This is a genomic window from Mycobacterium neumannii, assembly GCF_002245615.1.
GTDB lineage: Bacteria > Actinomycetota > Actinomycetes > Mycobacteriales > Mycobacteriaceae > Mycobacterium > Mycobacterium neumannii_A.
In genome coordinates, this window is sequence record NZ_NKCO01000021.1 from 1 (window position 1) to 57,069 (window position 57,069).

Genomic DNA, 57,069 nt, shown 5'->3' on the forward strand with positions numbered 1-57,069 from the left:
GCAACGACGGCGGCAACGCCACCGGTGGGGCCGGCGGCTCGGGTGGCGGGATCGTGATCAACGACAACGACACGACCACCACCAATGTCGATGGCAACCAGACCAATGTCGGCGATATCGACGGCAGTGTGACCGGCGGCATCTCGGGCGGGTCGAGCATCGAGGACAACTCGGTGGACAACTCGGTCGACAACTCGGTCGACAACTCCGGACAAGACAATTCGACTGACAACTCCGGTCAGGTCAACACCGATGTCGATGTGGACACCACTGTCGACACCGGCCTGTTCTGAGCCCAACCACACAACGCCGCTGGCGGGGATCAAACCACGATCCCCGCCAGTCGGCACGTCTACCGTTGACTCACCGGCCCACCCGGACGCGAGGACTTCATGACCCAAGGCAACGACCCACGACCGGCCAGACAAACAAAGGCCGGCGAGCCGGCCAAACAGACTTCGGCCGGCGAGCCGGCCAAACAAACAAGGGTCATCGTCGAGCTGATCGACCACACCAGCAGGATCGCCGACGCCAACGATCGCGCTGATCTGGTCGAGCGGTTGGCCAAGGCCAAGGACCGCATCACCGACCCGCAGATCCGGGTGGTGATCGCCGGACAGCTCAAACAAGGCAAGAGCCAGCTGTTGAACTCGCTGCTGAACGTTCCTGTCTCGCGGGTCGGTGACGACGAGAGCACGGTGCTGCCGACCGTGGTGACCTACGGCGAGACCGCCGCCGCCAAGCTGATCGTGGCGCGCGGCGAGGGCGAGGAACCCGAGGCCGTCGAGATCTCGATGGCCGACATCAAAAACGATCTGCGCCGGGCGCCGCAAGCCCACGGGCGTGAGGTGATCCGGGTCGAGGTGACCGCGGCCAGCCCGCTGCTCAAGAACGGGCTCGCGTTCGTCGACACCCCCGGCGTCGGCGGGCACGGTCAACCACATCTGTCGGCGACGCTGGGCCTGCTGCCCGACGCCGATGCCTTGCTGATGTGCAGTGACACCAGCCAGGAGTTCACCGAACCCGAGATGACGTTCATGCGGCAGGCCTTCGAGATCTGCCCTGTCGCCACGATAGTCGCGACCAAGACCGATCTCTACCCGCACTGGCGCCAGATCGTCGAGGCCAACAAGGCACACCTGCAACGCGCGGGTGTCACCGTCCCGATGATCCCGGCCTCCTCGCTGCTGCGCAGCCACGCGATCGCGCTCAACGACAAGGAACTCAACGAAGAGTCGAACTTCCCGGCCATCGTGAAGTTCCTGAGTGAGCAGGTGCTGGCGCTGCAGAACGGCCGGATCCGCGACCATGTCGTCAACGAGATCTATTCGGCTGCCGAACATTTGACGCTCAAGGTCAAGGCCGAGCTGTCCGCACTCAACGACCCCGACACGCGGGATCGGCTCAAGGAGGACCTCGAACGGCGCAAGCAGGAGGCCCAGGATGCGTTGCAGCAGACAGCATTGTGGCAGCAGGTACTCAACGACGGGATCGCCGATCTGACCGCCGATGTCGACCACGACCTGCGCGGGCGGTTCCGCATCATCGGCCAACACATCGAGAAGGTCATCGACACCTGCGACCCGACGCATCACTGGGCCGAAATCGGAGCCGAACTCGAGAACGCGGTCGCCACGGCCGTGGGCGACAACTTCGTCTGGGCGTACCAACGAGCCGAGGCGCTGGCCGCAGACGTCGCGCGCACGTTCGTCGAGGCGGGCCTCGACGCGGTCAGCATGCCCCAGCTCGACCCCAGCCGGATGGGCGCCAGCCTCGGGGAGATGAAGTCTGTGGGCAAGCTGGAGGCCAGGCCGGTCCGTGCGGGGCGCAAGCTGACCATGGGGATGCAGGGCTCGTACGGCGGCGTTCTGATGTTCGGCATGATGACGTCGTTCGCGGGTCTGGGCATGTTCAACCCGATTTCCCTGGGTGCGGGTCTGCTGATGGGGCGCACCGCGTACCGCGAGAACATGGAGAATCGGATGTTGCGGGTCCGCAACGAAGCCAAGACCAACACCCGCCGCTTCCTTGACGACACGCAGTTCGCGGTCGGCAAGGAATCGCGCGACCGGCTCAAGGCGATCCAGCGGCAGCTGCGCGACCACTACCGCGGCATCGCCAACCAGACCTCTCGATCACTCAACGAGTCGCTGCAGGCGACCATCGCCGCCGCGCAGGTGCAGGAGGCCGAACGCAGCGGCCGGATCAAGGAACTCGAGCGCCAGCTGAACATCCTCAATCAGGTCACCGAGCACGCCACCAAACTGATGCCACCCGAATCCGTGCCTGAACCCGTCGGGACCACGTAGCCGCGGCGGTGCCTAAGCTGGACTCTTGGCCATCGCCGAACGCCGGAGGGCAGCCAGGAGCATTGGTGGGCAGCGCGAGATGAGCACGAGCGACCAGGTACGCGCGATCCTGGGTGGAACCATCCAGGCGTACCACGCCGATCCTGCATATGCTCATCGCCCCGATGTGCACAACGAGCTCGAACGTATCGGCGGTCGGCTCAACCAGCCGATCCGGATCGCGCTGGCCGGCACGCTCAAGGCGGGCAAGTCTACGTTGGTGAATGCGCTTGTGGGCGAGGACATTGCGCCGACCGACGCCACTGAGGCCACCCGGATCGTGACGTGGTTCCGGCACGGTCCCACACCGAAGGTGACCGCGAATCATCGCGGCGGCAGGCGATCCAACGTGCCGATCGGGCGCGATCCCAACGAGGGCGGGCTGACGTTCGACTTCGCCACGCTCGACCCCGAGGACATCGTCGACCTCGATGTGGAGTGGCCGGCGGCCGAGCTGATCGACACCACGATCATCGACACTCCGGGTACGTCGTCGTTGTCCCGCGATGTCTCGGAGCGCACTCTGCGCCTGCTCGTACCCGGGGACGGGGTGCCAAGGGTCGATGCGGTGGTCTTTCTGTTGCGGACGCTGAACGCCGCCGATATCGCGCTGCTCAAGCAGATCGGCGAGCTGGTCGGCGGTTCCGCGGGCGCGTTGGGCGTGATCGGCGTGGCCTCTCGCGCCGACGAGATCGGGGCAGGCCGCATCGATGCGATGCTGTCGGCCAAGGACGTCGCGACGCGGTTCACCGCCGAGATGGAGCGGACCGGGACGTGTCAGGCGGTGGTTCCGGTGTCCGGCCTGCTGGCGTTGACGGCACGCACGCTGCGGCAGAGCGAGTTCGTCGCGCTGGAGAAGTTGGCCGGGGTGGACGCCGCCGAGCTGACCAAGGCGATGCTGTCGGTGGACCGCTTCGTGCGCGACGACAGCCAGTTGCCGGTGGATGCGGCGACGCGGGCGGCACTGCTGGACCGGTTCGGCATGTTCGGGATCCGCATTTCGATCGCGGTGCTGCGCGCCGGTGTCAGCGATTCGGTGGCGCTGGCCGACGAATTGTTGGAGCGCAGCGGACTGGTGGCGTTGCGGGAGGTCATCGATCAGCAGTTCGGGCAGCGGTCGGATCTGCTCAAGGCGCACACGGCGTTGCTGTCGCTACGGCAGTTCGTGCAGGCCAACCCGATCTACGCGACGCCCTACATACTGGCCGATATCGACCCGCTGCTCGCGGACACGCACGCGTTCGAAGAGCTCCGACTACTGAGCCAGTTACGTTCGCGGCCAACGACCTTGAACGACGACGAGATGGCCTCGCTGCGCCGGATGATCGGCGGTTCGGGTACCGACGCGGCCAGCAGGCTCGGACTGCAGCCGGACAACCCGTACGACGGGCCGCGCGCGGCGTTCGCGGCCGCACAGCGCTGGCGCAGGCGCGCGGAACATCCGTTGAACGACCCGTTCACCACCAGGGCGTGCCGGGCGGCGGTCCGCAGCGCAGAGGCGTTGGTGGCCGGTTACGCCGCGCGCGGGCGGTGAGAGCGTCAACGACCGGAGCCGCCGAGTATTCGTTGCTCGAACAGGTCGGCGCCGAACGATGTTCCCCCGGTGGCCGCGAATCCCGCTGCGACCCGCTTGGCACCGGCGGTCATCGCCATGGCTTCGCGAACTTTGAGGCGGAGCCGTGCTGCTGACAACTTCTTCGCGGGCAGTCGCGTGCCGCATCTCGCCACTTCGACGCGCCTTGCAACCTCGAACTGATCGCGTCCGAAGGGCACTGCGCACACCGGTACGCCGTGCTGGAGTGCCTTCTGTGTCACACCCATTCCGCCGTGCGTGATTGCGCACACGGCTCGGTCCAGGACTGCTTTGTGAGGGACCATTCCGCACACCGTCGCGTTCGGCGGAATGCTCATGTTCTTCGGCGGTCCAGTCGGGACGGTAGCCACCACATGCACCGGCTCATCGGCTAACGCCACAAGAGCTGTCGCAACGAGGTCGGTGTCGGCCTGCGCTTCCGACGACGTCGCGACGAGGATTAGCGGCTGGTCGATCGACTCCGTCCAGTCGGCACTGGCGTCCGGGGCAGGGTCGAGTGCGCAGGGCCCGATCATGTGGACCGCTTCACCCCAATCGGTCTGCTCATACTGGAACGGCTTGCCAGAGGCGACAAACATCAGCGGTGCCCGACGCAGGTACTCGTCGGTCGTCGTCACCGGTGGTAGGCCTACATCGGCACGGATGCTGTTGATCGACGGCAGCATCACCTTTTCGATGGATTTAGTGACTACTGCTTCTATCACCGAATCACGCGCCCGGCCGACGATTCCTTGCATCGGTTTGAGGCCTAACCCGAAGGGCGGCACTCCGCGGGACCGCATAGGCGGTGTGTACGGCGAGAAGCACGCCCATGAGATTTCACCGGCCTCGGCTGCCGAGCGCGCCCCCCAGCAATTCACATCGATCAGTAGCGCGTCGGGCTTGACGCCATCGACCGCGGCGGCGAGGTCGGTGACTTCGTGCGCGGCGCGTCGACCGAAGGCCGCGACACTGACCTGTAGGGCTCGGCGAGGATCGGTCGTGTCGCCGTCGCCGAGCGGGATGCTCTCGATGCGGGGGTCGATCGGGGCGGTGTCGAAACCCAGACGTGTAGCCATGTGAACCACGTTGGACAGCGTGCGGAGATGGATGGTGTGGCCGCGGCGCGACAACTCAATGCAGAGTGCGCTGATCGGCATCATGTGCCCCAGCGCGGGGGATGTGTATGCCAAGATTGTGGCCATCTCTACACCGTCTCAGCCCGCGTAGTCGATTCGCCCGCTAACCGCTGTGCTTCTGCCAGTCTGCCTCGCGCGTCTAACGTTTCGCACAACTCGAGGTACCGGCCCGCGAGATCCACGTAGTCAGCCGAGCGGTCTTCGACCTTCGCCAGTAGGGTGCGCGACTTCATCCACCACAAATCGAGAGCAGGCGCACCGGGGCGTTCGTCGTACCACTGAGCGACGATTCGATGTGCCTCGGCGAGGTCATCTGCTGTTCCTCGCTCGACCAGGAGCTCGACTAGAGCTTCTTGCGCGACTACACCGAAAACCGGTGAACACCCTTTGCTCTGCGCCCGGACAACTCGGAGCTCACTGATCGCTTGGTCCAGTTTCCCCTGCCCCGCGGCATCCATGGCGAGATCTCTGCCGATCGTGGTCAATCCGACTACCGCAACCCGGTACTTGTTGATGCCCGCCCGCGCTTTGCGGAGCGCATCTATTGCCTTCCCGCGGTGTTCCTCGCCCGCGCGCAGCAATACCGTGCCGTAGGTCCATTGCGCGATGACGATGCCGCAGGCATCCCCGAACGCCTTCGCGCGACTGAGCGCATCATGTGTGTTATCAACCAAATGGCCTGCTTCGCAGAGGCCGAGCGTCACCATGACCGCCCGATAAACCTGCACCGACGCATAGTTCATGGGAGGCAGCGAGCGCGCTTGCCGATACCCTTCTTCGAGGTGCCGTCGGCCCGTCTCGGACTCACCTAGACACGCCTCGATCACCCCACGAAGTGCTACGGCGGGGGCGACTTCAACGGCCGGCGCGTCTGGTAGGAGGTTGACGATTTCGGTGACTGTTTGCAGAGCAGCATCGAACTCGCAACTTGCGAATTGGGTAAAGGCTATTGCGTTCAATATGATTCCACGCGTCGCGGCATCGAGCTCGACACTGGATGCTAATGCATCCAGGTGTGGCAACATCGCCGCTGCATCAGAGACGCGGAAGTCGTTGACCGTCAGCGAGAACATCCGCCCGGCCGTACCGAGAGCGAGCGACTTCAGGTCGCCCTCCGCCATCGCCAGATCACGAAAGTCTTCATACCGCTCATCGGTATCGGAGGCATCGCCGACGTACAGTAGTGTCGACATCAGCATCGTCCGGGGCGCGACGCGCATTGCTATGACGTCACTGTCGTTGTCGGGCAGTCGATCTGCGATGCGACGCGCGTTCTCCCATCCCATCCGTGCCGCTGCCAGATCCCGCGGCCGGAGCCATTCCGACGCTCGCATATGCCACTGATACGCACTCGAGAACTCGCCCGCCGCTTCGAAATGGGTCGCGATCAGTGCCGCATTTTCGTCGGCGGCACTTGGGTCGCGTGCTTCGATGGCGGCCGCAAGTCGACGATGCGCTCGGCAGCGGGTTGCGCTCAGCTGCGAGTCGTAGGCGACCGCGCGCACCAGCGGATGGTGGAAACAATAGCGTTGCTGCGGAACGAATTCCGTCTGGTCGATCATTTCGGCAGCCACCAGCTCAGCCAAGCCCGGTGTTACCGCATCTGCGCGCAGTACCCGGAGGGTGTCGATGTCGAACCGGCCACCGATCACGGCCGCCGAATTCAGAATCGCCTTGGCGTCGGCGGACAAGCGGTCGATTCGAGCCGCGAGCACGGCCTGAACCGTTGCAGGAACGGATATTTTGCCGGTATCCGCGATCAGGCGATAACTTCCCCGGTTTCCGGTCAGTGCCCCGCGACCGGCGAGGTCACGAACGATTTCCTCTATGAAGAACGGGTAACCGGCCGCTGCGTCGGCGATCCGCTTCGCGACACCCGCAAGCGACGGGTCAGTGCCCAGAAGCTGGCCTAGCAGCTCCAAAGATTTCGACTTCGTCAGCGGCTCCAGTGTCAGCTTGTGCTGAGAATGGCGGTGTAACGCACCATGGAACTCGGGACGGTAGGTTGTCACCAACATCGACGTCGTTTCCGCGAGTCTGCCAGCGAAATCAGCGAGGATAGCGTCGCTGGGCTCGTCGATCCAGTGCGCGTCGTCAAGAACGAACAGAAATCTGCCCGAATGCGCCTGCACCGCAGAGCCCATCACTTCGGCCAGTCTTCGCCGCCGTCCGTCGACACCGATGTGCAGAACAGTTGCTTTGGGGTCCGAGATCCCTACCGCGTCGAAAAGTATTTGTGCGTCCATCGAATCAGGCTCGAGTCCCGCGCACGTCGCCAGAATGTGCTTGCGAGCGTCGGCATCACTCTGTGCCTCGACGTCGAACATGGCGCGCAGCAACCGCGTCACTGCACGGAACGCGAGCTGTGTGGTGTGTGCTTCGCAGCGAGCGACGACCACTCGGGCGCCTTCGTTGGCCACGACCGCGCCGAACTCCCGGATGAGCCGGCTTTTCCCGACGCCGGGGCCGCCGACGATTCCGACCAGCGATCCCCGTCGCGCCGCGAAGAGGTTCTGTAGTCGATCCAGCTCGGCGTGGCGGCCGAGCATCAGTCCTTCGTTGCGGCCCAATACAGTCTGGTCGGTTTCAACGGTGAGGAGCTCTCGTGCGGTCACCGGTTTGTCGCTGCCTTTAACCGCGATCGCATGGGGCGGGCCGAGCCGCACTGCGTCTTCGACGAGCTGGGCCGTCGACAAAGAACACAACACGGTGTCCGGCGCAGCGGCCGCCTCCATTCGTTGAGCCATTCCGACGGGATGACCGATTGCCGTGTAACTGCCTGGGCCCGAACCGACTTCACCAGCGATGACATCACCGGAATTCAGGCCGACACGCAGACGCAGTGCGACGCCGTCCCGATTTCGCACTTCCGTCGCGAGCTCTCGGGCTGCCAACTGGATCTCAAGCGCTGCGATGCAGGCCCGCAGTGCGTGATCTTCGAGAGCCCTTGGAGCGCCGAACAATGCCATCAAGCCGTCGCCGGTGAACTTGTCTACGGTTCCCTGGTAGCGCTGCACCACCGCCCCAGCGCGGTTGAACAGCTCATGCATGATCTCTTGCAGGCGCTCGGCATCGAGCCGCGCCGCGAGTTGCATCGAGGCGACAACGTCGGCAAACAGCACCGTTACTTGCTTGCGTTCACCGACGGGCTGCTGCGGGGTAACCCGGGCTCCGCAGGCGTCGCAGAAGCGCGCTCCGGCGCGGAGGTCATGGCCACACGACCCACACCGATCGGCGATCTCACTGGACGGACTGGCCATCCCCCGATATCTCCTACGCCGTCAATTTCCGAAGTGATCATCGCAAATCTCTCGGCGAAGCGGCGGATAAACGAGAAGTCGGCGCAGCGGCAGCTTGCCCGGCCCTTTGCGCGGCACCGACTATGGAGCCGGCGTCTCCGTCACCGTCTCGGTCACCGTTTCCGTCTCGGTTTCGGTGGTGATGATCGTCGTCGTCGGCGGCGCAGTGGTCGTCGTCGTGGTGGTCGTTGTGGTGGTCGGCTCCGTGGTGGTGGGCGCCACCGGTGGCGCGGTGATGGTCTCGGTCACGGTCTGGGGAGACACCGTCGTGGTGGCGGGTGCGGTGGTCCGCGCCGTCGTCGTCAGCGGCGTCAGCGACGTGGGTTCGGTCGTGGAGTCATTACCGCTGATCAGACTGGCCAGCCCCCACACGATCAGGGCGACGAACAGGGCACCGATCGCGCCGAACGCGACCAGCGCAGCGGGCTTGCGGTACCAGGGCACCGGCTCCTCGGGCGGCACGCCGGGGCCGCCGTCGCCGTAATTGATGTACGCCGTCGGTTCGTTGTCCGGATGGTTCGGGTCGGGAGGTCCGTATCGCGCCACGGCCACCGATAGTAGGCGCTCAGGGGTACGGATAGAGCGTGCGCGTCACATTCGTCCGGGGTCGGCGCGTCGTGCGGGTCGTGGTCCGGTCCTCGTCAGCCTCGCTGGTGGGCGGCCGCTCGCTGGTTGTCGTCGTCTCACTGCTCGAGGTCGTCTCACTGCCGGAAGTCGTCGTTTCCGAGGGCGGCGGGTCGTTGATCTCCGTCGTCTCGGGAGGGCTGGTGCTGGTGACCGTTCCGGTGGTCGCGGTGGTGGCCGTCTGGGTCTCGGTCGTGGTGAACGTCGGCTCCACGTAGTTCAGCGGCGCCTGGGGCGGCTCGCTGGACCGGCCGGCAACGAAGGAGACCGCCAACACCAGGAGCCCGATCGCGACCAGGCCGAGCAGGCTTGCGCCGACGACTTCCGGCGTGCGGTTGTACCAGGGCTGCGGCGGGTCCCCACCGCGGTCGTGGTCGTTGCTGTTGCCGCCGGGCACGGCCACTGATCGTAGGGCCGCGGGCCCGTGTGCGCCCGCTCAGCGAAACTGCGGAAGCACCTCGCGGGCGACGAACTCCAGGTGGGCGAGGTCTGACATATCGAGAACCTGCAGGTATATGCGTTGCACGCCGGCCTGGAGGAAAGGTCCCAGCTTGTCGGCGATCTCGGTGGCCGTGCCGACCGTCGGGGAGTTGCTCCGCAACTCGTCGACCTCGCGGCCGATCGCGGCCGCCCTGCGGGCGATCTCGCCGTCGTCGCGGCCGGCGCACAGCACGAACGCCGCGGAGTACGTCATCGAATCGGCGGGACGCCCAGCATCGGACACGGCCGCGGCGACGCGCTCGAACTGGGTCTTGACCGCGTCCAGTCCTACGAACGGGACATTGAACTCGGTGGCGTATTTCGCCGCTAGCGCCGGCGTTCGCTTGGCGCCCTGGCCGCCGATGATCACCGGCGGGTGCGGTGACTGCACGGGCTTGGGCAGGCCGGGAGAGTCGACGACGGTGTAATGCCGGCCGGAGTAGTCGAACGTCTCACCCTGCGGCGTCGTCCACAGACCGGTGATGATCTGCAGCTGTTCGGTGAGCCGGTCGAATCGTTCGCCAAGCGACGGGAACGGGATCGCGTACGCCTGGTGTTCGGCCTCGAACCAGCCCGCGCCGAGGCCGAATTCGACTCGGCCCCCGCTCATCTCGTCGACCTGGGCGACCGATATCGCAAGTGGGCCCGGATATCGGAATGTCGCGGAGGTCACCATCGTTCCCAGCCGGATCGTGGAGGTCTCGCGCGCGATACCTGCCAGCGTGACCCAGGAGTCGGTCGGGCCCGGCAGGCCCTCACCGCTCATGGCCAGGTGATGATCGGATCGGAAGAACGCGGAGAAGCCCAGATCTTCGGCGGCTCGCGCGACGGCGAGCTGGTCGGCGTACGACGCGCCCTGCTGCGGTTCGACGAAAACCCGGAAATCCACCGATGCGCTCACGGACGCCAGCTTAGATACGACCAACAGATCACAGGCCGCGACGGTTTCCGCGCACCGCCTCGACGGTCGCCGGGTCGCCGTCGAAGTCCAGGCGCACTTCGTCGCGACCGGAGATGAACAGCAGCAGTTCCTGCGCTTCGCCGACGATGGTCAGTGGTTGACCCTTTCCGACCGTGGCCAGCACCTTGCCCTGCGGTGTCTTCAGCGTCATCCGCGCGGGCGCCTTCGCCAGCGTCATCTTCGCCATCAGCGGCAGCGAACGCGTCAGGGCGTTGACCGTGCTGTCGTCCAGAGGTCTTGGCTCCCAACCGGATTGCGCGCGCCGGACGTCTTCGTGATGGATGTACATCTCGCCCATGTTGGCCACCGGGTCGAGCAGTTTGAACGGCGAGTACAGCGGCGGGCCGGAGGCGACCTTGTCGAGCAGTTCCTCCCAGTCGGTCTGCGCGGTCCGCCGTTGCACTTTGTCGGTGTATCCGGCCAGTGCCGGGAGCATGATCCCCGGGGTGGCGTCGAGCCTGCGCTCGCGTACCACCAGGTGCGCGGCGAGGTCCCGGGTGGTCCAGTCCCCACACAGGGTGGGGGCGTCGGGTCCGACCTCGCGCATGGTCTCGACGAGGGCGGCGCGTTCCCGTTGTGCGGCGGTCATTCCTCCACCTTAGGGACGGGCGACCGTCACACGCCCCACTTGACCATCTCCCGGCCGGGATGGGCCTCGTGCCACGCCGCGATCGCGGCATCCCAGTCGTCGCCGTCCAATTCGGTGATCGACGCCGGGAAGATCCCGTCTTCTTCCTTGCGGGTGTGCTCCCAGAGGTCCTCGACGGCGTCGCGGATGGCCTGCTGATCGGTCTCGCGGGCCAGGTCCACGGAGGCGAGGAGGTCGGCGAGTTCACGATGCTCGCGAATGAGGGGCGCGATGTGCTCGGCGAACAACTCCACGCGCAGGAGGGGCTTGAACAGGCCGTTCTCCTCGCCGCGCCAGTGGGTGCTCAGCTCCTCGGCCAGCTGCGCCAGAAGCTGTCGCGCTGTGTCGAGGTCGCCGCGGTCGATGCCCCGGACGGCCTCGCCGCCCAGGTTGAGCACGTGGGCGTGCTCGGAGATGTAGTCGCGGATGAGCGGCATGTCGCGGCAGCCGCAGTACTGACACATCGACATCGACGCTACGCCCAGGGAACAAACTCGCGAGGCGGTCCGTTGACCGATTCGACAGTTGAGTGAACTAGGCTCAAGTCTGGTTGACAGGTTAGGGTTGGTCGGCGCAGGCTTGAGTGCGGTGCACTCAGCCCGATTGAGTGCAGTGTGCACCCACTCGGGACATCTAGCAGGACTATTTCAGGAGGAACAAACATGGCTCGTGCGGTCGGAATCGACCTCGGGACCACCAACTCCGTCGTCGCGGTACTGGAGGGTGGCGATCCCGTTGTCGTCGCGAACTCCGAGGGCTCCCGCACCACGCCGTCCGTCGTCGCGTTCGCGCGTAACGGAGAGGTGCTGGTCGGCCAGCCCGCCAAGAACCAGGCGGTGACCAACGTCGACCGGACCATCCGTTCGGTCAAGCGGCACATGGGCACCGACTGGTCCGTGGAGATCGACGACAAGAAGTACACGGCGCAGGAGATCAGCGCCCGAACGCTGCAGAAGCTGAAGCGCGACGCGGAGAGCTACCTCGGTGAGGACATCACCGACGCCGTCATCACCGTGCCCGCCTACTTCAACGACGCTCAGCGTCAGGCCACCAAGGAGGCCGGGCAGATCGCCGGCATGAACGTGCTGCGGATCGTGAACGAGCCCACTGCGGCAGCGCTGGCCTACGGCCTGGACAAGGGTCAGAGTGAGCAGACCATCCTGGTGTTCGACCTCGGTGGCGGCACGTTCGACGTCTCGCTGCTCGAGATCGGCGAAGGCGTCGTCGAGGTGCGCGCCACCAGTGGCGACAACCACCTGGGCGGCGACGACTGGGACGACCGGATCGTGGAGTGGCTGGTCGACAAGTTCAAGGGCACCTCCGGCATCGACCTGACCAAGGACAAGATGGCGATGCAGCGGCTGCGTGAGGCCGCCGAGAAGGCCAAGATCGAGCTGAGCTCGAGCCAGAGCACCTCGATCAACCTGCCCTACATCACCGTCGACGCGGACAAGAACCCGCTGTTCCTCGACGAACAGCTGACCCGCGCCGAATTCCAGCGCATCACCCAGGATCTGCTCGACCGCACCCGCCAGCCGTTCCAGCAGGTGGTCAAGGACGCCGGTATCTCGGTGTCCGACATCGACCACGTGGTGCTGGTCGGCGGCTCGACCCGCATGCCCGCGGTGTCGGATCTGGTCAAGGAGATGACCGGCGGCAAGGAGCCCAACAAGGGCGTCAACCCGGACGAGGTCGTCGCGGTGGGCGCCGCCCTGCAGGCCGGCGTGCTCAAGGGTGAGGTGAAAGACGTTCTGCTGCTTGATGTCACGCCGCTATCCCTCGGTATCGAGACCAAGGGTGGCGTGATGACCAAGCTGATCGAGCGCAACACCACGATCCCGACCAAGCGGTCGGAGACCTTCACCACCGCCGACGACAACCAGCCGTCGGTGCAGATTCAGGTCTATCAGGGTGAGCGTGAGATCGCGGCGCACAACAAGCTGCTCGGCAGCTTCGAGCTGACCGGAATCCCGCCGGCTCCGCGCGGTGTGCCCCAGATCGAGGTCACCTTCGACATCGACGCCAACGGCATCGTGCACGTGACCGCGACGGACAAGGGCACCGGCAAGGAGAACACGATCCGCATCCAGGAAGGCTCCGGCCTGTCCAAGGAGGAGATCGATCGGATGGTCAAGGACGCCGAGGCGCACGCCGAGGAGGACCGCAAGCGTCGCGAGGAGGCCGACGTCCGCAACCAGGCCGAGTCGCTGGTCTACCAGACCGAGAAGTTCGTCTCCGAGCAGCGTGGTGCTGAAGGTGGTTCGAAGGTCCCCGAGGACACGCTGACCAAGGTGGACGCGGCGATCGCCGATGCCAAGAAGGCGCTGGAAGGCACCGACATCGGCGAGATCAAGTCCGCCATGGAGAAGCTCGGCGTCGAGTCGCAGGCCCTCGGCCAGGCCATCTACGAGGCCACCCAGGCCGAGCAGGCGGCGAGCGGCGGTGCGGACGCCGGTCCGGCGGACGACAACGTCGTGGACGCCGAGGTCGTCGACGATGAATCTGACAAGGAGAACAAGTGACAGGAAACGATCCGCACGAGCCGGTGACCGTCACCGACAAACGGCGCATCGATCCCGTCACCGGTGAAGTGAGAGAAGCAGATCCGGATCCGGCGCCGGACTCGGCGCCGGAGCAGCCCACTGCGACGGGGGCAGGGGAGGAGGCCGACAAGGCCTCCGAACTGCTCGCCGATCTGCAGCGGGTCCAAGCCGATTTCACGAACTACCGCAAGCGGGCGTTGCGCGATCAGCAGGTGGCCGCGGACCGGGCGAAGGCTTCGGTCATCTCGGAGCTGTTGCCGATCCTCGATGACCTCGACCGCGCGCGAAGTCACGGCGACCTGGAGAGCGGTCCGTTCAAGGCGATGGCCGACAAGTTGGTCAACACCCTTGAGGGGCTGGGTCTTTCGGGATTCGGTGACGAGGGCGACGACTTCGACCCCGAACTTCACGAGGCCGTCCAGCACGAGGGTGAGGGCACTCACCCCGTCCTCGGCACCGTGATGCGACGCGGGTACAAGGTGGGCGAGCAAGTCGTGCGCCACGCCCTGGTCGGGGTGGTGGACACGGTCCCCGGGGACGCCGGCCACGACGGCGACACCGCCTCGGGTGACGGTGCGCCGGAAGCCGAAGCCGAATGACGAGGAGGTGGCGCGGAATCGCCGAGAGCGGCGAATCCCGCGCCACCTTCGACTCATCGGCGACGATGAATCCGACGAGATTCGTCGGCAACCAGCAAAATCTAAGTGAGACTGCGATAGACCTACAGAAGCGGAAGGAGGTGACGCGGTATGGCCCAGCGTGAATGGGTCGAGAAGGACTTCTACAAGGAGCTCGGCGTCTCCTCTGACGCCAGCGATCAGGACATCAAGCGGGCGGCCCGAAAGTTGCTCGCGGAGAACCATCCCGACCGCAACCCGGGCAACTCGGCCGCCGAGGAGCGGTACAAGGCCGTCTCGGAGGCCAAGGAGGTGCTCACCGATCCGGCCAAGCGCAAGGAGTACGACGAGACCCGGCGGCTGTTCGCCAACGGCGGGTTCGGCCGCGGCCGCTTCGGCGGCGGTGGGGGCTACGGCGGGTTCGGCGGCGGCGACGGTGTCGAGTTCAACCTGAACGACCTGTTCGACGCGGCCGGCCAGACCGGCGGCGCGAACATCGGCGACCTGTTCGGCGGGCTTTTCGGCCGCGGCGCACAGCAGCCGCGACCCAGCAGGCCGCGTCGAGGCAACGACCTCGAGACCGAGGCGGAGCTGTCGTTCCTGGAAGCCACCAAGGGTGTGGCGATGCCGTTGCGGCTCACCAGTCCCGCGCCCTGCACGAACTGTCATGGCAGCGGCGCCCGTCCCGGTACGAGTCCGAAGGTCTGCCCGAACTGCAACGGGTCCGGGGTGATCAACCGCAACCAGGGTGCGTTCGGATTCTCCGAGCCGTGCACCGAGTGTCGCGGCAGCGGGTCGATCATCGAGCACCCCTGTCAGGACTGTAAGGGCACCGGCGTGACCACCCGCACCCGCACGATCAACGTGCGGATTCCGCCGGGTGTGGAGGACGGTCAACGGATTCGGCTGGCCGGCCAGGGCGAAGCGGGTCTGCGCGGCGCACCGTCGGGTGACCTGTATGTCACCGTTCACGTCAGGCCCGACAAGGTGTTCGGCCGTGACGGCGACGATCTGACCGTCACCGTACCCGTCAGCTTCCACGAATTGGCTCTGGGCACAACGCTTTCGGTGCCGACATTGGAAGGCAAGGTCGGCGTGCGTGTGCCCAAGGGCACCTCCGACGGGCGTATCTTGCGCGTGCGCGGCCGTGGTGTGCCGAAACGCTCTGGCGGACACGGCGATCTGCTGGTGACAGTGAAGGTGGCGGTGCCGCCGAACCTGGAGGGCGAGGCGGCCGAGGCGTTGGAGGCCTATGCGAAGGCGGAGCGGGCCAGCGGCTTCAATCCGCGGGCCGGATGGGCAGGTGCGTAATGGCTACGAAGCGGTCCAATGACGAGGCCCGTACGTTCCTGATCTCCGTGGCCGCCGAGCTGGCCGGCATGCATGCCCAGACGCTGCGCACGTATGACCGGCTCGGGCTGGTGCGTCCGCAACGTACCTCCGGTGGCGGCAGGCGCTACTCGCAGCACGACGTCGAGTTGCTCCGCGAGGTGCAACGGCTGAGCCAGGACGAGGGTGTCAACCTCGCGGGCATCAAGCGCATCATCGAGCTGACCAACCAGGTCGAGGCGCTGCAGGCACGGGTCCGGGAGCTGACCGAGGAAGTCGAGGCGCTGCGTGGGTCGCCGCGCCGCGATCTCGCCGTGATGCCCAAGAGCACCGCGGTCGTGGTCTGGCAGCCCGGAGCCGGCCGGCGGCGACGCCAGGCGGAGTAGAGCCTCCGTCAACGAATCCTGATCGAGAACCGAGCGGTCTCCGGCTTGCCGGGGGCCGCTTTTCGGTATCCGCCTCTGCGTAGTGCGTCCGTCGGGGCCGCCATCGGTTCGATGCCGATCAGGTCATCGTTGGGCGGCGCGAAGAGTTGCGCTGCGGGATAACCGGTTTCGAACGTCACGTCGATGCGGCGCGCACCTCCGGCGAGGGTGAACACCGCCCCTTCGGGCACCTGGTCGAAACCGTCGTCGTAGGCGGTGACCATCAGGGTCTGCTCACCACCCAACCACTCTTCGTCAGCACCGGTGGGTATGCCCTTGTCGTCCACCGGCAGGTGGCGCATCGCCGGGGTGCTCAGCGTCCACTCCTCGCGCGGCACACCGGGAATCTTCACGTAGGGGTGATAGCCGAAGCACAGCGGTACGGACACCGACGAGGTGGGCGTCACGGTGGTCTCGATGGTGAGCTTGCGATCGTCGAGCGTCACGTGCTGGGTGAGCACGTGGGGGAAGGGAAACGCCGCGAGCAGTTGCGGGTCGGCGCCGTAGTCGAGCACAGCGGTCAGGCCGTTGTCGGTACGGTCGCTGACCTCCCATCCGGGATAGGCGGCGAGCACGCCGTGGATCGGGGCGCCGTGCTCATCGGTCCGGACGCCGCCTGCCCCCGGCGTCAGGGTGACGACGGACCCGTCGACCTCGTAGGTGTTGGCGCTCAACCGGTTCGCCCACGGGTACAGGATCGGGATTCCCATCGTCTTGCCGTTGTTCACATAGGCGGTCAGACCGCGGCGTTGACCGAGGAACTCGTCACCCGACTCGGCCAACGACGTGCCCACCATGCCTGCGGCGGGGACGAACGTCGCGGTCAGGTCCGAGGACGGATCGCTGAGAGTGACGGCATCGAGGTCAACCACAAGACGATCGTCCCACGAGCGCCTGACCGGGTTGTGAATCTGGCGACGCTGGAAGCGTCGAAACCGTCGTCAGATGCACAATCCAGACATTCTCTGCTCAGTCGTAGACGATCACCGCGCGGCCGACGAAATCGCCGCGGCCCAGCGCGTCGATGTGGTCGTTGACGTCTTCGAAGCGGACCTGCGTCACGCTGTCCTTGATCTTGCCGGCCTCGGCGAGCGCGACGACCTCGGTGAGATCGGTGTAGTTACCCCAGAACGAGCCGAAGAACGTGTACTCCCTGCCGACGATAGGAAACAACGGGATGTCGACGCGGTTGCCCACCAGGCCCACCGATGCGACCGCACCCTCGGTGGCCAACAGCGCGAAGGCCAACCGGATGCTGTCCTCGGCGCCGACACACTCGATGACCGCGTCGAACTCGCGCCTGCCGGTGGCCTGCTCGAGCGCGTCACGCACCTGGTCGTCGGTCCTACCCCTGGTGTTGATCGTGTGGTCGGCGCCGTTTTCGGTTGCCAGCGCCAGCTTTTCGTCGCTGCGGGCGAAGGCGACCACCGTCGCACCCGCACCGAGCAGCTTGGCGTACTGGACGGCGTAGGCGCCGAGGCCGCCGACACCCATCACCGCCAGCGTCGTTCCCGGCCCGAGCACGCCCGCCGCGCGCAGCTTCTTCAGGCCGCGGTATGGGGTCAGACCCGCATCGGTCAGTGGCGCCAGCGAGACCGGCGACAGCTCGGCTCCGACGGGTATCACCTGTTGGTACGCCACCGGAACGTATTCCGCGTACCCGCCGTGCGGACCGAAGCCGACCCAGTGGCCCTGGTTGCAGATCTGTTCGTTGCCGCGGTGGCACTGGCGGCATGACCCGTCGCCGAGGGGGCCGAAGACCACCGCGCGGGTTCCCTCCGACAGGCCCGCGGAAGCCGGCACGTCGGCGCCGATCCGGTCGACGGTGCCCGCGACCTCGTGACCGGGCGTCACCGGAAGCGGCATCGGCAAGCTGAAGTAGCCGTCGATGAGCTGAAAGTCGGTGCGGCACATGCCTGCCCCACCGACCTTGATCAGCACCTGGTTCGGCTCGATGTCGGGTATGGGGATCTCCTCTAACCGCAGTGGCTGCTTGTACCCGTGCATGCGTGCGGCTCGCATCGTCGCCATCTGGACTCCCGACCGTTGATCTTGACCGGAGTGTACGGCTGCGGGGGCCGCCGCGCGAGTTTCAGGAGGCCAGGGGATCGTGCTGAATCCGTTCGGCGGGTGCTCCTTTGGCGATCAGGGCGGCCTTGGTGGCCGTCACCATGGCCGGGCTGCCACAGATCAGGATCTGCCGGTCGCCCCAGTTGCCGTAGCGGGTGACCACGTCGGCCAGCATGCCGGTCTGTCGCACGTGCAGGCCCCGGGGCGGTTGCACATCGGGATAGTCGGCGGCCCACGGCGGGTCGGTGTTGAACTCCGAGACGGGAGTGACCGAGAGCCACGGATTCTGTGAGGCGATCTCCCACAGCGTGCGAAGGTCGTAGAGGTCGCAGGGATACCGTCCGCCGAAGAACAGGTGCACCCGCGGATTGACGCCGTAACGGGTGAGATCCATGATCAGTGCCCGCAGCGGCGCCAGACCCGTGCTGCCTGCCACCATCAACACGTCGCCGCCGTCGCGGTCCACGTGCAGCCCACCGTGCGGATTGGACAGCCGCCACCGGTCGCCGGGTGTCGTCTCGGCGACGATCGCGGTGCTCACCATGCCTCCGGGCACCGAGCGGATATGGAACTCGATGCCGCCGCTGGGTTCGGTCGGGATCGACGGGCTCAGGTACCGCCACCGGCGCGGCCACTGCGGAACCTGAACCGTCACGTACTGGCCAGCGTGGTAGAACAGCGGCTGGTCCAGTTGCAGCCGCACGACGGAGACGTCGCGGGTGACGCGCATGTGCTCGATAACCGTGCCGTCGCAGTACGGCGGGCCCTCCTCGGCTTCGGCGGCGCCGCGCATCACCCCGATCATCAACGCGACCGCGTCGTGCGTGGCCTCGGCCACCTGGTCGTTCCAGCCGGCCGCGAGGTGATTGCGGAAGCTCGCGTACAGCGCGGTCTGCATGCTGTCGTAATGCCGTTGTGTGACACCGTATTTGCGGTGGTCACGCCCCAGCTGAGCGAGGAAAGTCACCGGCTCCTGTGCCCGTTGGGCGACGAGCTCGCCGAGAACCCACGTCACCGCGTGCCCGAACCGCTGCCGTTGTTCGTCCATGTCCGGCGGGAACAGGTCGCGCACCGACATGTCGATCGCGAACCAGTGCGTGTAAAAGCTTCGGATCAGCTCGGAGCCGAGCGCGGGATCGACCGCGTCGCGCAGCATGCGCAGCGCGTCACGGTCGTCGAGTCCCACGCGGCCCGAGTGTATGTCAGGTTCGCGGCGCCCTTCGCTGGCGAAGCGCCGCCAGCACGATCAACGCCACGCCGAAGACGGTCCAGCAGGCCAACACGATGACCGGCAGCGTGGCGCCCGCGCCGTCGAAGAACGCCGCCGACCGCAGCAGGGTGGCGTTGGCGCCCTGCGGCAGGAACTGCCCAAACTGCCCCCAGCCGCTCGGCAGCAGTTCCGGGGCGCTGTTCAGGCCGGACAGCGGATTGCCCACCAGAAGCGCCAACACCGCGCCCAGCGCCAGGCCGACGCGACCGAACAGCGATCCCAACCCCAGCAGCGTCAACCCCATGGCCAGGATGCCCAGCGTCAGCGCACCGGTGACTCCCCAGAAGTTCGCGTCGATCGACCCCAGGACCCAGCGCAACAGCGAGGCGATGGTCAGGCCGGCGACGCCGGCGAACACCACGGCGGCGGTGAACCGGGTCCACACTTCACGCTTGAGCGCGAGAATCAGCGCGATCGCGGGCAGGAGTCCGGCGAGGGTGATGGGCAGCGCCGATGCGGCCAGCCCGACGCCGCGTGGGTCGTCGGTTGTCGGTGGCGCTAGATCCTCGACGCGCAACTGCGCACCGGTCTTCTGCGCGATGCCGTTGCCGATCTGGGTCAGCATCTGGGCGATCACCGGACTGCCGCCGGTCGCGATCATCAGCGTGGGACCGTCGGGCCCGAGTGCGATGCCGCCGTAGACGTCGCGGGCGCGGATCGCTTCGCGCAGCGCACCCGCGCTCGGGTAATAGGTGAACGAGAACGCGCCAGGCGCCTGCTGCTCCATGGTGGCGGCGACTTGTCCGCTTGCCGCCTGCGGCCCTGCCGCGCCGATCGGCACGTGGTGCGGAGCGGTTCGGGCTGCGGGCAGCGCGAAGGCCAACGCGACGATCGCGATGACGACGGTGAGCGCCACGACCACGCCTGTGGCCCGTACTGCGGCAGGCGGTTCGTGGACCGGCGATGCGTGGTGGCTGGACCGCGCGGGGGTTTCGGTAGTCATGGCCGTGCCTTTTCATTCGTCGTTGAATTAATGCGCATCGGCAGCGTAACTCTGCGGGCGACGGATTTCAACAGTCATTGAAATGCTAATCTCGGGCCATGGCGTCACCTGCGAAAACGACCCGCCGCGGTCGCCGTCAGGGCGAACCGGTGTCGCGCGAGGCGGTGCTCGCCGCGGCGCGCAAGCGGTTCGGCGCCCAGGGATACGAGAAGACGACCCTGCGTGACATCGCCCGCGATGCCCACGTCGACCCGTCGATGGTGCTCTATCTATTCGGGTCCAAGGCCAACCTGTTTCGGGCGTCGCTCAACGTGGTCGTCGACCCCGGGGCGCTGGTCTCTGCACTTTCCGGTGGCCCCGATGACGACCCCGACATCGGCACCCGCATGGTGCGCGCGTACCTGAGGATCTGGCAGTCACCCGAATCGGGCCCCACGATGGTCGCGATGTTGCAGTCGGCCACCTCGAACTCCGACGCCCACGAGGCGTTCCGCGGATTCATGCGGGACTACGTGCTGAGTGCGGTGTCCGATGAGCTCGGGGGAGGAGAGCAGGCCCGGCTGCGCGCACTGCTGGCCGCGAGCCAACTCGTGGGCACGGCGATACTGCGCTTCGTCATGAAGATCCCACCGTTGGCCACGCTGCCCGACGACGACCTGGTACGGCTTCTGGCGCCGACGGTCACGCGGTACCTGACCGCCGACGCCGCCGAGCTCGGTTTGCCTGCGTTCGGCGAGTCATAGCCCGTGAATGCCCTTGTACAGCACCATGAGACCGATCACGACGAGAATGCCCGCCATCAGGACGGCGTGCTGGTTGTCCATCCAATCCTTGAGCCGGACTAGCGGCCGGTCGAGGCGGTCACCGGAGACCGCGTAGGCCAGGATCGGCAGCGCCACCGTCGATCCGGCCGCGATCACGAACCAGGCGACGGCCAGCCAGTCGTCGCGTGCGCCGCCGCCGGCGGTGCCGATCGCCAAACCTGCTGCGGCACAGATGAACAAGACCTTCGGGTTGACCACGGTCAAGGCCATCGCCGCACCGCCCGCCCGCAGCGGGGTCAGCGTGCTCAGGCTCTGCATCCATTTGGGTTTGTGGGCTGACTTCTTCCGCTTCAGCCATCGCTGGATGCCGAACACGATGAGTGCCGCACCGACCACGATCCGGAGATAAGACGCCCATCCCGGCGGTTGGCCCTCGCGCCCACCCATCAAGCTGGACACCTGGAGGAAAACGCTCGTCAGCGCCGCCAACCCGATGATCCAGCCCGCCAAAAAGGCCAGCCCGGTCAGCCGCGGCCGCGGGGTGTGCAGCACGAGCACCGCCGGAATGATCGACAGCGGCGAGAGTGCCACCACCAACGCCAAGGGAATCAGTTCGGTCAGCAACGATCCCTTGTCCACGAGGCCGAACATATCGGAATGCCCGCTGCCGGTGCGGTTTTACAGCGACATGCGCGCGTCGCGCCGCGCCGGGATCGGTGTCAGTGCAGGCGGTAGAAGACCACCGTCGCGAAGTGGAACGTCAGCGCCCAGAACAACATGACGATCGCCACTGTCGCGAGGCCGCGCGCGTTGGTCCGTGCCAGGGACGCGTCCGGCGGCGGACGCAGCCAGTGCTTCAGAAGCGGGTTCACGTAGTAGGGCATGACGACGAAGCTGATGATCAAGCTGGACAACAGGTTTCCGATGAGCAGGTTCAACCACAACGGCAGGCGCAGTGGGGACAGGGCGATGGTGAGCAACATGACCGTCGGATACAGCCCGACCCACACCGCGATCGACGTCTTGAGATCCGAGGGTGGTGGGGCCGGTCTGCCGTGCTCGTCGAAGGCGAACCAACTGCCGAACGAATTGTCGACGGTTCGCAGTTCGAAGTCCGAGAACCTCTCGCCCTCGGCAAGGAGGTCGCGCCGCTGTTTCGAGGCCAGCCAGCGGTCGAGGTCCGCTGCGGTGTCGTAGCGGTAGATCGCGGTCCACTCGTCCTGCACCCCCGGAACGGGGCGGAACAGCTCGCTACCGCGAAAGCCGGGAAACGTGTTCTCGGCCAGGCGAAGTCGCTCCTGCCATGCGAGGAAATCGTCGACATCGTCGGCGCTGACCCGATGGCTGACGACCGCGGTCACCAGCGCATCGTCCGCCTTGGCGCGACCGCCGACGACCTGCTGGGTGGCCGGACCGTCGAAGTACTGCCGGCCTGCGCTCAGGCCGTCCTGTCGGGTGGCGCTGTTGAGCCACGCCTGCAGGTGGGCGACCGAATCGAACCGGTAGATCACCACCCATTCGGGTTGAACGGCGGTGGGTGGGTTGACCTCGGCGCCGAGGAAGCCGGGGTACCGGGAGGCCTCGCGGTTGAGGTCGCGCTGCCACTTCTCGAACTCTCGCTCCTTACCGGTGCGGACCCGCTGGCCGATGATGACCGTGGCGGCGGTGTCGTCGTCTGGCACGGTCAGATCGATCGCGCCGGGTGGTACCGGCAGGCCTTCCACTCGCCGCCCTCGCGCCGGAAGTCGATGTCGAAGGTCTTGGCGCTGGGCTGGTTCGCGGCTGCGAACCGGACCGTGGCGACGGCCGACGCCGCGGGTTCGCCCGCGACCGTCACCGAGCTGACTGAGATCCGGGTGGGACCGTCGGCCTTGCGGCTGGCGTACCACCCGTCTTCGAACCCCGCGGCCCCGCGCATCGGTGCGCAGACGTGTGCGGCGAACGAGTCGAAATCCGCGCGGTTGTACGAGCCGTTCATTCCGGCGAGGACCGCGCGGACCTGATCTTCGTCGCCGGCCGCGGACGCGGGGCCGGCCAGCGCCGATGAGACGACTGCGCTCAGCGCGAAGCCCGCGAGCACGGCGGTGGGTCGACGCATGGGACAAGCCTCGCTGATACAGCTGTGAAAACTGTGACAGTTGTGCGGCGTGTTGTTACTGAAGCTGGCCGTGGCCGCGTCGGATGCGCGGAAAATTGACTAGACTTGAGCGGAACAGACTCAAGATTGACGGCGTTGAACTATCCGACAAGCATTTTCGCCAAGCTCACGTACCCACAGAAAGGGAGGTGTCGTGGACTCGTTCAACCCGACGACCAAGACTCAGGCGGCGCTGACCGCGGCATTGCAGGCGGCCACGTCCGCGGGCAACCCGCAGATCACGCCTGCCCACCTATTGATGGCTCTGCTGACCCAGAACGACGGCATTGCCGCACCCCTTCTCGAGGCCGTCGGCGTCGAACCCGCGACGATCCGCGCGGAAGCGCAGCGACTCCTCGACCGGCTACCCAGCGCCAGCGGCGCGGCGTCACAGCCGCAGCTCGCTCCGCAGGCGCTGGCCGCGATCACCGCCGCCCAGAACCTGGCGACCGAGATGGACGACGAGTACGTCTCGACCGAACACCTGGTCGTCGGGCTGGCCACCGGTGACTCGGATACCGCGAAGCTGCTCAGCGGCCACGGCGCCTCCCCGCAGGCGCTGCGCGAGGCGTTCGTCAAGGTGCGCGGCAGCGCCCGCGTCACCAGCCCGGACCCCGAGGGCAGCTACCAGGCCTTGGAGAAGTACTCCGCCGATCTGACCGCAAGGGCCCGCGAGGGCAAGTTGGACCCGGTCATCGGCCGCGACACCGAGATTCGTCGCGTCGTGCAGGTGCTGTCCCGTCGCACCAAGAACAACCCGGTGCTGATCGGCGAGCCTGGCGTCGGCAAGACCGCGATCGTCGAGGGCCTGGCCCAGCGCATCGTGGCGGGCGACGTACCGGAAAGCCTGCGCGATAAGACCGTCGTCAGCCTGGACCTGGGCTCGATGGTCGCCGGCTCGAAGTACCGCGGTGAGTTCGAGGAGCGGCTGAAGGCCGTGCTCGACGAGATCAAGAACTCGGCGGGTCAGATCATCACCTTCATCGACGAGCTGCACACGATCGTCGGCGCCGGTGCCACCGGCGAGGGTTCGATGGACGCAGGCAACATGATCAAGCCGATGCTGGCCCGCGGTGAGCTGCGCCTGGTCGGCGCGACCACGCTCGACGAGTACCGCAAGTACATCGAGAAGGACGCCGCGCTGGAGCGCCGCTTCCAGCAGGTCTATGTCGGTGAGCCGTCCGTCGAGGACACCGTCGGCATCCTGCGCGGGCTCAAGGACCGCTACGAGGTGCACCACGGTGTGCGCATCACCGACTCCGCGTTGGTGGCGGCGGCGACGCTGTCCGACCGCTACATCACCTCACGGTTCCTGCCGGACAAGGCGATCGACCTGGTCGACGAGGCCGCGTCCCGGCTGCGCATGGAGATCGACTCGCGGCCGGTCGAGGTCGACGAGGTCGAGCGGCTGGTGCGCCGCCTCGAGATCGAGGAGATGGCGCTGTCCAAGGAAGAGGACGCCGCCTCCAAGGAGCGGCTGGAGAAGCTGCGCGGCGAACTGGCCGATAAGAAGGAGGAGCTGGCCCAACTAACCAGCAGGTGGCAGAACGAGAAGAACGCCATCGACATTGTCCGCGAGCTCAAGGAGCAGCTCGAGTCGCTGCGAGGTGAGGCCGACCGCGCTGAACGCGACGGCAACCTGGAGCGGGCCGCCGAACTGCGGTACGGCCGCATCCCCGAGGTGGAGAAGAAGCTCGACGCGGCGCTCCCGCACGCCGAGGCGCGCGAAGACGTCATGCTCAAGGAGGAGGTCGGACCCGACGACATCGCCGACGTGGTGTCGGCCTGGACCGGTATCCCCGCGGGCCGGATGCTCGAGGGCGAGACGGCCAAGCTGCTGCGCATGGAGGACGAGCTGGGCAAGCGCGTCGTCGGGCAGAAGAAGGCCGTGCAGGCGGTGTCGGATGCCGTGCGGCGCAGCCGCGCCGGTGTCGCCGACCCGAACCGGCCGACGGGTTCGTTCATGTTCCTGGGCCCGACCGGTGTCGGTAAGACCGAGCTGGCCAAGGCGCTGGCGGAGTTCCTGTTCGACGACGAGCGGGCGATGGTCCGCATCGACATGAGCGAGTACGCCGAGAAGCACTCGGTGGCCCGCCTGGTCGGCGCGCCTCCCGGCTACGTCGGCTACGACCAGGGCGGTCAGCTGACCGAGGCCGTGCGGCGTCGCCCGTACACGGTGATCCTGTTCGACGAGATCGAGAAGGCCCACCCGGACGTCTTCGACGTGCTGTTGCAGGTGCTCGACGAGGGCAGGCTGACCGACGGCCAGGGCCGCACGGTCGACTTCCGCAACACGATCCTGATCCTGACGTCGAACCTGGGTGCCGGCGGTACCGAGGAGCAGGTGATGGCCGCCGTGCGCGGGGCGTTCAAGCCGGAGTTCATCAACCGGCTCGACGACGTGATCATCTTCGACGGGCTGAACCCCGAGGAGCTGGTGCACATCGTCGACATCCAGCTCGAGCAGCTGGCCAAGCGGTTGGAGCAGCGCAGGCTCACCCTCGAGGTGTCCCTACCCGCCAAGAAGTGGCTGGCCCAGCGGGGCTTCGACCCGCTCTACGGCGCCCGCCCGCTGCGCAGGCTGATCCAGCAGGCCATCGGCGACCAGCTGGCCAAGCTGCTGCTGGCAGGCGATGTGCACGACGGCGACATCGTGCCGGTCAACCTCAGCGCCGACGGCGACTCGCTGGTGCTGGGCTGACGTCCGTCGTTCCGCCGCGAAATTGCATTCCGGCAGCGAAATGTCGAGTAGACACCTGCTGGAATGCAATTTCGCGCGGCGGATATTGGCAGATGCCGGGTTGTGACCAGGATGAGTTCGGGATTCGGCGCTACCTGCACGTAGGCTAGAGCGCAATGGTCCCGCTTTGGTTCACGCTGTCCGCGCTGTGCTTCGTCGGTGCGGCCGTGCTGCTCTACGTCGACATCGACCGTCGACGCGGTTTGGGGCGTCGACGCAAGTCCTGGGCGAAGTCACACGGCTTCGACTACGAACACGAATCGACCGACATCGTCCAACGCTGGAAGCGCGGTGTGATGTCGACGGTCGGCGAGGTCGCCGCGAAGAACGTGGTCCTCGGGCAGATCCGCGGCGAGGCGGTGTTCATCTTCGACCTCGAAGACGTCGCGACGGTGATCGCGCTGCACCGCAAGGTCGGCACCAACGTCGTCGTCGACCTGCGGCTCAAGGGCATCAAAGAGCCGCGAGAAAACGACATCTGGCTGCTCGGGGCGATCGGCCCGCGCATGGTCTACTCCACCAACCTCGATGCCGCCCGACGTGCGTGCGACCGGCGGATGGTGACATTCGCCCACACCGCCCCCGACTGTGCCGAAATCATGTGGAACGAGGAGCACTGGACGCTGGTCTCCATGCCTGTGACCAGCACACGTGCGCAGTGGGACGAGGGTCTGCGCACCGTGCGCCAGTTCAACGACCTTCTTCGCGTCCTGCCGCCGACCCCGCAGGCCATGGCGCAGGGCAGCCAGGGCACGCTGGCCCGGCGAAGCGGGTCGCCCAGCCGCCCGCTCACCCCCGCGGCCGGCCGCGAACCGGCACCGGGCGTCGACGCTCCGGCCCGCCCCGAAGCGCGCTATCCCCAGCAGCCGCCCCGGCCCGACGCACGGCGTCAGCCCCCGTCGCGCAACGGACGGCAGTCACCGCACTATCAGCGGTAAGTGGGGCCCGGAACCCGCGACCAGGGGAAGTAGCCTGAAGCCATGTCCCGCCCCGTCGCCCTGATCACCGGACCGACGTCCGGTATCGGCGCGGGCTTCGCGCGCAGATTCGCCCGCGACGGCCACGATCTCGTGCTCGTCGCGCGCGACGCGACCAGGCTCGAGCGCCTTGCCGCCGAACTGCGCGACGAAGGCGGTGCGGCCGTCGAGGTGCTCACCGCCGACCTTGCCGAGGCCGCCGACCGCGCGAAGGTCGCCGATCGACTCGCCGCAGGTATTCAGGTGCTGGTCAACAACGCCGGTTTCGGAACGTCCGGCGAGTTCTGGAGCGCGGACTATTCACTGCTGCAATCGCAGCTCGACGTCAACGTCACCGCCGTCATGCAGCTGACGCACGCGGTGCTGCCCCCGATGCTGGACGCTGCGCGCGGCACGGTGATCAACGTCGCCAGCGTCGCCGGCCTGGTACCCGGCCGCGGGTCGACGTATTCGGCCTCTAAGTCCTGGGTGGTCGCATTCTCCGAGGGCCTCGCCAACGGCCTGGGCGGCACCGGAGTCGGAGTGCACGCGCTGTGCCCGGGCTTCGTGCGCACCGAGTTCCACCAGCGGGCGGGCATCGACATGGACGGCACACCGTCGTGGTTCTGGCTCGAGGTCGACGACGTGGTTCGCGAGACGATGGCCGGCGTCGCGAAGGGAAAGGTCGTGATCATCCCCGGTGTGCAGTACAAGGTGCTCACGACCGCAGGACGGGTGGTGCCGCGAAACCTGGTGCGCGCCATGACTAAAGTCGTGGGCCGGGGTCGTGGTCGGACATAGGGCACCGCGTACGTGCGTGCGCTGATCGTGGCGCTGACCGCGATCGTCGTCGTCGCGGCATCGGCATGCTCCACAGACGATGCGTCGATTCACCCCTACGGCGCGCAGACCGCCACCTTGGGCGAATCCCTTGCCACACTGGGCTGGAACATGTCGGTGTCGAACCTGCGCTTCGACGGCGACTACGTGCTGTTCGACGTCGACGCGTCACCCGCGGACGCCGACGGGCCGCACGCCAAGCCGGAAGACATCCGGTTCGGCCTGTACGGGGCGCTCGCGCACCCGATCGAGGCCAACGGCATCGGAAGCTGTCGTGATGCGACCGACCTTGAGCTGCAACCACTCTCGGCCCCCACGCCCGACCGCCTTACCGGCACGGTCTGCATAGGGCCCGCGCGTGACCAGGTGCAGGTGCGCGGCGTGTACGTCTACTCGCCGCGCGACCGGACACCGGGAACCACCGTCGCCCATCCCGCGGCCTTTCCCGTCGGACTGCCCGCGGTCAGGGACAACGACACCGGATTGTCGATCCGCACGACGAGTCTGGATGCGTTCCGCGCCGACGGCGCCATGCTCGCCCCGGCGGCGCTGGGCGATCCGAACGCGTTCACCGGAAACGGCTACATGCTGATCGGTCTCGAGATCAGCGGTATGGCAGAGCAATACCGCGAGGTCTCGCAGCAGCGCGGTGGGCCGGCGATGGTGCTGGTGTCGCCGACACTGCCGGCACCCGGGCTGAGCCACGCATGCGACGTCTACGGCGCCTCGGTGCTGGTGCTTCCCGATGCCTCCCGCGACGCCGTCCAGGTGCGGGCATCGCTGTGCACCCAGGGCGAGATCAACAAGGCGCTGCTGTACGCGACCGTTTCGCTCGTCGGGACCCACGCCGCGCTCTGGACGAAGGATGACTGACCCACCGGAACCCGAAGCCGCCGGCCCCACCGAATGGGGCGAGGCGCCCGGCGTCGGCCCGTGGCAGGGGCCCCCACCCGACGACCCGCGCTACGACCCGGCCTTGCTCCGCGACGGGGACACCCGCAATGTCGTTGATGCGTACCGCTATTGGACACGCGAAGCGATCATCGCCGACATCGACCAGCGCAGGCACGCCCTGCACGTCGCGATCGAGAACTTCGGCAACGACGCCAACATCGGCGCGGTCGTGCGCACCGCGAACGCGTTTGCCGTCGACACCGTGCACATCGTCGGAAGGCGACGGTGGAACCGTCGCGGCGCGATGGTGACCGACCGCTACCAACGGCTGCGCCACCACGACACCACCGCCGCGATGCTCGCTCACGCGGCCGACGCCGGCCTGACGGTCGTCGCCGTCGACAACGTCCCGGGCGCGGTGCGCATCGAGACCACGCCGTTGCCGCGCGACTGCCTGCTGGTCTTCGGCCAGGAGGGACCGGGGATCACCCCCGAGGCGAGGGCCGGCGCCGCCCTGACCGTGTCCATCGCCCAATTCGGCTCGACACGCAGCATCAACGCCGGCGTCGCGGCGGGTATCGCGATGCACACCTGGATCACCCAACACGGGGACCTTTCGGCGGCCTGGTAAGGCAGGATCGACACCATGGATCAGCTCTGGGCCAACCGCGCAGCCAGCGCTGAGGCCGCGATCGCCACCCGACACATCAGACGGCTGTGGGGCCTGCCGGGCACCCAACTGGGCGTTGTCGCCTGGCCCGCCACGCGGCAGCACCGGCTGTTCGGAACGTGGCACTACTGGTGGCAGGCGCATCTGCTCGACAACCTCGTCGACGCCCAACGGCGCGATCCTCGGCCCGAGCGGCAGAAGGCGATCGCGCGCCAGATCCGCGCACACCGGTTGCGCAACAATTTCTCCTGGGTCAACGACTACTACGACGACATGGCGTGGCTGGCGCTGGCGCTGGAACGCGCGGCCGCGCTCGCATCCGTCGAGCGGCCCAAGGCGCTGAAGAAACTGTCCGAGCAGTTCATGAACGCGTGGGTGCCAGAAGACGGCGGCGGCATCCCCTGGCGCAAACAGGACCAGTTCTTCAACGCGCCCGCCAACGGCCCGGCCGCGATCTTCCTGGCTCGCTACGACCGGTTGCGCCGCGCACAGCAGATGTCGGACTGGCTCGACGAAACCCTGATCGACCCGGACACCCACCTCGTGTTCGACGGCATCAAGGGTGGCTCGCTCGTGCGGGCGCAGTACACGTACTGCCAAGGCGTGGTGCTGGGGCTGGAAACGGAACTGGCGGCGCGCACCGACGACCCCGAGCACGCCGCCCGGGTGCACCGGTTGACCGCCGCGGTCGCCGAACACATGGCGGTCGACGGCGTCATCAAGGGCGCAGGCGGTGGTGACGGTGGCCTTTTCAACGGCATCCTCGCCCGCTATCTCGCGCTCGTCGCGACGACGCTGCCGCAGAACGGCGAAGACGACGCGGCGGCCCGAGACACCGCCCGCTCGCTGGTGCTGGCCTCCGCGGAGGCGGCGTGGCAGAACCGCCAGGTGGTCGACGGACTGCCGCTGTTCAGCGCATTCTGGGACCGCACCGCCGAGATCCCCACCGCAGCAGGGGAGCAGGCACAGTTCGTCGAGGGCGCGGTCAACGCCTCCGAGGTGCCCGAGCGCGACCTGTCGGTGCAGCTGGCGGGCTGGATGCTGATGGAAGCGGCCCACGCGGTGGCGGGGGAGTGAGCACCGAAGCCGGTCTACGCATCGCCCGCGTGCTGCCCGCTCGGTTCAGCGCCGGCGCCAAAGCGGCCAAGACCGGGGAGAACGCCGCGGCGGGGCTGCTGCTGCTCTTCACCCTCGCGGCGCTGCTCTGGGCGAATTCGCCGTGGGCGCACAGCTATTGGATGCTGCTGGACACCCATGTCGGGTTCACCTTCGCCGAGCACCGCTTCGAGCTGACCGTCAAACATCTGATCAACGACGGTCTGATGGCGTTCTTCTTCTTCATCGTCGGCCTCGAGGTCAAGCACGAGTTCGCCATCGGCGAGCTCACCGACCGGGCCAGGGCCGCCGTACCTGTGGTGGCGGCGTTCGCCGGCCTGGTGGTGCCCGCCGCGATCTTCTTGTTGATCAACCCTTCCGGACAGGATGCGCAGGCGTGGGGGGTGGTGATCTCCACCGACACCGCGTTCTTGATCGGGGCGCTGGCGATCATCAAACCCAAGTTCCCGGCCCGGCTGCGGATCTTCCTGCTCACCCTGGCCGTCGTCGACGATGTCGGCGCGCTGTGCGTGATCGCCCTGTTCTACTCCGATCGCATCGACGTTGTGCCGCTTGTGATCTCGCTGGCGCTGATTGCGGCGATCGCGGTGGTGCGCTTCATGCCCGCCGGCCGGGGACCGGCCTACGCCGTGCTCGGCTTCTCACTGTGGGTGAGCCTGTACATGGCCGGTGTGCACCCGACGCTGGCCGGCGTGGCGGTGGCCCTGTTGATTCCGGTGTTCTCGCCCGAGCGCAGCCAGGTCGAGGAGGTCGTCGCGCGTATCCGGGCGTTCCGGCAGTCGCCGAACTCCCGCTATGCCCGCGAGGTCACTCGCGGTCTGCGCGACTCGATCTCGATCAACGAGCGGCTTCAGACCAGCGTAGGCCCGTATGTGTCCTTCCTGGTGCTGCCGCTGTTCGCGTTGGTCAACGCCGGTGTCCAACTCGACGCCCAGACCGTCTCGGCGGCGTTAGGCTCACCGCTGACATGGGGTGTCGTCGCCGGTCTGGTGGTCGGCAAGTTCATCGGCATCACCGCCGCGACATGGATCATGCAACGCAGCGGCGTCGGTGCACTGGCCCCCGGCCTGAGCTTGCGCCGGATCGCCGGCGGTGCCGCGCTGTCCGGAATCGGTTTCACCATCTCGCTTTTCATCGTCGACATCGCGGTCGACGATCCGGGCCGTCGCGAGCAGGCCATCATCGGCGTGCTTCTCGCGTCGGTGATCGCCTTCTTCCTCGGCTGGTTGATCTTCCGGATCACCGACCGGCTCAGCCCGCCGGACCCGGTCGGCCTGAAACTATTGCGGCCGATCGACCCGGACCGGGACCACATCGCCGGCGAACCCGACGCCCCGCTGACGTTGGTAGAGTACGGCGACTTCGAGTGTCCCTTCTGCAGTCGCGCGACCGGGGCCATCGACGAGGTGCGCGAGCACTTCGGCGCCGAACTGCGCTACGTGTGGCGCCACCTACCGCTGGAGCGCGTCCATCCCCGCGCCTTCGACGCCGCACGGGCCAGCGAGGCCGCCGCGCTGCAGGGCAGGTTCTGGGAGATGGCCCACGAACTGTTCGGCCACCAGGACGACCTGGAGTGGTCGGACATCTACCGCTACGCCGTGGGCGCGGGCTGCGACATCGAGCGATTCGACCAGGACGTGCGGGTGCACTCGTCGAAGGTCTACCACCACGTTCAGGACGACGCGCAGGACGCGGAGTTGATGGACCTGAACTCGACGCCGACCTTCTTCGTCAACGGCAAACGGCACAAAGGTCCATGGGACGCCGCCAGCCTCATCCGCGCGCTCGAGAACAGCCGAGGCCGCTAGCCCGGCTGCTCCCCCGAGGTGGAATCGAGCGGGGGTGCGGCGATCCCTGCACGTTTGGCCGCGCGGCGACGCTTGTACCACTCGACGAACATCGGCAGCACCGAGATCACGACGATCGCGATCACGATCGGCTCGAGCAGCTTCTGGACGGTCTCGAACCGGCCGAGCCAATATCCGAGCAGGGTCAGTCCGACACCCCACACGACCGCGCCGATCACGTTGAACAACGTGAACACCGGATAGCTCATCCGGGCCGCGCCCGCGGTCAACGGCGCGAGCGTGCGGACGATCGGCACGAAGCGGGCGATGACGATCGCGAACGGTCCGCGCTGCTCGAAGAACACGTGCGCCTCTTCGAGGTACTTCTGTTTGAGGATCCGCGCATCGGGTTTGAACATCGCGGTGCCGATATTGCGCCCGATCCAGTAGCCGACCTGACCGCCCAGCACCGCGGCGATGGGGATGAACAGCAGCAGCTGCCAGAGCTGGAAGTTGATGACCTCTCCGCCGCCTTCGGCCAGCGCGGCCGTGCCCGCGGCCAGCATGCCCGCGACGAACAGCAGCGAATCGCCAGGCAGGATCGGGAACAACACCCCGGACTCGACGAAGATGACGACCAGCAGCCCGATCAGCGCCCACGTGCCGAAGTAGCCCAGCAGCGTCATCGGGTCGAGGAAGTCCGGCATCAGCGCCAAGTGGTCGGTCGCCGCGAGGGCCATCGACGGTGAGGGGGTGGTCACAAGGCCCCAAGATACCGGGCTGTCTCGTCGGTCCGGGAAACGACGATGCCGGGCGTACTCGCGGGACCACCGATACGCTCACAGAATGCCCACCCATAAGGCGGTTCTCGTCGAATCCGTCGGCGCTCCTCTCACGCTGGCCGACGTCGAAACCACCTCCCCGCCGCCGCTGCATGTGCGCATCGCCGTCGCCGCATGCGGCGTGTGCGGTACCGACCACGGCTTCGTGGCCGGCGGCTTTCCCAATCTGAACTGGCCGATCACGTTGGGCCACGAGATCGCCGGGACCATTGCCGAGGTCGGCGAGGGTGTCGGGGATTTCGCGGTCGGTGACCGGGTGGCCGTCGGATGGTTCGGCGGCAACTGCAACCGATGTGTGCCGTGCCGCAAGGGCCAGTTCATGCAGTGCGAGCGCATGCAGGTGCCGAGCTGGCACTATCCGGGCGGCTACGCCGAATCGGTCACCGCGCCCGTCACCGCGCTGGCCCGCATCCCCGAGGGGTTGTCGTTCGTGGAGGCCGCGCCGATGGGCTGCGCGGGCGTCACCACCTTCAACGGGCTGCGGCAGACCAAAGCCAAGCCCGGTGACCTCGTCGCCGTGCTCGGTGTCGGCGGCCTCGGTCACCTCGGTGTGCAGTTCGCCAGGGCGATGGGTTTCGAGTCCGTGGCGATCGCCCGCGGTGCGGACAAGGAGGCCGACGCCCGCGAACTCGGCGCGCATCACTACATCGACTCCAAGGCCGTCGACGTCGCCGCGGCGCTCCAGCACCTCGGCGGTGCGGCCGTGGTGCTGGCGACGGCAGCGAATTCACAGGCGATGGCCGACACCGTCGGCGGGCTGGCGGCCCAGGGCGAGCTCGTCATCATCGGCGTCACCGCCGACCCGCTGCCGATCGCCCCGGTCCAGCTGATCACCGACGGTCTGAGCGTCAGCGGCCATCCGTCGGGCACCTCGCGCGATGTCGAGGAGACGATGCACTTCGCGGTGCAGAGCGGGGTGCGCGCCCGGATCGAGGAGCGCCCGCTGACCGAGGCCGCCGAGGCGTACGCCGCAATGGAGGAAGGCCGGGCCCGATACCGCATGGTCTTGACCATGTGAAACGGCCGTCGCGGTGGGATAATCGCCGAAACGGCGAGAGGACGGCTCATGCCCATCGCAACGCCCGAGGTGTACGCGCAGATGCTCGACCGGGCCAAGGAGCACGGCTACGCGTTTCCGGCCATCAACTGCACGTCATCGGAATCGGTGAACGCGGCCATCAAGGGCTTTGCCGACGCCGGCAGTGACGGGATCATCCAATTCTCCACCGGTGGAGCCGAATTCGCGTCGGGACTCGGGGTCAAGGACATGGTCACCGGTGCGGTTGCGCTCGCCGAGTTCGCTCACGTCATCGCCGACAGGTATCCGATCACGGTGGCGTTGCACACCGACCACTGTCCTAAGGGCAAGCTCGACACCTACGTGCGGCCGCTGCTGGCCATCTCGCAGCAACGGGTTTCCGACGGTGGGCAGCCGTTGTTCCAGTCGCACATGTGGGACGGCTCGGCGGTCCCCCTCGACGAGAACCTCGAGATCGCACGCGAACTGCTCAAGGACGCCGCGGCGGCGAAGATCGTGCTGGAGATCGAGATCGGTGTGGTCGGCGGCGAGGAGGACGGCGTCGCCAACGAGATCAACGACAAGCTCTACACCACCGCCGAGGATTTCGAGAAGACCGTCGAGGTGCTCGGTGCGGGCGAACACGGCAGGTACCTGCTGGCCGCGACGTTCGGCAACGTCCACGGCGTGTACAAGCCGGGCAACGTCAAACTCCGGCCCGAAATCCTCGACGAGGGGCAGAAGGTCGCCGCAGCCAAACTCGGATTACCCACGGATGCACAGCCTTTCGACTTCGTCTTCCACGGCGGCTCGGGCTCGCTGAAGTCCGAGATCGAGGACGCGTTGCGCTACGGCGTCGTGAAGATGAACGTCGACACCGACACCCAGTACGCCTTCACCCGCCCGGTGGCCGCGCACATGTTCACCAACTACGACAAGGTGTTGAAGGTCGACGGGGAGGTCGGCGACAAGAAGGCCTACGACCCGCGCAGCTACCTGAAGAAGGCGGAGGCCTCGATGAGCGAACGCGTGGTCGAGGCGTGCCGCGATCTGCACAGCGCGGGCCGATCAGTCACCGCGAGCGCGTGATTTCGGTGTAGTTGGTTGCGGTCGGCGCGACGAACTACACCGAACTCGCTTATTGGGGGGCCTGGCAGATCTTCCACTGGTCGTCGCGGAATTCCAGGTCGAAGCTGCGCGTCGACCGGGTCTGGGGCGCGTAGGCCATGAACGCGGTCACGTTCGCCTCGGCGTGGTCTCCGTTGATCACCACCTGGTCGATGCTGGCGACCACCGGATACTGCTTGGCTGCGGCGACCCGTTCGTGGATCTCCTCCCACGTCTTGTCGTCGTATCTGACGTAGCTGTCGCGCTTGCTGCCGCAGGTGATACTGCGCAACTTCGCCAGGTCGCCGCTTTGGATCGCGGTGTCGAACTCCTCGATGGTGTTGCGGACCATCTCCTCCTGCGACGCCCCCGGCTCCGAGTTCCTGGTCAACAAGACGGTGCCGAGCACCGCGATCGCCACCAGCGCGGCGATGACCAGCACTACGGCCACCACCCATCCCCAGCTGCGGCGCTGCTGCGGAGCGCCGGGAGCATCGCCACGCGGCGGAATAACCTGCGGGGCAACGGGTTTCTGCTGTCCTGCGACGCCGGGAGAGGAGAACACCTCAGTGGCCGGTTCCGCCGGGGTGTCGATCTTCTGGGTCGTGCCCGCGTCGAATCCGGAGGGCGCGGTGAATCGGCGCTCACCCTGCTCGGCGCCCGGCGCCGACTCGGGGTGCGGTTGAGCGGTCGACATCACCTCGGTCGCGGGCTCGTGGTCGGCGTGCGGTTCGATCACCTCGGTGGCCGCGTCGGCGTCGTGAACCTCGCCGGGCTGGTCGCGGGTCTCGTCGGCCCGCGAGTCGTCGTCAGCGGAGTCGGCGGGCCGGGCATCGTCGCTTTCGGGTGTTTCGGGGTTCTCGGAGGCGTCAACGTCCGAGGCGTCCGACCCTTCGGGACCATCTTCCGGCTGGTCAGGCCCTGATGGATTCGACATGCCTGTTGCGGTCCTCCCTTACGACGCTACGGCCGGAAGCTTAGTCACCGCCGCCCAGTCCGCGCTCGGACCCCGTGCGGCACCGCCCGCAGCGGCGCGCACGGCACAATGGGGGCCATGACAGGGATGGGTGATCTTCTGGGGCCGGATCCGGTGCTGCTGCCCGGCGACAGCGACGCCGAAGCCGAACTCGCCGCGGGGGAGAAGCCCGCGATCGTGGCGGCCGCGCATCCCTCCGCGTCGGTCGCATGGGCGACGCTGGCCGAGGACGCGCTCTCCGACGACAGGGCGATCACCGCCTACGCCTATGCGCGCACCGGCTATCACCGCGGGCTGGATCAGTTGCGCCGCAACGGCTGGAAGGGCTTCGGCCCCGTGCCCTACAGTCACGAACCGAACCGCGGATTTCTGCGCTGTGTCGCGGCGCTGGCCCGTGCCGCCGACGTGATCGGGGAGACCGACGAGAACCAGCGCTGCCTGGACTTGCTCGACGACTGCGATCCGTCGGCGCGGGCCGAGCTCGGGCTTGTCTGACTATTCCGCTTCGCAGTTGCAGTCCCCGGTGCCGTCGCCGGGTTCCACCTGAACCGTCGCATGATCCAGACCGCGTTCGGTCAGCACGGCGCGCGCATCGTCGAGCACCAGCGCCGAATCGCGGTTGCTGGTCAGGTGCGCGGTGACCATGTCCTTGCCCGGCACCAGGGTCCACACGTGCAGATCGTGCACATCGGTCACGCCCTCGACCGCGCACAGGGCGACCCGCAACTCCTCGACGTCGATGTGAGCGGGCGACGACTCCGACAAGATCCGCAAAGCGGCGCGCGCCAGTGCGAACGCCCGCGGCAACACCCACAGAGCGACGAACACCGCGACCACGACGTCGGCGTACGGCCAGCCCGTCGTGACCGTGACGATGCCCGCGATCAGCACACCGATGCTGCCGACGGTGTCGGCGACGACCTCCATGTAGGCGCCCTTGACGGCCAGGCTCGTCTCGGAGTGCGAGCGCAGCAGCAGCACGACGACGGCGTTGGCCACCAGCCCCGCCAGGGCCACGACGATCATCGGCACGCCGGGCACCTCGGGCGCGTCGCCGATCCGTTCGATCGCCTCGATGAGGATGAACGCCGCGACGCCGAGTAGCAGTACCGCGTTGGCCACGGCGGTGAACACCTCGGCGCGGTGCCAGCCGTACGTGCGGGCCGGGGAGGTACTGCCCCTGCGGGCCAGCAGTACCGCGGTCAGGCCCATGAACATCGCGACCAGATCGGTCAGCATGTGGCCGGCGTCCGCCAGCAGCGCGATCGAGTTGATCATCAGCGCCGTGACGAGCTCGATCACGAAGAAGGCGGTCAGGATCGCCGCGGCGACCGCCATCCGGCTGACCCGGGTGTCGCCTCTGCTGTGATCGTGACCGGCACCCATGCCAGCAATATATGCGGAGATACGCATATGTTGCAAGGAGGTGGCCCGCCCGGCGCTCATCGCGGCGGGATCAGAACCAGGCCGACCAGAACCGGGTCAGATCGCTGCCCAGCCACACCAGCGGGCGCGGCACGCCGGTGAAGTCGAAGAACCACAGCACCACCTGCCAGAACCACGTGTTGAGTCCCGGGGTGAAGAGCAGCAGCAGCAAGACCAGCAGGCCCCACTGCTTGGCCGGAGCCACCGCTCGTTGGGTCTGCGGGCTCAGGTGCGGCTCGAGCGCGCCGTATCCGTCCAGTCCGGGGACCGGCAGCATGTTCAGCACGAAGGCGGTGACCTGGAGGAAGCCCAGGAACGCCATGCCGGCCCAGAAGACGCCGTGCGCGGGGTCGTAGAGCACGCTCGTCAGCACCAGCAGCAGCACCGCGAACACCAGGTTGGTGGACGGGCCCGCCAGGCTGACCAGTGTGCGCTGGCGTCGGGACATCCAGGCGGTGTGGACGTACACCGCCCCGCCGGGCAGACCGATCCCGCCGATCGCGATGATCGCGACCGGCAGCCCGATCGACAACAGGGGGTTGGAGTACTTGAGCGGGTTGAGCGTGAGGTAGCCGCGCACCGCGACGTCGCGGTCGCCGAACCGCCATGCGGTGTAGGCGTGCGCGAACTCGTGCACGCACAGCGACACCAACCAGCCCGCGATCACGAACGTGAACACCCCGACATAGGCCAGCGGTCGCGAGATCTCCGTCGCGCACACCCATGCCAGTACGCCGCCGGCCACGGTGGCCGCCACGATCGCGAGGAACACCGGGCTGGGCCGCACCGACCGGTGCAGCGGACGAACGCTCACGGGTCGAAGCTACCCGAGGTCAGCGCACCCGCAGCCAGCCTTCGGTGTGCCGGTAGAACGTCGAGCGCTTCACCGGACGCGCGGCCTTGACGCCGTCGCGGACCACGATGGCGCCGGTGGCGCCGAGCTGGGCCGCCCGTCCCGTCACCCACCGTTGCGGCCGCATGTGACGCGACAGCACGCTGGCGCGCAGACCGGGCATCGTCGGTATCGGTTCGATGCGCACTCCGGTCGCCGCTCCGTCGAAGAGCACCTCGTCGTCGACCACGGCCTCGCCGATCAACTCGGCGGGCGGCGAACCCTTCTCGAGCCCGCTCTCACCGAGCCAGAACGCGGCGCCGACGAGCGCGGTTCCCCGGTCGTCACGGATCAGCGGCACCCGCGTGGCGCGGCCGCGCAGTGCCCGGCGCGCGTGCCACGGCCTGCGCACGTGGGCCACCTCGACACCGAGCCGATCGGTGCGCAGCAGCCGGGTCAGCACCGTCGCCACATCAGCCTCGGAGCCGACGACGACGAGGCGACGGCAGGGCACATCCGGTGTCTCGGCAACCGGCAGGCCGCGCAGCGCGGTCGGTATCCGACGTCGGCCGAAACGCAACACCACGACTTCAGCGGTGCTCAAGTTCGGCTCCTCGCAAGTTGCTGGGATAGGGTGTCTCACCGGCTGCAACAAGGTTTTGGGTGCAAGGGTAGCCGGAATTGCGAGGTCCAAGTCATGCCGGCAATCGTGCTCATCGGCGCGCAATGGGGCGATGAGGGCAAAGGTAAAGCCACCGACCTGCTCGGTGGACGCGTCCAGTGGGTGGTGCGCTATCAGGGCGGCAACAACGCCGGCCACACCGTCGTCCTGCCGACTGGTGAGAACTTCGCCCTCCACCTGATCCCGTCGGGCATCCTCACCCCGGGCGTGACCAACGTCATCGGCAACGGCGTGGTGGTCGACCCGGGGGTGCTGCTCACCGAACTGCAGGGCCTCGTCGACCGCGGCGTGGACACCGAGCGCCTCCTGATCTCCGCGGACGCACACCTGCTGATGCCGTATCACGTCGCGATCGACAAGGTCGTCGAGCGGTATGCGGGCAGCAAGAAGATCGGCACCACCGGCCGCGGTATAGGCCCCTGCTACCAGGACAAGATCGCCCGGATCGGCATCCGCATGGCCGACGTGCTAGACCCCGCGTTGCTGGCCGAGAAGATCGAGGCCGCACTGGACTTCAAGAACCAGGTGCTGGTCAAGGTCTACAACCGCAAGGCGCTCGACGCCGCCGAGGTGGTCGACAGCCTGCTCAACCAGGCCGAGGGTTTCAAGCACCGCATCGCCGACACCCGGTACCTGCTCAACACGGCGCTGGAGAACGGCGAGACCGTGCTGCTCGAGGGCTCCCAGGGCACCCTGCTCGACGTGGACCACGGCACGTATCCCTATGTGACGTCGTCGAATCCGACGGCCGGTGGCGCCGCGGTGGGGTCGGGCATCGGGCCCACCCGGATCACCACGGTGCTCGGAATCCTCAAGGCTTATACGACGCGCGTCGGCTCGGGTCCGTTCCCCACCGAGCTGTTCGACGAAAAGGGCGAGTACCTGTCCAAGACCGGTGGCGAGTTCGGCGTGACGACCGGCAGGCGACGCAGGTGCGGTTGGTTCGACGCCGTCATCGCCCGATATGCCACCAGGGTCAACGGCATCACCGACTACTTCCTCACCAAACTCGACGTGCTGTCCAGCCTGGAGACCGTGCCGGTGTGTGTCGGGTACCGGGTGCACGGCCGGCGTCTGGACGACATGCCGATGACCCAGTCCGAGATCGCGCTTGCCGAGCCGATTTACGAAGAGCTGCCCGGTTGGTGGGAGGACATCTCCGGAGCGCGCGAGTTCGACGACCTGCCCGCCAAGGCGCGCGATTACGTACTGCGGGTCGAAGAGCTTGCCGGAGCGCATGTTTCGTGTATCGGCGTGGGCCCCGGCCGAGACCAGACGATCGTGCGTCGCGATTTCCTGGCCCAGCCGTGATGTGGGGGCATCGCCCGCTTGCGGGGGACGCTTGCGCGAAGAGCCGACAGCGATGACGGATCCGCACCTCGAAGATCCTGACTACGACAAGCACGGCGGATTCCCGAACTATCAACGGGCCGAGCCCGGGCCGGGATTCGGCCGGTTCCTCACGGCGATGCGGCGCGCACAAGACCTCGCGGTGTCGGCCGACCCGGACAGCGACACCTGGGACCGAGCCGCCGACCAGGCCGAGGCCCTGGTGGCACTGCTCGACCCCTTCCGCGCCGCCGAAGGTGTCGGCCCGGCCAACCGCGTGCCGTCGCTGCCCGGTGCGGGCAGCCTGCTGATGCCGCCGTACCGGGAGGTGGAGCTCGACCCGACCGGGGTCACCCTCAAGGTGCAGTTCAGCCGGTATCACGTCGGAGGCAACTCCGCGGTGCACGGCGGGGTGCTGCCGTTGCTGTTCGACTCGGTGTTCGGCATGGTGATCCACGCCGTCGGCCGGCCGATCAGCCGCACCGGCTTCCTGCACGTCGACTACCGCAAGGTGACCCCGATCGACACCGAGCTGTCGGCCCGCGGCTGGCTGCGGGAAGCCCAGGGACGCAAGGCTTTCGTCAACGCCGAGCTGCGCGACCCCGACGACAACCTGCTCGCCGAGGCGAACGGGTTGATGATCCAGCTGCTCGCCGGTCAGCCGTGAGGCCGATGGCGTGACAACCGACGACACCGGTCCGCGGCCCCGAAGCCTGACCGCCCCTCGCTCGGCCGCCCTGGCCGGTGTCGCGTTCGCGCTGCTGTTCGCGACGGCGCTGGTGCTGATCCGCATTGCCCTACCCGAGGGCCGGGAGCCGGGTTCGCAGTGGGTGGCTGAGCACAGCGTCAACATGCGGATCGCGGCGATTTTGATGCCGTTCGCGGGGATCGCGTTCCTCTGGTTCATGGGCGTCCTGCGGGACGGCATGGGCCGCTACGAGGACAAGTTCTTCGCGACCGTATTCTTCGGAAGCGGCCTGCTGTTCTTGGCGATGATGTTCGTCGCCGTCGCCTTGGGTGTGGGTCTCGAACACAGCGGCGCGGCAGCGTATCCCGGTGTCGCCGCGTTCGGACAGACGACGTTGATGACGATCTCGAAGACCTACGCGCTGCGCATGGCGGCGGTGTTCATGATCTCGTTGGCCACGATCTGGTTGCGGACGCGGCTGATGCCGCGGTGGTTGAGCATCGCCACCTACGTCGTGGCGGTGGCGGTGCTCCTGGCCGCCGACCTCAGCATGTGGTCGGTGCTGATCTTCCCGGCGTGGGTCCTGGTCGTCAGCGTGCGACTCCTCGCGCACCGACCCGACCCCGACTAATCGACGAGCCGCAAAGCCTGTGACGGGCAGAGTTTTACGGCTTCGCGGGCGTGGTCGAGCTCATCGTCGGGCACCTCATCGACCAGCACCACGACGATGCCGTCGTCGTCCTGGTCGAAAACCGCGTCGGCTGACATCACGCAGTTGCCCGCCTGGATGCAGACGTCGCGGTCGGCGTGCACTTTCACATCCGTCACCTCCAATCCACTGACAGCGATTTGAGACCGTAGATGAAGTGGAACGACCGGAACTGCACATCGGCGAAATCCTCGGCCAGCCGCAGTGCCGGAAAACGTTGCAGCAGAGCAGGAAACGCGATCCGCATCTCCATGCGGGCCAGCGGCGCCCCGAGGCAGTGGTGCACCCCGTGACCGAAGGCGAGATGTCCGGCGGCGCCGCGGCCGATGTCGAGCACATCCGGGGCGTCGATGAAGTCGGGATCGCGGTTGCCCGACGGTAGCGACGCGAACACCAACTGCCCGGCCGGGATCGCGACATCCGCGATCTCGACGTCGGTGGTGGTGATGCGCGGTATCGCGGTGTGCACGATGGACAACCAGCGCAGCAGCTCCTCGACCGCGGGCCCGACGGCGTCGGGATCGTCGCGGACGACGGCGAGTTGTTCGGGATGGCGCAACAGGGCCAGCGTGCCAAGACCGAGCATGTTGGAGGTGGTCTCGTGGCCGGCGAGCAGCAGCAGCCCGGCGATGCCGACCAGTTCGTCGTCGGTGAGCTCGTCGCCGTGTTCGCGAACCAACATGCCGAGGATGTCGTCCCCGGGCTGTCGCCGTGCGCGTTCGACCAGCGACCGCATGTAGGCCCGCCCGGCCCGCTGCAACTCGAGGCGCTCGGTGAACGGCAGCGACAAGTCGAGCTGGCGCGCGCTGCGGTGCTGGAAGTCGTCCCGGTCCTCGTAGGGAACCCCGAGCAGTTCGCAGATGACCAGCGAGGGGATCGGTAGCGCGAAGTGTTCGACGAGATCGGCCGGGGCTCCGGCGGTTTCCATCAGGTCCAGGTGCGTTTGGACGATCTCGACGATGCGAGGCTCGAGCCGTTTGATCCGCCGGATCGTGAACTCCGGGGTGAGCATGCGGCGCAGCCGCTGATGCTCGGGCGGGTCCAGACCGAGCAGGTTGCCGGCCCGGGCGCTGGCGAGCTCTTCGTCCGACAGCGCCGGAGCGCCGGGGACGACGAATCCCGGAGGGCGGCCGTTGGAGAACCTTTCGTGGTCGGACAGCACCATCTTGACGTCGTCGTGCCGGGTGACCAGGTACACCGTCATACCGAAGGCGTTGACCACCGTGCGGACACCGGCGGTGTCGCGGATCTCGGCCAGCGCAGGGGTCGGATCGAAGGCGTCGCGACGCATATGCAGAGGCGGCAGCTCCGGTGCTTGCGTCATGACCCGACGCTACCCGCGAAACGCGGCGTCGCCGAGACCGACGCTTTGGTCGCTTTCACTCGCGTGAATCGACCGAAACGTCCCTTTCGGCGTCCTGCCCCTTGAGCGCGGGCCACCAGATGCGCGGTCCGATCAGCGTGAACAGGGCAGGGATGATCACGGTGCGCACGATGAAGGTGTCGAGCAGGATGCCAAGGCCGACGATGATGCCGATCTGCGTGAGCACGATCAACGGCAGCACGCCGAGCACGCAGAACACCGCGGCCAACACGATGCCCGCGCTGGTGATCACCGCCCCGGTCGCGGAGACGGCGCGCACGATCCCGCCGCGCGTGCCGTGCTCGGGAGTCTCCTCTCGCGCGCGGGTGACCAGGAAGATCGTGTAGTCCACCCCGAGCGCCACCAGGAACAGGAATGCGAACAGCGGTGTGGTGTTGTCGAGCGCGGGGAAGCCGAACACGTGCACGCTGGCCCAGCCGCCGAGCCCCAGCGCGGCCAACGCGCTCAACACCGTGACCGCCACCAGGATCAGCGGTGCCAGCGCGGCGCGCAGCAACACGTACAGCACCGCGAGCACCACGACGAGGATGGCCGGTACCACGACCGCCCGGTCGCGGGACGCGGCGGCGCTGGCGTCGCGGGCGGTGGCGTCCGAACCGCCGACCAACGCCTCCGGATCGGCGGTCCGCACCGAATCGCGCACCGCATCAACGGTTTCGAAGGCCTCGTCCGAGGCGGGGTCGGCGTCGATGACGACCGACCACTGCGTCAGACCGTCGGGAGTCCGGCCCGCGGGGTTGGCCGACACCACGCCGGGTGTCTCGGTGATCACGCGCTGCACGTCAGCGGCGCGCTCGGTGGACGCGATGACACGGGTGGGATCGGTCAGACCGCTCGGGAAGTGGTCGGCCAACCGCTCGTATCCATAGACCGACTCGGCCTGCACCCGGAACTGTTCGGTCTGCGACAACCCGATCGGGGTGCCGACCAACCCGATGCACAGCACCGCCAGACCCCCGATCGAGATTGTCGCGACGGCACCGGGCCTGCGGGCCACCGCCTCGGCGATGCGGTGCCAGATACCGCTGTCGGTGAGCACCCGGTCGCCGATCTTGGGGATGAACGGCCAGAACAACCGCTTGCCGAACAGACCGAGCAGCGGTGGCAGGACGAGCAGCACGAACACCGCGGCCACGATGAGGCCCGCTGCTGCTTGAACGCCCAGGCTGCGAACGCTCGGAGACGACGCGAACACCAGCGTGAGCAGCGCCAGCACCACCGTCGCGTTGCTGGCGATGATCGCCGGACCGGCCCGTCGCACCGCAGTGTCCAGCGCGTCGTGATGGTTCTCGGTGCGGCCCAACTCTTCCCGGTACCGGGAGATGAGCAGCAGCGCGTAGTTGGTACCCGCGCCGAACACGAGCACGCTCGTGATGCCCGAGGTCGAACCGTCCGGGCTCATTCCGACCGCCTGGGCCACCGCGGTGCCGAGCACGGCGGCCACCCGGTCGGCGAATCCGATCACCGCCAGCGGCACCAGCCACAGCACGGGAGAGCGGTAGGTGATGATCAGCAGCAGTGCGACAACCGTGGCGGTCACCGCGAGCAGCGTGAAATTGGCGCCGGAGAACGAGTTCGCGATGTCGGCGCCGAACGCCGGGCCGCCGGTGACTTCGCTGCGCAGGTCGGCGGGCAACCCCTCGGAGGCCTCCGCGCGCACGTTTTCGACCGCGTCGGTGAGGTCGAACCCCGACAGCTCGGCGTCCATCGGCACTACGGCCAGGCCGGCCGCGCCATCCTCGGAAATCTGGGCCGCGGGCCACTTCTGCTTGACCGCATCGACGTCGGCCGGGCTCAGCGGGGCACCGTCGGTGCGGGTGATCACGACGATCGTGGGCACGCGGTCGCCGCCGGGGAACTGGGCGCGCAGCGCGTCGACGCGCGCGGACTCGGCGGAGTCGGGTACGGGTACCGGTGACTGCGAGCTCGAATCGTCGCTGCCGACGAGGCCCATCAGGGCACCCGAAGCGAGCACCGCGAGTACCGCGAGTATCCAGGAGAGGCGCCGGGACATGCCTACGAATATTTCAAAAACTTAACTAACAATCAAACCACTCCCGCCGGGTCGGCCTATGCTTTCGGCGTGTCAGAGGACCGCGGCGCGCTGGAGGCGACGATCGCCGCCGACATGCGCGCGATGAACGCCGAATCCGACGAGATCGGCAGGCTGTTCGCAAGCCGACATGATGTCGCGGCCAACGACTTTCGGGCATTACTGCATGTGATGGTCGCCGAGACCGAGGGTGTGCCGCTGACGGCGGGGGAGCTGCGCAAGCGGATGGGCATGTCGGCCGCAGCGATCACCTACCTGGTCGAGCGGATGATCGCCTCCGGGCACTTCCGTCGAGAGTCCGATCCGAGGGACCGCCGGAAGGTCATCCTGCGTGTGGCAGATCACGGAGTGGACGTCGCTCGAGGGTTTTTCACCCCGCTCGGTGAACAAACCCGCGCCGCGCTGGCGGATTTATCGGATGACGAGCTGACCGCCGCCCACCGCACGTTCACCGCACTCATCGACGCCATGCGGCAGTTCCGCGGTCAGCTGGAACGGTCCGCCATCCCGAATTGAGCACGCCTGTTCGACGGCGGTCGCCGGTGCGCGACGGTGTCTGGCAGGCTTGAGCCCCGATGACTGATACCCCGCAGACAGCGGTCGAGCCCGCCGATCCGGTGACCGACCCCGAACCGGTCGCCGGCACGCCCGGCGCCTCATCGGTGATGCTGCTCGGCTCGGGCGAACTGAGCCGGGAGCTGGCGCTGGCGTTCCAGCGGTTGGGCGCCGAGGTGATCGCGGTCGACCGCTACGCCGACGCCCCGGCGCACGGCGTCGCCGATCGCCCGGTCGTCGCGAAGATGAACGACGCCGAGGAGCTGACCGCGCTCATCGAGAAGGAGAATCCGCGCTATGTGGTGGCCGAGGGCGGTGTCATCGCCGCCGACGCGCTGATCGCCGTCGCCGAGCGCGGTGTCGCCGAGGTGCTCCCGACCCCGCGCAGCACCCGGCTGTCCCTGGATCGGGAGGGCCTGCGCCGGTTGGCCGCAGACGAGCTGGGCCTGCCCACCGCACCGTTCTGGTTCGCCGGATCGCCCCAGGAACTCAGTGCGGTCGTTCAGCACGCCGGTTTCCCGTTGGTGGTCAAGCCGATCGCTTCGGCCGCGGGTGAGGGCGAGTCGGTCCTGGTGCGCGCCGAGGACGTCGAACCCGCGTGGCAGCGCGCGGTCGCCGCCGGCCGGATCCCGCACAACCGCGTGATGGTCGAGTCGGTGGTCGAGATCGATTTCGAGGTCACCCTGCTGACAATCCGCACAATCGGGCCGACGGGACCCGCGGTGCACTTCTGTGAGCCCATCGGGCACCGCCAGGCCGACGGCGACGCGCTCGAGTCGTGGCAGCCGCAGCGGTTGGCGCCGGCCGCGCTGGACGCCGCGAAATCGATCGCTGCGCGCATCGTGAACTCGCTGGGCGGGCGCGGTGTGTTCGGTGTCGAACTGTTGGTCCGCGGAGACGAGGTGTACTTCGACAACGTGCGCCCGCGCCCGCACGACAGTGGCCTGGTCACGCTGCGCTCGCAGCGGCTTTCGCAGTTCGACCTGCACGCTCGCGCGATCCTGGGCCTGCCCGTCGACACGATCATGATCTCGCCCGCCGCCGCGGAGATCGTCTACGCCGGCGCGGAGGCGCGACCCGCGAGCGGTCAGGACCCGCATGCGGTGCTCGCCGAGGCGCTGGCCGTGGCCGAGAGCGACGTCGCCTTGTTCAACCGCCCCGACGAGACCGAGGACAGGCGGCGACTCGCGGTGGCGATGGCGACCGCGCCCGATCCGATTGTCGCCCGTGACCGCGCCCGACGCGTCACCGCCGCGCTGCGCAGGCTCTGGTAGCGGTGGCCGAATCCGAATCCACACCCCGCGACCGGCCCACCGCGGCGCCGTTTCTGATCGGGCTCACAATCTTTGTGCTCGTCGTGATCGTAATCGGGCTGCTGAACCTGTTCGGCGGCGAGCAGGAGCCCGCCGACCAGCAGGTGGCCCGTGCCGCGGTCGGGCAGAACGACGCACTGCAACGGCAGAACTACTCCGACTACCGCGGCTACACCTGCCCGGAGCAGGCCGATACCGAAGCGCAAGTGCTTGCCGCGCAACGGGATTCCGTCGCTCAGCGCGGTGAGCGGTTCGTCGATGACGTCACCGAGGTCGCCGTCGCCGGTGACCGCGCCACGGCCAAGGTGACCTACCATTTCAACAACGCGCCCGACGACAAGAAGGTTGTCGAGATGGTGTTCATCCGCGACGGCGACGCCTGGAAGGTCTGTTCCCCCGGTCCCAGGTAGCTGTGGGACACTCAACGACCGTGAGTTACGCCGGAGACATCACGCCCGAAGAGGCTTGGAAGCTGCTGACCGGCACCCCCAACGCGGTGCTGGTGGATTGCCGCACCGACGCCGAGTGGCGCTTCGTCGGCGTACCCGACCTGTCGTCGCTGCAGCGCGACGTCGTGTTCATCGAGTGGAACCGCGCCGACGGCACGCACAACGACGCGTTCGTCTCCGATCTGCGGCGTGAGATCACCGACGCCGGTTCCGGCGTGGGGCCGGTGGTCTTTCTATGTCGCTCCGGCAACCGGTCGATCGGCGCGGCCGAGGCCGCCACCGAGGCCGGGATCGGGCCGTCGTACAACATCCTCGATGGCTTCGAGGGCCACCTCGACGCGAACGGGCATCGCGGCGGTACCGGGTGGAAGGCAGTCGGACTTCCCTGGAAACAGTCATGACGCCGGAGCCCGACGACACCGTCCCGTCGGTCCGCATACCCGCCGAGCTGCCGGAGGGAGTCAGCCAGGCGACCATCGGTGTGCGCGGCGGGCTGTTGCGCTCGGAATTCGAAGAGACCGCCGAGGGGCTGTTCCTCACCTCGGGCTATGTGTATGCCTCGTCTGCTGACGCCGAGAAGGCGTTCACCGGTGAGATCGACCGATATGTGTACTCGCGCTACGGCAATCCGACTATCTCGATGTTTGAGGAGCGACTCCGCCTGATCGAGGGTGCGCCCGCGTGCTTCGCAACCGCGACGGGCATGGCGGCGGTGTTCACGTCGCTCGGGGCGTTGCTGGGCGCCGGTGACCGGCTGGTGGCCGCGCGCAGCTTGTTCGGCTCGTGCTTCGTCGTGTGCGACGAGATTCTGCCGCGCTGGGGTGTGGAGACGGTGTTCGTCGACGGGGACGACCTGTCGCAGTGGGAGCAGGCCCTCTCGGTTCCCACGCAGGCGGTGTTCTTCGAGACCCCGTCCAATCCGATGCAGTCGCTGGTGGACATCGCCGCGGTTTCTGAGCTCGCTCACGCCGCGGGTGCAAAGGTGGTGCTGGACAACGTGTTCGCGACGCCGATCCTGCAGCAGGGTTTCCCGCTGGGGGCCGACGTGGTCGTCTACTCGGGGACCAAGCACCTCGATGGGCAGGGGCGTGTGCTCGGCGGTGCGATCCTCGGCGGCAAGCAGTACATCGACGAGCCGGTGCAGAAGCTGATGCGCCACACCGGGCCTGCGCTGAGCCCGTTCAACGCGTGGACATTGCTCAAAGGACTGGAGACGCTCGCGGTGCGGGTGGACTACCAGAACACGTCGGCGCAGCGAGTTGCGGAGTTCCTGGAGGATCACCCCGCCGTGAGCTGGGTGCGCTATCCGTTCCTCGAGTCGCACCCGCAGTACGACCTGGCCAAGCGCCAGATGACGGGCGGCGGAACGGTTGTCACGTTCGAAGTCAAGGGGGGCGCTAAGGAGCACGCATTCAAGGTGATCGACAAGCTGCGCATCGTCGACATCTCGAACAACCTCGGCGATGCCAAGTCGTTGGTCACCCACCCGGCGACCACCACCCACCGCGCGATGGGGCCGGAGGGCCGCGCCGCGATCGGGTTGGGCGACGGTGTCGTGCGGATCTCGGTGGGCCTGGAGGGAACCGACGACCTGCTCAACGATCTCGATCAGGCGTTGAGCTGAGTGTCCAAGCGCAGCGACGCGAAGAAGGCCCGCCGGCGCAAGCGGCAGGCGGCCCGCAACGAGCGTTGGATACCCGACACGGTTATGGACGCGCTGACCGAACAGACCGCGACGGCGGCGGTGCTCGAGGCCTTCGACGAGCGAATCACCGAGCGCGGCTGGGTGTTCGACGACGAGCTCTCCGACGAGGAGTCCGCGCTGTGGTTCTACCCTCCGTCGCAGGCCGAGGTGGCTGACGAAGATCTGGTGTCGGTGACGACCGTGGTGCTGACCGCTGACGACGCCGCCGACGTCGCGCACGTGGTGTTCGTAGGCACGGCCGACGACTACCAGTTCAACTTCGACGAGCTGTTCGAGTCGCTTGACGTCGTCGAGGCCTACCGGTTGGGCGATCCCGCACCGACCTTCCCGGTCTAGCGCCGGTCAGTCCTCGACGACGCCCTGCGCGGTGCGTGCCCGGTCCTCGTACTTCTTGCGGGCGGTCGTGTCGAAATCGAGGAACACCCGGTCCAGTCCCAGCTTGTTGTTGAGCCAACGACGCCCGCGCGGGCCGAGCATCTGCGCGGCCTGGGCGGTGAAGCGCAGCGGAGTCGGCACGGAGACATGGGTTTTCGGCTTGTCGAGGGTTTTGACGATCGCCGCGGCGATGTCCTCGGGCTCGACCGGTTTGATCGCCCCGCCGCTCTTGGTGCCCGAGATCAGCTCGGTGTTGGTGAACGGCGGCATGATCACCGACACGTCGACGTTGTGCGCTGCGACCTCGTCGGCCAGCGCGGCCGTCAACCCGACCACACCGAACTTCGCGCCCACATATACGACCTGGCCCGGCACCGGGATCAGCCCCGAAAGCGAGGCGATGTTGATGATGTGTCCGCTGCGCCGCGCGATCATGTCCGGCAGCACCAGCTGACAGCCGGTGATCACGCCGTAGAGGTTGACCTCGAGGGTCGAACGGATCGACTGCTCGGTCTCGTCGACGAACGGTCCGATCGGCATCACGCCAGCGTTGTTGATCAACACGTCGATGCGACCGCCGCCCTCGGTGCGGGCCTTGTCGAGGAACGACGCGAACGACTCCCGGTCGGTGACGTCGAGCGGATAGCCTGACGCCTGCCCCAGGTTGCCCAACTGGGCGACGGCCGATTCCTGCAGTGCCACGTCGCGGTCGCCGATCACCACGCGGGCGCCGCGCGCCAGCAGCGCCTTGGCGGTCGCAAAGCCGATCCCGCGGGCGGCACCGGTGATCGCGATGGTCTTGCCCCTGATGTTGTCCATGCGGCCAAACTTTACACGTGTCAAGTTTGGTGGGGAAGTGGCCATTCTCGGATCGGACCGAGCCGTCGCGAGGTACTGGAATGGACGTGCCCGGTTCGCGTTGGACAGTTAGGTGAAACCCGTGTCGACCCAGCCCACGTTCGTCGCCGTCCGCCAGGACGACCCCTTGGCTGAGCCGTTGCTGGCGGAGTTAGCGGTCGAGTACTCGCAGCGCTACGGCTCGCCTGAGAACGCTGTGAGCAGGTGGCTGCGGGGGCATCCGGCCGACGCGTTCGCCCCACCCGACGGTGACCTGGTGGTCGGGCTGCTCGGCGACCGGCCCGTCACCGGCGGTGCCTTCTGCCGGTTCGACGACACCACCGCCGAACTGAAGCGGATCTGGACCGACAGCCGACACCGCCGACAGGGCCTGGCGAAGGCGCTGCTCGTCGAACTCGAGGCCCGGATCGTCAGGCGCGGCTATCGGCGGGTCTACCTGACCACCGGTGACCGCCAACCCGAAGCGGAGGCGCTGTATGCCTCCGCCGGGTACCAGAGGCTGGACCCGCTGCCCGCCGAGGGCGATGTGTTCCCGGTGGCGTTCGCCAAGGCGCTGCGATGAGGGAGCGCCGGCCACCCGCTCTCAGACCGGTCATGTCTGCAACCGGCCTATAGGCTGGGCTGCGGCGCCGGCCCGGAACGGACTTCCGCGGCGCCGGGGGTGATGGTGGCGTTGTCGCAAACGATGATCGGCTGGCTGCTGGTGCTGGGCGGTCTGCTGACGTTCCTGTTCGGAGTGGCCTCGCGCGTGTTCATCGGGCGCCGTCGCGAAACGAAGGCCGTCCGCGTCATGGTGCACACCTTCCGCCGGACCGGGGTGGCGCGTGTGCTGTTCGGGCGGTTCGAGAGCGACGTGCTCGACGACGACGAACTCGACGCCATGATCCTGATGCCGACCATCGTCATCGCGTCCGGGCTGTGCTTGACCGCAGTCTTTCTGCTCGGCTACCAGAACCTGGTCTAGGACGCGATTTGACGCGCGGCCCGTTCGGCGGCGTCGCGGATCGCCCCACGCCATACCGGGCCGTGCCCGGGCAGCAGCACCTCGGTGTCCAGCAGGCTGAGCGCCGACAGGCTACGCACGCAACCGTCCTGGTCGTGGTTGAAGAGCCCAGGCAGAAGCTGCGGCCCTGCGCGCGTCGACAGCGGGTGCCCGGTGACCAGCGCGTCGCCACTCACCAGAACGCCGTCGACCAGGAACGAACAATGCCCACCGGTGTGACCCGGCGTCGGAATCGCCATCGGCTTGCCGGGCAGACCCGCCGCCACCTCCTCGGTCAGCACCTGCGCGGTGGGTATGCCGTCGCGCACCATGGCGCCCTTGCGGGTGATCGCGACCGACCACGTGAGATAGCGCGGACGCCAGACGTGCTTGGCGATGTCGGCCGGAGAGGCTTGTTCGAGATACTCGCGTTTCGCATGGCCGACTTCGGCGGCGTGGCAGTAGACCGGGGTGCCGTACGTCTTCGCGAACCAGATCGCCGAGCCGAAATGGTCGATGTGGGCGTGCGTCAACAGGATTGCGCGCAGATCGTCGACCCCGAAACCGAGCTCACGCAGCGATGCGAACACGTCATCGCGGCTGCCGGGGAATCCCGTGTCGATCAACATGACGCCCGTTTCATCGGTCACCAGTGTCCAGTTGACGAGGTCGGTGAACGCGAAATGGACGGTGCCGGTGATGGCGCTCAGGGCTGCTGCCATGCCGCGAGTGTAAGCAAGGGAGTAGAAACGAATCGTGGCTGAAACCAAACCTGGACTGAAACTGGGCTACAAGGCGTCGGCGGAGCAGTTCGCGCCGCGGGAGCTGGTCGAGCTGGCCGTGGCGGCCGAAGAGCACGGCATGGACAGTGCGACGGTCAGCGACCATTTCCAGCCGTGGCGTCATGAGGGTGGCCATGCGCCGTTCTCGCTGGCGTGGATGACCGCGGTCGGCGAGCGCACGACGAACCTTCTCCTCGGGACGTCGGTGCTCACCCCGACGTTCCGCTACAACCCCGCGGTGATCGCGCAGGCGTTCGCCACCATGGGCTGTCTGTACCCCGACCGGATCTTCCTCGGCGTGGGCACCGGCGAGGCGCTCAACGAGATCGCCACCGGCTACGAGGGCGACTGGCCCGAGTTCAAGGAGCGCTTCGCCCGCCTGCGGGAGTCGGTCAAGCTGATGCGGGAGTTGTGGCTGGGCGACCGGGTCGACTTCGACGGCGAGTACTACCACACCAAGGGTGCCTCGATCTACGACGTGCCAGACGGCGGCATCCCGGTGTACATCGCCGCGGGCGGGCCGGTGGTGGCCAAGTACGCCGGCCGTGCGGGTGACGGGTTCATCTGCACCAGCGGCAAGGGTGAGGAGCTCTACAAGGACAAGCTCATCCCCGCGGTCTCAGAAGGTGCAGCGGGTGCCAGCAAACAGCTCGACAGCATCGACCGGATGATCGAGATCAAGATCTCCTACGACACCGATCCCGAGCTGGCGCTGGAGAACACCCGGTTCTGGGCGCCGCTGTCGCTGACCGCCGAACAGAAGCACTCCATCGACGATCCGATCGAGATGGAGAAGGCCGCCGACGAGTTGCCCATCGAGCAGGTCGCCAAGCGCTGGATCGTCGCGTCGGATCCCGACGAGGCCGTCGAGAAGGTGAAGGACTACGTCGACTGGGGACTCAACCACCTGGTGTTCCACGCCCCGGGTCACGATCAGCGCCGGTTCCTCGACCTGTTCCAGCGCGACCTCGAGCCGCGGCTGCGCCGCCTCGGCTGACAAGCGAGAACCACACTCACACAACATGATTCGAGTACCGGCGACGGTCCTCGCCGTGCTTGCATTCGCTTTGGCGGTCGCCGGTCTGGTGTCGCGCTATCTGCCGGTCGACAACGCGATCGTGCTGGTGCTCGCCTCGGCGTCGCCGTACCTGACCGCCGCGGCGCTGGCGTCGATGGCGCTGTTCGCGGTGGCGCGGCGATGGGCGGCGACGATTCTGGCCGCGACGCTGTGCGTGGTGATGCTCGCCGTACTTGCACCCCGCTATCTGGGGCCGGAGAAAACCAGCGTTCCTTCGGTCGCCCTGCGGGTGCTCACCGCCAACCTCGGGATGGGCGGCGCCGAGCCGCGCGCGGTGGTGGCGTTGGCGTCCTCTGCGGCCGACGTCCTCGTCGTACAGGAGATGACTCCGCAAGTGGCCGAGGCCATGTCGGCCGCCGGACTCGACAGGGCCTTCGTCCACCGGGCGATCGACCCCCGCCCGTCGGCCGACGGGATCGGGGTGTGGAGCCGCCATCCGATCGTGGCCTCGGCCGCCGTCGAGGGCTACCAGATGCCGATGCTCAGCACCCGGATTCGCGTGCCTGGCGTCAGGCTCGACGTCACCGTGCTCGCCGTGCATCTGGCCGCTCCGTGGGTTCAGCCGCTGCGCTGGTTCTCCGACGACATCGCGCGATTTCCCGAGACGCTGCGGGCGTTAACCGATACCGCCGGCTCCGGTGCGGTCGTCGTGGCGGGCGACCTCAACGCGACCTACGACATGAGTCCCTTCCGTCGGCTGTTGGACGAGGGCTACCGCGACGCGGCCGAACAAGCCGGTGCGGGTCTGGTCCGCAGCTACCCGAGCAGACCGTGGCTGCCGTCGGTGGTCGGCATCGACCATGTCCTGCTGCGTAATTGCGCGGCCTCGTCGGCGTACACCGTGGAGGTGCCCGGATCCGACCACCGCGGGCTCGCAGCCATCGTCAACATCCCCGCGGACCCGCCAGCTGACGGTTTAGACGTTTCTCCAACGTAGTTGAGACAGGCAACGTGAGTGGTTCGGTCGGCGCGAATCTTAGGCCGATAGCGAGCTCAGGTCGTCGTACCCGGTTACTGTTCGGCTATCGTTCGCTGAGCGTCTACTGGGGTTCGGCAGAGTCATCATCTGAGTGAATCACTCGAGAGCATCGGAGCGTCATGCCCGCGTCTGTCGCATTGATCAGTCCAGTGAATCCGTATCCCACTGATGCCGGTAAGAAGGTCGTTCTCGCCGGTTTCGTGGATTATCTGACCGACCGGGTCGGCGCGAACAACGTGTTCTACATGATGGTCGGCGGTGAGTGCGACGATCACTTTCCGGCGGTGCTTCGCCGACTGGGAAAGCCGCGTGGCCGCGCGGCGATCGCCACCCTGGTGACGCGGACGCTGACTGGGCGGTCCAGTATGCAGGAGTCCCTCCTGAACACCCCGCGGCTTCGCGATGCCATCCACCGCACTCTGCGGGACATCAAACCTGACCTCGAGATATACGACACGGTCCGGATGGCGCAACACGTACCCGACACGAGCGGCCGTGCGGTCTGCTACCTCGACGACCTGTTCTCAGAGCGGTACCGCGGGATGCTTCAAGCGGCCGCACGGTATCCCGACGTCGAGCTCCAAGCGATCGGCAATTTTGGAGTTCACGTACCCCGGGGGCTGCGCCCTTTAGCCTCGTGGCAGCCCAGCCAGCGCGCGTTGCTTCGCGTGGAACAGCGGCTCGTGCGGCGAAGCGAGGACAGGGTCGCGCGCCGCTTCGACACCACGTTGTTGATCAGCGAGCAGGAGGCGGCGCTGCTCCGCGCTCGCGCAGGCGTCGACGACACCCGCATCCATGGAATACCACCGCTGCTGAGCGACCGCCCATCGCCGGTGCGGAATTACCGGGGTGCTCCGGATTTCGTCTTCCTGGGGCAACTCTCCCTGACGCACAACGACGACGGCCTCAGGCACTTCCTCACCGCGGTATGGCCCCTCGTTCTCAAGCAGCGGCCCGACGCCAAGTTGACCGTCATCGGCCGCGACCCCTTCCCGAATCTGACTGCGTTGGCGGCACAGTATCCGGACAGCGTGACCCTCGAGGGCTATGTGCCGGAGCTGACGAGCATCCTTTCCCGCAGTGCTGCGCTGGTCAGTCCACTTCGATTCGGCTCGGGCGTCAAGCTGAAGATCATCGAGGCGCTCGGCGCGGGGATGCCGGTGGTCTCGACGTCAATCGGCGCCGAGGGTGTGACGGTGGGAGCCGAATACGGTGTCCTGGTGGGTGATTCAGCGCCAGATTTCGCGCAACTCATGCTCGAGGCAACGGATACTCCGTACAACGCCGACCTGTCCGCTGCGGCACGGCAGCACTTCGACAGCACCTACTCCCGCAAGGCGGTCTTCGCTCAATACGACATGGTGTTCGGTCTGCGCTGACGTCGACGAAGCGTCACCGTCGCCGATCTGGCAGCGCCTGCAGGAACCGGGCGGCAACTTCGTCCCAGGATGCGCGTGTCGAAAGCGCTTGCGCTGCTGCGTCTCCCATTCGACGGGCTTCTGCAGGATCGGAGAGCAGTCGGATCAGAGCATCGGCCAGCGCCTCGGGATCCTCCGGCGGTACCAGCAGGCCTGAGACGCCGTCGTCCACCGCGGTCGGGATGTCACCGACGCGCGATGCCACCACCGGCCGGGCGAAGGTGTGCGCCAGATGTGCGACACCGGACTGACTGCTGCGCTTGTAGGGCAACACGACACAGCGGGCCCCGGCGAAATAGGACGCCACGTGGGGGGTGGGGACATAGCCGAGGTCCAGTCGGATCCGCTCGAGGCGTGACACCCGCATGCGCAGCTCGTGTTTGTCGATGTCGGTGTCGGCGGCGCCGGCGATGACGAGCTCTGCCCCGGGCACGGCTTTCAACACCAATGGCCAAGCGTCACAGAGTGTATCGGTTCCCTTGTAGCGGGTGATGGTTCCGAATGCCAGCGCCACCTGCTCGGTGGCGTCGGCAGGAGGGACAGGAGTGGCGAACAGTCCTTCGTCACCGTGCGGTATGACGTGGATAGGAGCACGCACCGGCCACGTCTCTTTCAGCGCCCGCCGAGCGGTCTCGCCCAGCACAACAGCCACGTCCAGGTCGACGTATGCCCGGCTGAGCGCGCTTCGGGTCACCGATGCGGTGTGGTACATCCCCTCCAGTTCTCGGCGCCGCACCAACGGCCGTGGTTCGTGCGATATCAGAGCCAGGACGGCATGCGGAAGTAGACGCCGTACGACCTGAACGCCGAGGCCGTCGAGTGGAAATTGCCAGATCGACCAGACAACCACGTCCGGTCGTTTGACAAGCAGATAACCGAGCAGCACGACCCAGGCGGTAGCGTGTTGACCGGCTCGTACGCCACGGCGGGCCCGGCGCCACCATTCCGGGGCGTTCTCGCCCGCGTTCGGGTGCCACGTGGGCAGGATGCTGCGGACACGGCAGCCGGGCACTCGCGATGCGAATTCCGGTGTAGGCCCGGTGATGACGTCGACGTCCTCGCCGGCGCTCGCGAGGCCTTCGCCGAGCTGTAGGGCGAAATGGAACAGTCCACCAGAAGGCGCGAACTGCACCAGCGCGATGCGCCGCCGGAGCGCGGTGTCGTCGCCCCCCGCGATGACCTGTCCGTACAGGTCCTGCAACCTCGACGCCCACGTCGTTGCGCTGAAGATGGTCTGGTAACGCTGCCGGGCCGCATTCTCGATGCGCTGCAGCCGGGGTCCGCCTTCTTCGATGATCCTCGCCATATCGGTGATCGCCGCGCCCAGAGCCGCCGGTGCGCCGGGTTCCACGAGCACCCCGCAGTCGGGTGCGACGA

The 57,069-nt window shown here is 67.3% G+C and carries 56 protein-coding genes and 1 pseudogene (1 of these 57 only partly in view); 32 read left to right on the top strand and 25 right to left on the bottom strand.

Annotation, left to right across the window (positions count from 1 at the left end):
* The 3 genes and pseudogenes from CEX88_RS26125 to CEX88_RS20420 all read left to right on the top strand — a co-directional run.
* Positions 1 to 293: pseudogene (locus tag CEX88_RS26125) on the top strand (IniB N-terminal domain-containing protein); the annotation flags it as partial.
* 99 nt (positions 294 to 392) lie between these two features.
* Positions 393 to 2,309 (top strand): dynamin family protein, encoded by a 1,917-nt coding sequence (locus CEX88_RS20415; RefSeq protein WP_094294872.1) that lies wholly within the window; start codon positions 393 to 395, stop codon positions 2,307 to 2,309.
* Positions 2,310 to 2,388: 79 nt separating this feature from the next.
* On the top strand, positions 2,389 to 3,882 hold the full coding sequence (locus CEX88_RS20420; RefSeq protein ID WP_094294873.1) for a dynamin-like GTPase family protein: 1,494 nt from the start codon (positions 2,389 to 2,391) through the stop codon (positions 3,880 to 3,882).
* A gap of 5 nt (positions 3,883 to 3,887) precedes the next feature.
* Here CEX88_RS20420 and CEX88_RS20425 read toward each other — a convergent pair whose 3' ends face one another.
* The 7 genes from CEX88_RS20425 to CEX88_RS20455 form a co-directional block, all read right to left on the bottom strand.
* Positions 3,888 to 5,126 carry a glycosyltransferase gene (locus CEX88_RS20425; RefSeq protein ID WP_094294874.1) on the bottom strand — a complete coding sequence of 413 codons (1,239 nt, stop codon included), beginning with the start codon at positions 5,124 to 5,126 and terminating at the stop codon, positions 3,888 to 3,890.
* Positions 5,127 to 5,128: 2 nt separating this feature from the next.
* Positions 5,129 to 8,320, bottom strand: coding sequence for an ATP-binding protein (locus CEX88_RS20430; protein ID WP_094294875.1), 3,192 nt, complete (start codon positions 8,318 to 8,320; stop codon positions 5,129 to 5,131).
* 120 nt (positions 8,321 to 8,440) lie between these two features.
* Entirely contained in the window at positions 8,441 to 8,905 is a 465-nt protein-coding gene (locus CEX88_RS20435) for a hypothetical protein (RefSeq protein WP_094294876.1), read from the bottom strand.
* 19 nt (positions 8,906 to 8,924) lie between these two features.
* Positions 8,925 to 9,380 carry a hypothetical protein gene (locus tag CEX88_RS20440; protein WP_094294924.1) on the bottom strand — a complete coding sequence of 152 codons (456 nt, stop codon included), beginning with the start codon at positions 9,378 to 9,380 and terminating at the stop codon, positions 8,925 to 8,927.
* A 39-nt stretch (positions 9,381 to 9,419) separates the two neighbouring features.
* The gene (locus CEX88_RS20445; protein ID WP_094294877.1) at positions 9,420 to 10,352 is read right to left on the bottom strand and encodes an LLM class F420-dependent oxidoreductase; all 933 of its coding nucleotides are present in this window, start codon (positions 10,350 to 10,352) and stop codon (positions 9,420 to 9,422) included.
* Positions 10,353 to 10,392: 40 nt separating this feature from the next.
* Positions 10,393 to 11,013 (bottom strand): TIGR03085 family metal-binding protein, encoded by a 621-nt coding sequence (locus CEX88_RS20450; protein ID WP_064399841.1) that lies wholly within the window; start codon positions 11,011 to 11,013, stop codon positions 10,393 to 10,395.
* 26 nt (positions 11,014 to 11,039) lie between these two features.
* Positions 11,040 to 11,516, bottom strand: a complete 477-nt coding sequence (locus CEX88_RS20455) for a hemerythrin domain-containing protein (RefSeq protein ID WP_066841856.1) — start codon at positions 11,514 to 11,516, stop codon at positions 11,040 to 11,042.
* A gap of 198 nt (positions 11,517 to 11,714) precedes the next feature.
* Between CEX88_RS20455 and dnaK the strand changes: the two genes are divergently transcribed.
* The 4 genes from dnaK to CEX88_RS20475 all read left to right on the top strand — a co-directional run bounded on the left by dnaK (position 11,715) and on the right by CEX88_RS20475 (position 15,927).
* Positions 11,715 to 13,574 carry a molecular chaperone DnaK gene (gene dnaK, locus CEX88_RS20460; RefSeq protein WP_094294878.1) on the top strand — a complete coding sequence of 620 codons (1,860 nt, stop codon included), beginning with the start codon at positions 11,715 to 11,717 and terminating at the stop codon, positions 13,572 to 13,574.
* On the top strand, positions 13,571 to 14,194 hold the full coding sequence (grpE, locus tag CEX88_RS20465; protein WP_094294879.1) for a nucleotide exchange factor GrpE: 624 nt from the start codon (positions 13,571 to 13,573) through the stop codon (positions 14,192 to 14,194). Before dnaK ends, grpE begins: the two co-directional genes overlap by 4 nt.
* Positions 14,195 to 14,344: 150 nt before the next feature.
* Positions 14,345 to 15,523, top strand: a complete 1,179-nt coding sequence (dnaJ, locus tag CEX88_RS20470; protein WP_094294880.1) for a molecular chaperone DnaJ — start codon at positions 14,345 to 14,347, stop codon at positions 15,521 to 15,523.
* On the top strand, positions 15,523 to 15,927 hold the full coding sequence (locus CEX88_RS20475) for a heat shock protein transcriptional repressor HspR (protein WP_094294881.1): 405 nt from the start codon (positions 15,523 to 15,525) through the stop codon (positions 15,925 to 15,927). The genes dnaJ and CEX88_RS20475 overlap by 1 nt, the downstream gene beginning before the upstream one ends.
* A gap of 8 nt (positions 15,928 to 15,935) precedes the next feature.
* On the opposite strand, the gene CEX88_RS20480 is transcribed toward CEX88_RS20475, so the two are convergent.
* From CEX88_RS20480 to CEX88_RS20495, 4 genes are all read right to left on the bottom strand, one after another.
* Positions 15,936 to 16,838, bottom strand: coding sequence for an aldose 1-epimerase (locus tag CEX88_RS20480; protein WP_238382129.1), 903 nt, complete (start codon positions 16,836 to 16,838; stop codon positions 15,936 to 15,938).
* A 97-nt stretch (positions 16,839 to 16,935) separates the two neighbouring features.
* A complete protein-coding gene (locus CEX88_RS20485) occupies positions 16,936 to 17,997 on the bottom strand; it encodes an NAD(P)-dependent alcohol dehydrogenase (protein WP_238382130.1) in 1,062 nt (353 codons plus the stop codon).
* A 61-nt stretch (positions 17,998 to 18,058) separates the two neighbouring features.
* A complete protein-coding gene (locus CEX88_RS20490; protein WP_202931585.1) occupies positions 18,059 to 19,222 on the bottom strand; it encodes an FAD-binding oxidoreductase in 1,164 nt (387 codons plus the stop codon).
* Positions 19,223 to 19,238: 16 nt separating this feature from the next.
* On the bottom strand, positions 19,239 to 20,249 hold the full coding sequence (locus CEX88_RS20495; protein ID WP_094294882.1) for a hypothetical protein: 1,011 nt from the start codon (positions 20,247 to 20,249) through the stop codon (positions 19,239 to 19,241).
* A gap of 98 nt (positions 20,250 to 20,347) precedes the next feature.
* On the opposite strand from CEX88_RS20495, the gene CEX88_RS20500 reads away from it, so the two are divergent.
* A complete protein-coding gene (locus CEX88_RS20500; protein ID WP_202931586.1) occupies positions 20,348 to 20,992 on the top strand; it encodes a TetR/AcrR family transcriptional regulator in 645 nt (214 codons plus the stop codon).
* Here CEX88_RS20500 and CEX88_RS20505 read toward each other — a convergent pair.
* The 3 genes from CEX88_RS20505 to CEX88_RS20515 form a co-directional block, all read right to left on the bottom strand.
* Positions 20,987 to 21,637, bottom strand: a complete 651-nt coding sequence (locus CEX88_RS20505; protein WP_238382136.1) for a GAP family protein — start codon at positions 21,635 to 21,637, stop codon at positions 20,987 to 20,989. The genes CEX88_RS20500 and CEX88_RS20505 overlap by 6 nt on opposite strands.
* A 95-nt stretch (positions 21,638 to 21,732) precedes the next feature.
* Positions 21,733 to 22,695 (bottom strand): antibiotic biosynthesis monooxygenase, encoded by a 963-nt coding sequence (locus tag CEX88_RS20510; RefSeq protein WP_238382131.1) that lies wholly within the window; start codon positions 22,693 to 22,695, stop codon positions 21,733 to 21,735.
* A 2-nt stretch (positions 22,696 to 22,697) separates the two neighbouring features.
* The gene (locus CEX88_RS20515; protein WP_094294884.1) at positions 22,698 to 23,111 is read right to left on the bottom strand and encodes an Rv0361 family membrane protein; all 414 of its coding nucleotides are present in this window, start codon (positions 23,109 to 23,111) and stop codon (positions 22,698 to 22,700) included.
* A 193-nt stretch (positions 23,112 to 23,304) separates the two neighbouring features.
* Between CEX88_RS20515 and clpB the strand changes: the two genes are divergently transcribed.
* From clpB to nhaA, 7 genes are all read left to right on the top strand, one after another.
* Positions 23,305 to 25,851, top strand: coding sequence for an ATP-dependent chaperone ClpB (gene clpB, locus CEX88_RS20520; protein ID WP_094294885.1), 2,547 nt, complete (start codon positions 23,305 to 23,307; stop codon positions 25,849 to 25,851).
* A gap of 155 nt (positions 25,852 to 26,006) precedes the next feature.
* Positions 26,007 to 26,828: a trehalose monomycolate transport factor TtfA gene (gene ttfA / locus CEX88_RS20525; RefSeq protein WP_094294886.1), complete on the top strand. Its 822-nt coding sequence runs from the start codon at positions 26,007 to 26,009 to the stop codon at positions 26,826 to 26,828.
* Positions 26,829 to 26,870: 42 nt separating this feature from the next.
* Entirely contained in the window at positions 26,871 to 27,647 is a 777-nt protein-coding gene (locus tag CEX88_RS20530; RefSeq protein WP_094294887.1) for an SDR family NAD(P)-dependent oxidoreductase, read from the top strand.
* Between the two features lie 12 nt (positions 27,648 to 27,659).
* The gene (locus CEX88_RS20535; RefSeq protein ID WP_094294888.1) at positions 27,660 to 28,559 is read left to right on the top strand and encodes a hypothetical protein; all 900 of its coding nucleotides are present in this window, start codon (positions 27,660 to 27,662) and stop codon (positions 28,557 to 28,559) included.
* Positions 28,552 to 29,211, top strand: coding sequence for a TrmH family RNA methyltransferase (locus tag CEX88_RS20540; protein WP_094294889.1), 660 nt, complete (start codon positions 28,552 to 28,554; stop codon positions 29,209 to 29,211). Before CEX88_RS20535 ends, CEX88_RS20540 begins: the two co-directional genes overlap by 8 nt.
* A 15-nt stretch (positions 29,212 to 29,226) precedes the next feature.
* Positions 29,227 to 30,327, top strand: a complete 1,101-nt coding sequence (locus CEX88_RS20545; protein WP_094294890.1) for a glycoside hydrolase family 76 protein — start codon at positions 29,227 to 29,229, stop codon at positions 30,325 to 30,327.
* Entirely contained in the window at positions 30,324 to 32,174 is a 1,851-nt protein-coding gene (gene nhaA / locus CEX88_RS20550; protein ID WP_094294891.1) for a Na+/H+ antiporter NhaA, read from the top strand. Before CEX88_RS20545 ends, nhaA begins: the two co-directional genes overlap by 4 nt.
* Here the strand turns inward: nhaA and CEX88_RS20555 are convergent.
* The gene (locus CEX88_RS20555) at positions 32,171 to 32,860 is read right to left on the bottom strand and encodes a DedA family protein (protein ID WP_068200617.1); all 690 of its coding nucleotides are present in this window, start codon (positions 32,858 to 32,860) and stop codon (positions 32,171 to 32,173) included. The genes nhaA and CEX88_RS20555 overlap by 4 nt on opposite strands.
* Before the next feature lie 139 nt (positions 32,861 to 32,999).
* Here CEX88_RS20555 and CEX88_RS20560 point away from each other — a divergent pair, with 139 nt between their 5' ends.
* Together CEX88_RS20560 and fbaA are read left to right on the top strand one after the other, a co-directional pair.
* Positions 33,000 to 34,013, top strand: coding sequence for an alcohol dehydrogenase catalytic domain-containing protein (locus CEX88_RS20560; RefSeq protein ID WP_094294892.1), 1,014 nt, complete (start codon positions 33,000 to 33,002; stop codon positions 34,011 to 34,013).
* Between the two features lie 48 nt (positions 34,014 to 34,061).
* Positions 34,062 to 35,102: a class II fructose-bisphosphate aldolase gene (fbaA, locus tag CEX88_RS20565; RefSeq protein ID WP_066846110.1), complete on the top strand. Its 1,041-nt coding sequence runs from the start codon at positions 34,062 to 34,064 to the stop codon at positions 35,100 to 35,102.
* Positions 35,103 to 35,151: 49 nt separating this feature from the next.
* Here the strand turns inward: fbaA and CEX88_RS20570 are convergent, their stop codons facing one another.
* On the bottom strand, positions 35,152 to 36,057 hold the full coding sequence (locus tag CEX88_RS20570) for an Rv0361 family membrane protein (protein ID WP_094294893.1): 906 nt from the start codon (positions 36,055 to 36,057) through the stop codon (positions 35,152 to 35,154).
* Between the two features lie 117 nt (positions 36,058 to 36,174).
* Between CEX88_RS20570 and CEX88_RS20575 the strand changes: the two genes are divergently transcribed.
* Positions 36,175 to 36,591 (top strand): DUF3151 domain-containing protein, encoded by a 417-nt coding sequence (locus CEX88_RS20575; protein ID WP_094294894.1) that lies wholly within the window; start codon positions 36,175 to 36,177, stop codon positions 36,589 to 36,591.
* Here the strand turns inward: CEX88_RS20575 and CEX88_RS20580 are convergent, their stop codons facing one another.
* The 3 genes from CEX88_RS20580 to CEX88_RS20590 form a co-directional block, all read right to left on the bottom strand.
* Entirely contained in the window at positions 36,592 to 37,482 is an 891-nt protein-coding gene (locus CEX88_RS20580; protein WP_066846118.1) for a cation diffusion facilitator family transporter, read from the bottom strand.
* Positions 37,483 to 37,552: 70 nt separating this feature from the next.
* A complete protein-coding gene (locus tag CEX88_RS20585; RefSeq protein WP_094294895.1) occupies positions 37,553 to 38,335 on the bottom strand; it encodes a site-2 protease family protein in 783 nt (260 codons plus the stop codon).
* 19 nt (positions 38,336 to 38,354) lie between these two features.
* Positions 38,355 to 38,957 (bottom strand): peptidase M50, encoded by a 603-nt coding sequence (locus tag CEX88_RS20590; RefSeq protein WP_094294896.1) that lies wholly within the window; start codon positions 38,955 to 38,957, stop codon positions 38,355 to 38,357.
* A 93-nt stretch (positions 38,958 to 39,050) separates the two neighbouring features.
* Here CEX88_RS20590 and CEX88_RS20595 point away from each other — a divergent pair, with 93 nt between their 5' ends.
* Genes CEX88_RS20595 through CEX88_RS20605 form a run of 3 tightly spaced genes read left to right on the top strand, consistent with a single transcriptional unit; the run spans position 39,051 to position 41,683 of the window.
* Complete coding sequence (locus tag CEX88_RS20595; protein ID WP_094294897.1) at positions 39,051 to 40,346, top strand: adenylosuccinate synthase; 1,296 nt, start codon at positions 39,051 to 39,053, stop codon at positions 40,344 to 40,346.
* A gap of 52 nt (positions 40,347 to 40,398) precedes the next feature.
* Positions 40,399 to 41,031 carry a PaaI family thioesterase gene (locus CEX88_RS20600; RefSeq protein WP_064399808.1) on the top strand — a complete coding sequence of 211 codons (633 nt, stop codon included), beginning with the start codon at positions 40,399 to 40,401 and terminating at the stop codon, positions 41,029 to 41,031.
* Positions 41,032 to 41,077: 46 nt separating this feature from the next.
* Positions 41,078 to 41,683 (top strand): hypothetical protein, encoded by a 606-nt coding sequence (locus CEX88_RS20605; RefSeq protein WP_094294930.1) that lies wholly within the window; start codon positions 41,078 to 41,080, stop codon positions 41,681 to 41,683.
* Here CEX88_RS20605 and CEX88_RS20610 read toward each other — a convergent pair.
* The 3 genes from CEX88_RS20610 to CEX88_RS20620 are packed head-to-tail and all read right to left on the bottom strand — an operon-like array spanning position 41,680 to position 45,159.
* Positions 41,680 to 41,871 (bottom strand): ferredoxin, encoded by a 192-nt coding sequence (locus CEX88_RS20610; protein ID WP_064402107.1) that lies wholly within the window; start codon positions 41,869 to 41,871, stop codon positions 41,680 to 41,682. The genes CEX88_RS20605 and CEX88_RS20610 overlap by 4 nt on opposite strands.
* A gap of 5 nt (positions 41,872 to 41,876) precedes the next feature.
* Positions 41,877 to 43,085 carry a cytochrome P450 gene (locus CEX88_RS20615; RefSeq protein ID WP_094294898.1) on the bottom strand — a complete coding sequence of 403 codons (1,209 nt, stop codon included), beginning with the start codon at positions 43,083 to 43,085 and terminating at the stop codon, positions 41,877 to 41,879.
* A gap of 55 nt (positions 43,086 to 43,140) precedes the next feature.
* Positions 43,141 to 45,159, bottom strand: a complete 2,019-nt coding sequence (locus CEX88_RS20620) for an MMPL family transporter (protein ID WP_094294899.1) — start codon at positions 45,157 to 45,159, stop codon at positions 43,141 to 43,143.
* A 114-nt stretch (positions 45,160 to 45,273) separates the two neighbouring features.
* On the opposite strand from CEX88_RS20620, the gene CEX88_RS20625 reads away from it, so the two are divergent.
* The 6 genes from CEX88_RS20625 to CEX88_RS20650 are packed head-to-tail and all read left to right on the top strand — an operon-like array spanning position 45,274 to position 49,556.
* Positions 45,274 to 45,714: a MarR family winged helix-turn-helix transcriptional regulator gene (locus tag CEX88_RS20625; protein ID WP_094294931.1), complete on the top strand. Its 441-nt coding sequence runs from the start codon at positions 45,274 to 45,276 to the stop codon at positions 45,712 to 45,714.
* 59 nt (positions 45,715 to 45,773) lie between these two features.
* Positions 45,774 to 47,027, top strand: coding sequence for a formate-dependent phosphoribosylglycinamide formyltransferase (purT, locus tag CEX88_RS20630; RefSeq protein ID WP_066846149.1), 1,254 nt, complete (start codon positions 45,774 to 45,776; stop codon positions 47,025 to 47,027).
* A 2-nt stretch (positions 47,028 to 47,029) separates the two neighbouring features.
* Entirely contained in the window at positions 47,030 to 47,476 is a 447-nt protein-coding gene (locus CEX88_RS20635) for an Rv0361 family membrane protein (RefSeq protein WP_094294900.1), read from the top strand.
* A gap of 20 nt (positions 47,477 to 47,496) precedes the next feature.
* Positions 47,497 to 47,916, top strand: coding sequence for a rhodanese-like domain-containing protein (locus CEX88_RS20640; protein ID WP_066846156.1), 420 nt, complete (start codon positions 47,497 to 47,499; stop codon positions 47,914 to 47,916).
* Positions 47,913 to 49,139: an O-succinylhomoserine sulfhydrylase gene (locus CEX88_RS20645; protein WP_066846159.1), complete on the top strand. Its 1,227-nt coding sequence runs from the start codon at positions 47,913 to 47,915 to the stop codon at positions 49,137 to 49,139. The genes CEX88_RS20640 and CEX88_RS20645 overlap by 4 nt, the downstream gene beginning before the upstream one ends.
* A complete protein-coding gene (locus CEX88_RS20650) occupies positions 49,140 to 49,556 on the top strand; it encodes a hypothetical protein (RefSeq protein ID WP_066846162.1) in 417 nt (138 codons plus the stop codon).
* 6 nt (positions 49,557 to 49,562) lie between these two features.
* Here the strand turns inward: CEX88_RS20650 and CEX88_RS20655 are convergent, their stop codons facing one another.
* Entirely contained in the window at positions 49,563 to 50,414 is an 852-nt protein-coding gene (locus tag CEX88_RS20655; RefSeq protein ID WP_066846164.1) for an SDR family oxidoreductase, read from the bottom strand.
* A gap of 121 nt (positions 50,415 to 50,535) precedes the next feature.
* Between CEX88_RS20655 and CEX88_RS20660 the strand changes: the two genes are divergently transcribed.
* On the top strand, positions 50,536 to 51,015 hold the full coding sequence (locus CEX88_RS20660) for a GNAT family N-acetyltransferase (protein WP_202931587.1): 480 nt from the start codon (positions 50,536 to 50,538) through the stop codon (positions 51,013 to 51,015).
* A gap of 105 nt (positions 51,016 to 51,120) precedes the next feature.
* Positions 51,121 to 51,417: a hypothetical protein gene (locus CEX88_RS20665; RefSeq protein WP_231987810.1), complete on the top strand. Its 297-nt coding sequence runs from the start codon at positions 51,121 to 51,123 to the stop codon at positions 51,415 to 51,417.
* On the opposite strand, the gene CEX88_RS20670 is transcribed toward CEX88_RS20665, so the two are convergent.
* Positions 51,414 to 52,157, bottom strand: coding sequence for an MBL fold metallo-hydrolase (locus CEX88_RS20670; protein WP_094294902.1), 744 nt, complete (start codon positions 52,155 to 52,157; stop codon positions 51,414 to 51,416). The two genes, CEX88_RS20665 and CEX88_RS20670, sit on opposite strands and share 4 nt — an antisense overlap.
* A gap of 55 nt (positions 52,158 to 52,212) precedes the next feature.
* Here CEX88_RS20670 and fgd point away from each other — a divergent pair, with 55 nt between their 5' ends.
* The 3 genes from fgd to CEX88_RS20685 all read left to right on the top strand — a co-directional run bounded on the left by fgd (position 52,213) and on the right by CEX88_RS20685 (position 55,653).
* Positions 52,213 to 53,214, top strand: a complete 1,002-nt coding sequence (gene fgd / locus CEX88_RS20675; protein ID WP_202931590.1) for a glucose-6-phosphate dehydrogenase (coenzyme-F420) — start codon at positions 52,213 to 52,215, stop codon at positions 53,212 to 53,214.
* A gap of 25 nt (positions 53,215 to 53,239) precedes the next feature.
* The gene (locus CEX88_RS20680) at positions 53,240 to 54,232 is read left to right on the top strand and encodes an endonuclease/exonuclease/phosphatase family protein (protein WP_094294904.1); all 993 of its coding nucleotides are present in this window, start codon (positions 53,240 to 53,242) and stop codon (positions 54,230 to 54,232) included.
* 161 nt (positions 54,233 to 54,393) lie between these two features.
* The gene (locus tag CEX88_RS20685; RefSeq protein WP_066846175.1) at positions 54,394 to 55,653 is read left to right on the top strand and encodes a glycosyltransferase; all 1,260 of its coding nucleotides are present in this window, start codon (positions 54,394 to 54,396) and stop codon (positions 55,651 to 55,653) included.
* Positions 55,654 to 55,666: 13 nt separating this feature from the next.
* Here the strand turns inward: CEX88_RS20685 and CEX88_RS20690 are convergent, their stop codons facing one another.
* Positions 55,667 to 57,069: the 3' portion of a glycosyltransferase gene (locus CEX88_RS20690; protein ID WP_238382133.1), read on the bottom strand. 946 nt of this gene lie beyond the right edge of the window; the window shows 1,403 of its 2,349 coding nt (coding positions 947-2,349); its start codon lies beyond the right edge, outside the window; its stop codon occupies positions 55,667 to 55,669.

Coding starts and splice junctions, on each gene's coding strand:
- CEX88_RS20415 (WP_094294872.1), top strand. CDS start 393: ATGACCCAAGGCAACGACCCACGACCGGCCAGACAAACAAAGGCCGGC.
- CEX88_RS20420 (WP_094294873.1), top strand. CDS start 2,389: ATGAGCACGAGCGACCAGGTACGCGCGATCCTGGGTGGAACCATCCAG.
- CEX88_RS20425 (WP_094294874.1), bottom strand. CDS start 5,126: ATGGCCACAATCTTGGCATACACATCCCCCGCGCTGGGGCACATGATG.
- CEX88_RS20430 (WP_094294875.1), bottom strand. CDS start 8,320: ATGGCCAGTCCGTCCAGTGAGATCGCCGATCGGTGTGGGTCGTGTGGC.
- CEX88_RS20450 (WP_064399841.1), bottom strand. CDS start 11,013: ATGACCGCCGCACAACGGGAACGCGCCGCCCTCGTCGAGACCATGCGC.
- CEX88_RS20455 (WP_066841856.1), bottom strand. CDS start 11,516: ATGTGTCAGTACTGCGGCTGCCGCGACATGCCGCTCATCCGCGACTAC.
- dnaK (WP_094294878.1), top strand. CDS start 11,715: ATGGCTCGTGCGGTCGGAATCGACCTCGGGACCACCAACTCCGTCGTC.
- dnaJ (WP_094294880.1), top strand. CDS start 14,345: ATGGCCCAGCGTGAATGGGTCGAGAAGGACTTCTACAAGGAGCTCGGC.
- CEX88_RS20475 (WP_094294881.1), top strand. CDS start 15,523: ATGGCTACGAAGCGGTCCAATGACGAGGCCCGTACGTTCCTGATCTCC.
- CEX88_RS20485 (WP_238382130.1), bottom strand. CDS start 17,997: ATGGCGACGATGCGAGCCGCACGCATGCACGGGTACAAGCAGCCACTG.
- CEX88_RS20495 (WP_094294882.1), bottom strand. CDS start 20,249: ATGACTACCGAAACCCCCGCGCGGTCCAGCCACCACGCATCGCCGGTC.
- CEX88_RS20500 (WP_202931586.1), top strand. CDS start 20,348: ATGGCGTCACCTGCGAAAACGACCCGCCGCGGTCGCCGTCAGGGCGAA.
- CEX88_RS20515 (WP_094294884.1), bottom strand. CDS start 23,111: ATGCGTCGACCCACCGCCGTGCTCGCGGGCTTCGCGCTGAGCGCAGTC.
- ttfA (WP_094294886.1), top strand. CDS start 26,007: ATGGTCCCGCTTTGGTTCACGCTGTCCGCGCTGTGCTTCGTCGGTGCG.
- CEX88_RS20530 (WP_094294887.1), top strand. CDS start 26,871: ATGTCCCGCCCCGTCGCCCTGATCACCGGACCGACGTCCGGTATCGGC.
- CEX88_RS20540 (WP_094294889.1), top strand. CDS start 28,552: ATGACTGACCCACCGGAACCCGAAGCCGCCGGCCCCACCGAATGGGGC.
- CEX88_RS20545 (WP_094294890.1), top strand. CDS start 29,227: ATGGATCAGCTCTGGGCCAACCGCGCAGCCAGCGCTGAGGCCGCGATC.
- CEX88_RS20555 (WP_068200617.1), bottom strand. CDS start 32,860: ATGCCGGACTTCCTCGACCCGATGACGCTGCTGGGCTACTTCGGCACG.
- CEX88_RS20560 (WP_094294892.1), top strand. CDS start 33,000: ATGCCCACCCATAAGGCGGTTCTCGTCGAATCCGTCGGCGCTCCTCTC.
- fbaA (WP_066846110.1), top strand. CDS start 34,062: ATGCCCATCGCAACGCCCGAGGTGTACGCGCAGATGCTCGACCGGGCC.
- CEX88_RS20570 (WP_094294893.1), bottom strand. CDS start 36,057: ATGTCGAATCCATCAGGGCCTGACCAGCCGGAAGATGGTCCCGAAGGG.
- CEX88_RS20575 (WP_094294894.1), top strand. CDS start 36,175: ATGACAGGGATGGGTGATCTTCTGGGGCCGGATCCGGTGCTGCTGCCC.
- CEX88_RS20580 (WP_066846118.1), bottom strand. CDS start 37,482: ATGGGTGCCGGTCACGATCACAGCAGAGGCGACACCCGGGTCAGCCGG.
- CEX88_RS20595 (WP_094294897.1), top strand. CDS start 39,051: ATGCCGGCAATCGTGCTCATCGGCGCGCAATGGGGCGATGAGGGCAAA.
- CEX88_RS20600 (WP_064399808.1), top strand. CDS start 40,399: ATGACGGATCCGCACCTCGAAGATCCTGACTACGACAAGCACGGCGGA.
- CEX88_RS20615 (WP_094294898.1), bottom strand. CDS start 43,085: ATGACGCAAGCACCGGAGCTGCCGCCTCTGCATATGCGTCGCGACGCC.
- CEX88_RS20620 (WP_094294899.1), bottom strand. CDS start 45,159: ATGTCCCGGCGCCTCTCCTGGATACTCGCGGTACTCGCGGTGCTCGCT.
- CEX88_RS20625 (WP_094294931.1), top strand. CDS start 45,274: ATGCGCGCGATGAACGCCGAATCCGACGAGATCGGCAGGCTGTTCGCA.
- purT (WP_066846149.1), top strand. CDS start 45,774: ATGACTGATACCCCGCAGACAGCGGTCGAGCCCGCCGATCCGGTGACC.
- CEX88_RS20645 (WP_066846159.1), top strand. CDS start 47,913: ATGACGCCGGAGCCCGACGACACCGTCCCGTCGGTCCGCATACCCGCC.
- CEX88_RS20655 (WP_066846164.1), bottom strand. CDS start 50,414: ATGGACAACATCAGGGGCAAGACCATCGCGATCACCGGTGCCGCCCGC.
- CEX88_RS20670 (WP_094294902.1), bottom strand. CDS start 52,157: ATGGCAGCAGCCCTGAGCGCCATCACCGGCACCGTCCATTTCGCGTTC.
- CEX88_RS20680 (WP_094294904.1), top strand. CDS start 53,240: ATGATTCGAGTACCGGCGACGGTCCTCGCCGTGCTTGCATTCGCTTTG.
- CEX88_RS20685 (WP_066846175.1), top strand. CDS start 54,394: ATGCCCGCGTCTGTCGCATTGATCAGTCCAGTGAATCCGTATCCCACT.